Annotated in this window: 45 protein-coding genes, 3 tRNA genes and 1 pseudogene (1 of these 49 running past the window's edge); 24 read left to right on the top strand and 25 right to left on the bottom strand. The window is 57.2% G+C overall.

Going from position 1 to position 57,671, the window contains the following annotated elements; all coding sequences use genetic code 11:
* Nucleotides 1-247 carry the final stretch of a D-sedoheptulose-7-phosphate isomerase gene (locus ACZM8Y_RS09355; RefSeq protein ID WP_479858318.1) on the top strand. It extends 398 nt beyond the left edge of the window, so the window shows 247 of its 645 coding nt (coding positions 399-645); its start codon lies off the left edge, out of view; the stop codon is at nucleotides 245-247.
* A 131-nt stretch (nucleotides 248-378) separates the two neighbouring features.
* Here ACZM8Y_RS09355 and ACZM8Y_RS09350 read toward each other — a convergent pair whose 3' ends face one another.
* The 11 genes and pseudogenes from ACZM8Y_RS09350 to ACZM8Y_RS09300 form a co-directional block, all read right to left on the bottom strand.
* Nucleotides 379-2,250 carry a radical SAM protein gene (locus ACZM8Y_RS09350; protein WP_487479953.1) on the bottom strand — a complete coding sequence of 624 codons (1,872 nt, stop codon included), beginning with the start codon at nucleotides 2,248-2,250 and terminating at the stop codon, nucleotides 379-381.
* A gap of 201 nt (nucleotides 2,251-2,451) precedes the next feature.
* Nucleotides 2,452-2,583, bottom strand: a pseudogene (locus ACZM8Y_RS09345) (SPASM domain-containing protein); the annotation flags it as partial.
* 82 nt (nucleotides 2,584-2,665) lie between these two features.
* On the bottom strand, nucleotides 2,666-3,199 hold the full coding sequence (locus tag ACZM8Y_RS09340) for a D-glycero-alpha-D-manno-heptose-1,7-bisphosphate 7-phosphatase (protein ID WP_302552068.1): 534 nt from the start codon (nucleotides 3,197-3,199) through the stop codon (nucleotides 2,666-2,668).
* Between the two features lie 2 nt (nucleotides 3,200-3,201).
* Nucleotides 3,202-3,894 (bottom strand): nucleotidyltransferase family protein, encoded by a 693-nt coding sequence (locus tag ACZM8Y_RS09335; RefSeq protein WP_302552067.1) that lies wholly within the window; start codon nucleotides 3,892-3,894, stop codon nucleotides 3,202-3,204.
* 77 nt (nucleotides 3,895-3,971) lie between these two features.
* Complete coding sequence (locus ACZM8Y_RS09330; protein WP_482330900.1) at nucleotides 3,972-5,819, bottom strand: ATP-binding cassette domain-containing protein; 1,848 nt, start codon at nucleotides 5,817-5,819, stop codon at nucleotides 3,972-3,974.
* A 30-nt stretch (nucleotides 5,820-5,849) separates the two neighbouring features.
* Nucleotides 5,850-8,507 (bottom strand): glycosyltransferase, encoded by a 2,658-nt coding sequence (locus tag ACZM8Y_RS09325; protein WP_482330905.1) that lies wholly within the window; start codon nucleotides 8,505-8,507, stop codon nucleotides 5,850-5,852.
* 82 nt (nucleotides 8,508-8,589) lie between these two features.
* Entirely contained in the window at nucleotides 8,590-9,387 is a 798-nt protein-coding gene (locus tag ACZM8Y_RS09320) for a TylF/MycF/NovP-related O-methyltransferase (RefSeq protein WP_482330909.1), read from the bottom strand.
* A gap of 21 nt (nucleotides 9,388-9,408) precedes the next feature.
* Nucleotides 9,409-10,332 (bottom strand): class I SAM-dependent methyltransferase, encoded by a 924-nt coding sequence (locus ACZM8Y_RS09315; RefSeq protein ID WP_482330913.1) that lies wholly within the window; start codon nucleotides 10,330-10,332, stop codon nucleotides 9,409-9,411.
* Nucleotides 10,329-13,139: a glycosyltransferase gene (locus ACZM8Y_RS09310; protein WP_482330917.1), complete on the bottom strand. Its 2,811-nt coding sequence runs from the start codon at nucleotides 13,137-13,139 to the stop codon at nucleotides 10,329-10,331. The genes ACZM8Y_RS09315 and ACZM8Y_RS09310 overlap by 4 nt, the downstream gene beginning before the upstream one ends.
* A gap of 6 nt (nucleotides 13,140-13,145) precedes the next feature.
* Complete coding sequence (locus tag ACZM8Y_RS09305) at nucleotides 13,146-14,129, bottom strand: GHMP family kinase ATP-binding protein (protein WP_479858326.1); 984 nt, start codon at nucleotides 14,127-14,129, stop codon at nucleotides 13,146-13,148.
* On the bottom strand, nucleotides 14,126-15,334 hold the full coding sequence (locus tag ACZM8Y_RS09300; protein ID WP_482330922.1) for a glycosyltransferase: 1,209 nt from the start codon (nucleotides 15,332-15,334) through the stop codon (nucleotides 14,126-14,128). Before ACZM8Y_RS09300 ends, ACZM8Y_RS09305 begins: the two co-directional genes overlap by 4 nt.
* A gap of 548 nt (nucleotides 15,335-15,882) precedes the next feature.
* Between ACZM8Y_RS09300 and ACZM8Y_RS09295 the strand changes: the two genes are divergently transcribed.
* The 7 genes from ACZM8Y_RS09295 (at nucleotide 15,883) to ACZM8Y_RS09265 (ending at nucleotide 24,632) form a co-directional block, all read left to right on the top strand.
* Complete coding sequence (locus ACZM8Y_RS09295) at nucleotides 15,883-16,227, top strand: helix-turn-helix domain-containing protein (RefSeq protein ID WP_302552059.1); 345 nt, start codon at nucleotides 15,883-15,885, stop codon at nucleotides 16,225-16,227.
* Between the two features lie 321 nt (nucleotides 16,228-16,548).
* A complete protein-coding gene (locus ACZM8Y_RS09290; protein ID WP_479858328.1) occupies nucleotides 16,549-16,920 on the top strand; it encodes a cupin domain-containing protein in 372 nt (123 codons plus the stop codon).
* Between the two features lie 39 nt (nucleotides 16,921-16,959).
* Nucleotides 16,960-17,763, top strand: a complete 804-nt coding sequence (locus ACZM8Y_RS09285) for an SDR family oxidoreductase (protein ID WP_337430612.1) — start codon at nucleotides 16,960-16,962, stop codon at nucleotides 17,761-17,763.
* Between the two features lie 10 nt (nucleotides 17,764-17,773).
* The gene (locus ACZM8Y_RS09280; RefSeq protein ID WP_479858330.1) at nucleotides 17,774-18,694 is read left to right on the top strand and encodes a glycyl-radical enzyme activating protein; all 921 of its coding nucleotides are present in this window, start codon (nucleotides 17,774-17,776) and stop codon (nucleotides 18,692-18,694) included.
* A 26-nt stretch (nucleotides 18,695-18,720) separates the two neighbouring features.
* A complete protein-coding gene (locus tag ACZM8Y_RS09275; RefSeq protein WP_489501713.1) occupies nucleotides 18,721-21,111 on the top strand; it encodes a glycyl radical protein in 2,391 nt (796 codons plus the stop codon).
* Nucleotides 21,112-21,165: 54 nt separating this feature from the next.
* Nucleotides 21,166-22,221 carry an ABC transporter substrate-binding protein gene (locus tag ACZM8Y_RS09270; RefSeq protein WP_479858332.1) on the top strand — a complete coding sequence of 352 codons (1,056 nt, stop codon included), beginning with the start codon at nucleotides 21,166-21,168 and terminating at the stop codon, nucleotides 22,219-22,221.
* 41 nt (nucleotides 22,222-22,262) lie between these two features.
* Nucleotides 22,263-24,632, top strand: a complete 2,370-nt coding sequence (locus ACZM8Y_RS09265) for a glycyl radical protein (protein ID WP_302552053.1) — start codon at nucleotides 22,263-22,265, stop codon at nucleotides 24,630-24,632.
* Here ACZM8Y_RS09265 and ACZM8Y_RS09260 read toward each other — a convergent pair.
* Nucleotides 24,629-25,015 (bottom strand): hypothetical protein, encoded by a 387-nt coding sequence (locus ACZM8Y_RS09260; protein ID WP_482330941.1) that lies wholly within the window; start codon nucleotides 25,013-25,015, stop codon nucleotides 24,629-24,631. The genes ACZM8Y_RS09265 and ACZM8Y_RS09260 overlap by 4 nt on opposite strands.
* 398 nt (nucleotides 25,016-25,413) lie before the next feature.
* On the opposite strand from ACZM8Y_RS09260, the gene ACZM8Y_RS09255 reads away from it, so the two are divergent.
* From ACZM8Y_RS09255 to ACZM8Y_RS09245, 3 genes are all read left to right on the top strand, one after another.
* On the top strand, nucleotides 25,414-26,448 hold the full coding sequence (locus tag ACZM8Y_RS09255) for a TRAP transporter substrate-binding protein (RefSeq protein ID WP_302552051.1): 1,035 nt from the start codon (nucleotides 25,414-25,416) through the stop codon (nucleotides 26,446-26,448).
* Nucleotides 26,449-26,513: 65 nt separating this feature from the next.
* A complete protein-coding gene (locus ACZM8Y_RS09250) occupies nucleotides 26,514-27,023 on the top strand; it encodes a TRAP transporter small permease (protein WP_302552050.1) in 510 nt (169 codons plus the stop codon).
* 54 nt (nucleotides 27,024-27,077) lie between these two features.
* Nucleotides 27,078-28,361 carry a TRAP transporter large permease gene (locus tag ACZM8Y_RS09245; RefSeq protein WP_302552049.1) on the top strand — a complete coding sequence of 428 codons (1,284 nt, stop codon included), beginning with the start codon at nucleotides 27,078-27,080 and terminating at the stop codon, nucleotides 28,359-28,361.
* Nucleotides 28,362-28,441: 80 nt separating this feature from the next.
* Here ACZM8Y_RS09245 and ACZM8Y_RS09240 read toward each other — a convergent pair whose 3' ends face one another.
* Both ACZM8Y_RS09240 and ACZM8Y_RS09235 read right to left on the bottom strand, forming a co-directional pair.
* The gene (locus tag ACZM8Y_RS09240) at nucleotides 28,442-29,215 is read right to left on the bottom strand and encodes an IclR family transcriptional regulator (protein WP_308770594.1); all 774 of its coding nucleotides are present in this window, start codon (nucleotides 29,213-29,215) and stop codon (nucleotides 28,442-28,444) included.
* A 736-nt stretch (nucleotides 29,216-29,951) separates the two neighbouring features.
* Nucleotides 29,952-30,027 (bottom strand) — tRNA-Thr (locus ACZM8Y_RS09235).
* A gap of 271 nt (nucleotides 30,028-30,298) precedes the next feature.
* Here ACZM8Y_RS09235 and ACZM8Y_RS09230 point away from each other — a divergent pair.
* Together ACZM8Y_RS09230 and asnS are read left to right on the top strand one after the other, a co-directional pair.
* Complete coding sequence (locus ACZM8Y_RS09230) at nucleotides 30,299-30,943, top strand: DedA family protein (protein WP_302552047.1); 645 nt, start codon at nucleotides 30,299-30,301, stop codon at nucleotides 30,941-30,943.
* A 21-nt stretch (nucleotides 30,944-30,964) separates the two neighbouring features.
* Complete coding sequence (asnS, locus tag ACZM8Y_RS09225; RefSeq protein WP_308770592.1) at nucleotides 30,965-32,347, top strand: asparagine--tRNA ligase; 1,383 nt, start codon at nucleotides 30,965-30,967, stop codon at nucleotides 32,345-32,347.
* 851 nt (nucleotides 32,348-33,198) lie between these two features.
* Here the strand turns inward: asnS and ACZM8Y_RS09220 are convergent.
* A complete protein-coding gene (locus ACZM8Y_RS09220) occupies nucleotides 33,199-33,771 on the bottom strand; it encodes a hypothetical protein (protein WP_482331747.1) in 573 nt (190 codons plus the stop codon).
* Nucleotides 33,772-33,910: 139 nt separating this feature from the next.
* On the opposite strand from ACZM8Y_RS09220, the gene ACZM8Y_RS09215 reads away from it, so the two are divergent.
* The gene (locus tag ACZM8Y_RS09215) at nucleotides 33,911-34,279 is read left to right on the top strand and encodes a cupin domain-containing protein (protein ID WP_482331752.1); all 369 of its coding nucleotides are present in this window, start codon (nucleotides 33,911-33,913) and stop codon (nucleotides 34,277-34,279) included.
* A gap of 126 nt (nucleotides 34,280-34,405) precedes the next feature.
* Here the strand turns inward: ACZM8Y_RS09215 and ACZM8Y_RS09210 are convergent.
* Nucleotides 34,406-34,482: transfer RNA gene (locus ACZM8Y_RS09210), tRNA-Pro, on the bottom strand.
* Between the two features lie 353 nt (nucleotides 34,483-34,835).
* On the opposite strand from ACZM8Y_RS09210, the gene potA reads away from it, so the two are divergent.
* The 8 genes from potA to hysA all read left to right on the top strand — a co-directional run bounded on the left by potA (nucleotide 34,836) and on the right by hysA (nucleotide 44,728).
* On the top strand, nucleotides 34,836-35,942 hold the full coding sequence (gene potA, locus ACZM8Y_RS09205) for a spermidine/putrescine ABC transporter ATP-binding protein PotA (protein ID WP_479859588.1): 1,107 nt from the start codon (nucleotides 34,836-34,838) through the stop codon (nucleotides 35,940-35,942).
* Complete coding sequence (locus tag ACZM8Y_RS09200) at nucleotides 35,929-36,798, top strand: ABC transporter permease (RefSeq protein WP_302553078.1); 870 nt, start codon at nucleotides 35,929-35,931, stop codon at nucleotides 36,796-36,798. Before potA ends, ACZM8Y_RS09200 begins: the two co-directional genes overlap by 14 nt.
* Nucleotides 36,798-37,583: a spermidine/putrescine ABC transporter permease PotC gene (gene potC / locus ACZM8Y_RS09195; RefSeq protein WP_302553077.1), complete on the top strand. Its 786-nt coding sequence runs from the start codon at nucleotides 36,798-36,800 to the stop codon at nucleotides 37,581-37,583. The genes ACZM8Y_RS09200 and potC overlap by 1 nt, the downstream gene beginning before the upstream one ends.
* 370 nt (nucleotides 37,584-37,953) lie before the next feature.
* Nucleotides 37,954-38,991 carry a polyamine ABC transporter substrate-binding protein gene (locus tag ACZM8Y_RS09190; RefSeq protein ID WP_482331758.1) on the top strand — a complete coding sequence of 346 codons (1,038 nt, stop codon included), beginning with the start codon at nucleotides 37,954-37,956 and terminating at the stop codon, nucleotides 38,989-38,991.
* A gap of 292 nt (nucleotides 38,992-39,283) precedes the next feature.
* The gene (locus ACZM8Y_RS09185) at nucleotides 39,284-39,916 is read left to right on the top strand and encodes a YdcF family protein (protein WP_483971786.1); all 633 of its coding nucleotides are present in this window, start codon (nucleotides 39,284-39,286) and stop codon (nucleotides 39,914-39,916) included.
* A 627-nt stretch (nucleotides 39,917-40,543) separates the two neighbouring features.
* Nucleotides 40,544-41,926: an MATE family efflux transporter gene (locus ACZM8Y_RS09180; RefSeq protein ID WP_479859523.1), complete on the top strand. Its 1,383-nt coding sequence runs from the start codon at nucleotides 40,544-40,546 to the stop codon at nucleotides 41,924-41,926.
* A gap of 307 nt (nucleotides 41,927-42,233) precedes the next feature.
* Nucleotides 42,234-43,190, top strand: coding sequence for a NiFeSe hydrogenase small subunit (gene hysB / locus ACZM8Y_RS09175; RefSeq protein ID WP_337430902.1), 957 nt, complete (start codon nucleotides 42,234-42,236; stop codon nucleotides 43,188-43,190).
* 98 nt (nucleotides 43,191-43,288) lie between these two features.
* Nucleotides 43,289-44,728, top strand: coding sequence for a NiFeSe hydrogenase large subunit HysA (hysA, locus tag ACZM8Y_RS09170; RefSeq protein ID WP_337430899.1), 1,440 nt, complete (start codon nucleotides 43,289-43,291; stop codon nucleotides 44,726-44,728).
* Nucleotides 44,729-45,723: 995 nt separating this feature from the next.
* Here the strand turns inward: hysA and ACZM8Y_RS09165 are convergent.
* From ACZM8Y_RS09165 to qrcA, 8 genes are all read right to left on the bottom strand, one after another.
* On the bottom strand, nucleotides 45,724-45,903 hold the full coding sequence (locus ACZM8Y_RS09165) for a hypothetical protein (RefSeq protein WP_302553351.1): 180 nt from the start codon (nucleotides 45,901-45,903) through the stop codon (nucleotides 45,724-45,726).
* Between the two features lie 52 nt (nucleotides 45,904-45,955).
* Nucleotides 45,956-46,468, bottom strand: coding sequence for an adenylate kinase (locus tag ACZM8Y_RS09160; protein ID WP_482331776.1), 513 nt, complete (start codon nucleotides 46,466-46,468; stop codon nucleotides 45,956-45,958).
* A gap of 145 nt (nucleotides 46,469-46,613) precedes the next feature.
* Nucleotides 46,614-47,468 carry a nucleoside triphosphate pyrophosphohydrolase gene (mazG, locus tag ACZM8Y_RS09155; RefSeq protein ID WP_302553354.1) on the bottom strand — a complete coding sequence of 285 codons (855 nt, stop codon included), beginning with the start codon at nucleotides 47,466-47,468 and terminating at the stop codon, nucleotides 46,614-46,616.
* Between the two features lie 1,008 nt (nucleotides 47,469-48,476).
* Nucleotides 48,477-48,965, bottom strand: a complete 489-nt coding sequence (locus tag ACZM8Y_RS09150) for a CvpA family protein (RefSeq protein ID WP_482331783.1) — start codon at nucleotides 48,963-48,965, stop codon at nucleotides 48,477-48,479.
* Nucleotides 48,966-49,170: 205 nt separating this feature from the next.
* The gene (gene qrcD / locus ACZM8Y_RS09145) at nucleotides 49,171-50,427 is read right to left on the bottom strand and encodes a menaquinone reductase integral membrane subunit QrcD (protein ID WP_302553356.1); all 1,257 of its coding nucleotides are present in this window, start codon (nucleotides 50,425-50,427) and stop codon (nucleotides 49,171-49,173) included.
* A gap of 4 nt (nucleotides 50,428-50,431) precedes the next feature.
* The gene (gene qrcC, locus ACZM8Y_RS09140; protein ID WP_302553357.1) at nucleotides 50,432-51,199 is read right to left on the bottom strand and encodes a menaquinone reductase iron-sulfur cluster-binding subunit QrcC; all 768 of its coding nucleotides are present in this window, start codon (nucleotides 51,197-51,199) and stop codon (nucleotides 50,432-50,434) included.
* A gap of 12 nt (nucleotides 51,200-51,211) precedes the next feature.
* Nucleotides 51,212-53,329 (bottom strand): menaquinone reductase molybdopterin-binding-like subunit QrcB, encoded by a 2,118-nt coding sequence (gene qrcB / locus ACZM8Y_RS09135; protein WP_482331797.1) that lies wholly within the window; start codon nucleotides 53,327-53,329, stop codon nucleotides 51,212-51,214.
* A 10-nt stretch (nucleotides 53,330-53,339) separates the two neighbouring features.
* Entirely contained in the window at nucleotides 53,340-53,981 is a 642-nt protein-coding gene (gene qrcA, locus ACZM8Y_RS09130; protein ID WP_302553359.1) for a menaquinone reductase multiheme cytochrome c subunit QrcA, read from the bottom strand.
* A 589-nt stretch (nucleotides 53,982-54,570) separates the two neighbouring features.
* Between qrcA and ACZM8Y_RS09125 the strand changes: the two genes are divergently transcribed.
* A tRNA-Ser gene (locus ACZM8Y_RS09125) sits at nucleotides 54,571-54,660 on the top strand.
* Between the two features lie 483 nt (nucleotides 54,661-55,143).
* On the opposite strand, the gene ACZM8Y_RS09120 is transcribed toward ACZM8Y_RS09125, so the two are convergent.
* Nucleotides 55,144-56,016, bottom strand: a complete 873-nt coding sequence (locus ACZM8Y_RS09120; RefSeq protein WP_337432001.1) for a methionyl aminopeptidase — start codon at nucleotides 56,014-56,016, stop codon at nucleotides 55,144-55,146.
* Nucleotides 56,017-56,331: 315 nt separating this feature from the next.
* Here ACZM8Y_RS09120 and ACZM8Y_RS09115 point away from each other — a divergent pair, with 315 nt between their 5' ends.
* On the top strand, nucleotides 56,332-57,597 hold the full coding sequence (locus tag ACZM8Y_RS09115) for an O-acetylhomoserine aminocarboxypropyltransferase/cysteine synthase family protein (RefSeq protein ID WP_337432002.1): 1,266 nt from the start codon (nucleotides 56,332-56,334) through the stop codon (nucleotides 57,595-57,597).
* Nucleotides 57,598-57,671: the final 74 nt, after the last annotated feature.

Here is a 57,671-nt window from a genome sequence, read left to right as displayed (position 1 = left end):
CGGCGATGTCGTCTGGGGCATCAGCACGTCGGGCAATTCGGCCAATGTCAATCAGGCGTTACGGGTCGCGCGGCTGTTGTCCTGCCGGACTCTGGGGCTGACAGGCAAGGATGGCGGCGAAATGGCTTCGCTGCTGGATGTGGAGTTGCGGGCTCCGGCATCTTCAACGCCGCAGGTACAGGAGCTCCATCTGCCTCTGTATCATGCTTTATGTGCCTGCATTGAGGCCAGCATCTTCGGCGAGTAGAGCATGCGGCCTTGCTGGGCGGATTTGCCTGTGCAGGCCCCACAGCAAAGCCGGGTTGATACGGGGCGCGCCTGAATGCTGCCGTTTCAGCGGGGCGTTGCGGGGCCTTTGCGTGTGGGGAGGGAATACGCCTACTGGCGAAAGTATGACGCGCGCAACTCCGCGAGGCGTTTTCTGATGTGCTGGGGAAAAATGCGCCGCAGGATTTTCTTGGCCTCGGCCTTGAGCAGGCTGCGTTCTTTCAGCTCATCCAGTTTTTGGGATAGTTGCCGCAGGCTGTCGTCAAAGGGGATGGCCTGCTCTGGCCTGGCTTCGTTAAGGCGGCGCAGCTCACGCAGAAAGTGGCTTTCATATGTAAGCTGGGCCCATTGGGCGTAAGATTGCTGCCGCGCATCGCCTGTTTTGCGGAAGATGCAGGCCGTAAGCGTATCAAGGTTCGCCTCTGCATGGGGTGTTGCCGGAATATCCGCATATTCTTCAGCCAGCGCGATCAGCTTTTGACGTTGCTGAGCCGTGCCAAGATAACGCTGAAAGGCCCCCCTGAGGGGAGTGGGATTGTAAAAAATGTCCATCTCATCAGGAGGAACGGCTGTATCTGCAAAGGAAAGCTGTAAGCCGGTCGCCGAGGAAAGTTTCTCTCCACATTCTTCGGCATAGGAACGGTCAAGGGCAAGCCGCGTAGTATCGGCAACCATATCGCAATGGCACATGCCGACGGCGTGAAACAGGACATAAAATTCGCAAAACAGCTCCCAATTGTCTGGCGTGAAACACCCGGCATCCGCCGTACTCAGGCCGGCGCTATTTCCGGTAAAGCCCAACCGCCTGATAATACTGTCTTCAGTTGCGAGGCGTAAAACAGCAAGGTGGGCTGTTCTCTCGAATTCCTGAGACAAAAGCGAAGCGAACATGCTGTACGGATCACGCAATAGCATGACATGCAGGCCGCCAAAATGCTTTTTGTGCAGGCCAATCCTCAGGAGCGAACGGGTAAAGCCCAAAAACGGCCTGCGGCCGATGCGCCCGGCATGATCCAGAAGACCCTGTATATAGCTGGCTTCATCTGGCGGCAGATGTTTGTAGTGATAGACGGTATCGTGGAATGTTGCCTTGTAGCCGTCCACATGCCCGTTCCCCCTGCACAGCGCGCTGAACTCCATCTGATACGGAAGGTGGGAGCCGTTTCCTGAGGCTGCGGCAAGAAGCCTGTCCCGGTGCAGGGAACCCAGTTCCAGCTTATACGGCTCAAAATAGCAATACGTCCCTTTTTGCCGGAATTTTTTGAAAATATCTGTCTGGCCGCAGCAATAGTAAGAGTGGACAAAAATGGCAGGCTGGCTGTCGGGCCGCCGTTTCACAGGATGGGCGAGCCCCTTCAGCACAGGAGAAAGCCGGATGTGCGGCAGATTCGCAATGCCGCGCAGGCCGGACAAAAGCTCCTCATGCAGAGGGTGGGCAGGGGAACAGACGTTGACCGCGTCAAAATCCCTGCCGAATTCCGTTCCCCAATAACGATATTCCCAGAAATGCGCATTCGCCCCAAACTGTTTCGCCAGATCGGAAAACTGCCCGATTTCTTTCATATTCAGGCTGTGTATGACAAAAAAGAGATCCAGCTTGCGCAGGTTCCCCTTGTCCAGCAGTTCCCGCAGACCGGCGAGGTTCTCCATAAGCCTTTGGAAGCTCGCCCCCCTGACGATGTGTTCATATGTGCCGCATGTTGCCGCGTGGATGGAAATCTGGACATGGGACAACCTGTTCAGGATGCCGAGTTCCTTAAGAAGCGGCGCCGTACAAAGCTGGCCGTTGGTGTGCAGCGCAAAGCGCATGGAGGGATAGGTTTCTGCAATACGGCGGATAAGCTGGCGGGAGTGCCGTGAAAAGAGGGGATCTCCAGCCCCGGAAAGGGAGACGACCTTGGCATTGCGCAGCAATGGAAGAAAGTGGGTTTCGATTTTCCGGTTCAGCTCATCAAGTTCCTGCTGCGAAGACCGTATGGGCATATCCCGGCATGTGATGCAGGAGCAATTGCATTCCTTATCATGGCTGAGCTTAACGGCAATGGGAAGCGGCGGTTTCTCATCCCACACGATATCGTCTTCAGGAAGAAGGAAATCCATGGTTTCCCTGAAGCACTGCATGGCATTGCAGACGGTATGGTCATCGGAAAGCAGCCTTTTTCGCAGCGCCGTCGCTTTGCTGCCATACCAGATCTCTTCAAGGCTTTGCTCAAAAATATTGCCGAGGCAATAGTAATAGCAATATTCGGGACAGCAAGGATAAACATCCCCATTTGAAAAGACTTCAATAAAGGAAAAAGGAAATTTGCAGGACATGGAACCTCCAAAAACTGCCGTCCAGAAATATTTTTGGGGCAAACCCGCATGCCCCGTTTCAACAAAATGGTTTTATGCTGTTCTATGATAAGTGGTTAATGACCTCTAAAAGCCCGGAGATGGTCTGGGCTTGCGGCGTTTCCCCTCCATCCTGGGCAAGGAGGAAAAGTTTGCCCACCCCTCCGGCCATGCCTGCCTGAATATCCGTAAGCGAGTCGCCTACCAGCACGGAGGCGGCAAGATCGATTTCATATTTTTCCGCTGCCTGCATGATCATGCCCGGATGCGGTTTGCGCAGGAAACTCTCCCGCCTGTAACGGCCGATTCCATGAACGGGATGGAAAGGGCAGTAGAAAACATCATGGACAACGGCGCCATGTTTTTGAAATTGCTCCTGCATCCAGTGCATAAGGGCAAAGAAATCTTCTTCGGTATAATACCCTCTGCCGATGCCGGCCTGATTGGTTATGATGATGACCAGATACCCTTTTTGGTTGGCGGCGCGCACCAGAGGAAAAATGTTTTCCACAAAGACAATATGTTCCTTCTTATGCACATAACCAAAGTCCACATTGATAATGCCATCACGATCAAGGAAAAGGGCCTTGTTCATCATTGTCAGGCATACCGTTTCAAATAGGTTTGGGCCAACAGATAGTCCTCCGGGACGCCGATATCTATAAAAGGTTCGTCGATGGGAAACAGGCGGAAGGCCCTGCGGGAGATTTCCCGCGCCAGAAAGTCCTGTTCCAGCGAAAAGCTCGCCGGAAGGTTCTGCCCGTCAAAAAGCGTAACCGGAAAAAGGTAGCTTCCCGCGTTGATGATGCCCGGCCCCTTCCGTCCCTTTTCCAGAAAGCCGGTGACGCGGCGGCCATCCGTCAACAGGCTGCCGTAGCGTGCGGTATCGTCGGATTGTACGCCGAAAAGAATGGGGGCGCGGTGGTGTCGCCAATCCTGCCCGGCTTGTTCCAGATCAACATCAAGAAAGGTATCGCCGTTGAGCGCCAGCACCACGTCCTCGCGGCACTGCTGCATGGCGAAGCGCAAGGCCCCGCCTGTGCCGAGAGGCTCATCCTCGTAGGCGTAGCTGATATGCAGTGAGGCAAAACTGTCGCCGAAATGGGATTCAATGATTTCCGCGAGGTAGCCTACGGAAAGGATGACGTGCCGTATCCCCTTCTTTTCCAGATGCGCCAGCAGGATTTCCAGGAACGGCTTGCCCGCAACAGGGGCCATGGCTTTCGGCAGATCCGGAACGGCGGATCTCAGCCGAGTGCCGAACCCTCCTGCAAGGATGACAGCTTCCCGCATAAAAACACCTCTTTTATTCGTCATGGCAGTGAGTGGCGGCCGAATCAGGCAGCCGGAAAAGGGGCTATGAGCCCCGACTATGCCTGCGGCAATGTGCGTTCATGTGAAGCCCGCAGGTATTCCCTGTAATGCGGCAGCACCTCGGAGGGAGGGCCGTACATGGCGGTCTCGCCATCCCTGAGCCAAAGGATGGAATCGCACGATTCCACAGTGGAAAGCCTGTGGGCGATAATCGCCAGCGTCATTGATCTGGGAAGCGAGGTGATGGTTTTCATGATGGCCGCCTCTACCCCCATGTCCAGCGAGCTTGTGGCCTCGTCAAGAATCAGCAGGTGCGGCGAGGCATACAGGGCGCGCGCAATGGAAAGGCGCTGCAACTGCCCCCCTGAAAGGCCGCTGCCTCCTTCCCCTATAGGGAGGTTGATGCCTTCAGGACGTTGGTTCACAATATCCAGATGGGCCATCCGGCAGGCCTGCCGCACGCGTTCCTCATCATAAGGCCGCCCCCATTGGCTGAAGGCGACGTTCTGCGCGAGCGTGCCCGGCGCAACGTATGGGTTTTGCGCCACATACCCCACCCCAAGCATATAGGCGGCGCGCTCCGAGGGGGACAGGGGGTTCCCATCCACGAGCATCCGCCCGGCAGTAGGCTCAATGAGCCCGCTGAGGATATTGGCCAGAGAGCTTTTCCCCGCCCCGGACTGTCCGACGATCCCCAGCCTCTCCCCTTTGGCAAGCCGGAATGTGACATGGCGCAGGGCGGCCTTCTCAGACGAGGGGTAGAAAAAGGAAACATCCTCAAAGCTGATGGCCTCACTGAATTCCAGCCGCTGTTCGGCTTCCACGGCCGGAGGGATGGGAGCTTTCTGTATCGCGTCAATAAGCCCGGCACACTGGAGCGCCGGATAGTGCGCTCCGCGCAAGGCAACCATGTTCGTCATGGAGCGGTTGAGCAGTGGCAGTACGCGCCATGAGGCAAGCATGATCATGGTCAGCACGCCGGTAATGCGGGACATGGAGGCATCATAAAACGATATCATGATCCACAGCGCCGCGGGGATTACGAGGAAGGCGATGCTTTCCAATATCCATGTGGGGATGGGAGGGGCGACGGTGATGAGCGCCCGGCTCTGCATGGCCTTCATCCCTGCGGAACGGTACGCTTCAAAAAAATACGGCTGCTGTCGGTAGATATGCACTTCCATCATGCCGCGTTTGGCGTTTTCCAGCGCCAGGTATTCCATACTGGAGCACTCGGCGGACTCCTTGCCGGCGGCATCGACGCTTTGTTTGATTCTTTTGTAAATAAAAAAGCATAGCGACGTGACGACAACCAGCGTTGCCAGCAGGACTTCGGGCGTCGCCGAGATGAGTATCAGAAACAGCGCGATGGAGATGACAATATATGTGTAGACCTGCATCAGGTTTACAAGGAAAAATCCGAGCTGGCTGCGCCATGAGAACACTTGGGGGATCTGTCGGGTCTTCCCTGAAAGAAAATCCAGATATGAGCTGTTCAGAAAGTAGCGGAAGAGCGTTTCCCCGGCATACTGAGCCACAGCTTCGCCCAACATGGCGGTGCGCATCCCTGCCAGGGCGGACATGGCGTTCTTGACGATGGTAAGCCCCGCCACCAGAAGGGCCACCCAGAAGGCGAATATTCTGACATCGGACTGGAGGCTATGGAGGCTTGGAAAGATATCAAAGGCATACCTGACCAGAGGCAGGCTCATCGTCTTGTCGGGAGAGGCGACGCTCAGCGCCAAAAAAGAAAGCGAAAGAATGGATAATGCTTCAAAGATGGCGATCACCAGCATCAGCAAAAAGACAAGGAGGATTTTTCGGCGGATAAAGGCCGGCATTATCCTGTAAATGGTCAGGAAATCCCTGAGCAACATATTCTGGATATTCTGAAAGAGGGACATAATGCTTGTATCCTGTGCCGACTGGCGTGATCAGTGCTGTTTTTCCGTCCGCGTGCCGCTGCCATTCCGCAGCGTTCCATAAACCATGCCGTCTACAACGGTTTGGGCAAAGGCATCCCATGTAAAGGCCGCGGATCTGGCAAGTCCCTTGCGGCGTAATGTCTTTTGGAGAGCTTCATGTTCCAGAAGTTCGCCCATCCTCGCCGCGAGCGCTTCCACATCCGAGGGAGGGACATACAGGGCGGCATCGCCGCCTATCTCCGGCAGCGATGTACTGTTCGCAGCAATAACGGGCGCGCCGCAGGACATGGCTTCAAGGACAGGAAGGCCGAACCCTTCATATTCCGAGAGATACAGGAAAGCACGGCAGCCGCTCAGGAGGGCCGCGACAGCCTCGTCGGGGAGAAAGCCCGTCAGGTGGATCTGCCGGGTTTCTGCGCATTCCCGCATGATTCCGCCGCAGTTCCAGCCCTTCTGCCCTACAAGCAGGAGGTGCGCATCAGGATGTTTTTCCACCAGGCGGCGAAATGCACGGATAACGCAGGTAAGTCCTTTTCGTGGCTCCACGGTAGCCAGGCTGACAAAAAACGGCGTATGGGCGGGGATGCCAAGAGCACGCAGGACGGATTCCGTTTGCCCTCCGTCTGCCGCATGAAAATGATCGCCGCCGCCAAGGAGGGCTACGCGGACCTTGTCCCCATCCGCACCGGGGAAGAAGGAGAGGAAGTCCTGCCGTGTAAACTGGGAATTGGCCCAGATGATGTCCGCTTTCCGCAGATGCTGGCGCATGAGATCAAGGCAAGGCCCGTAAAAAGGGTGTTTGTCCCGCAGCCGCAGGGGGATGATGTCATGCAGCACAACGCATGACCGTATGCCGGGCATGGCGGAAACCTCATGGGGGACGGGCTGAAAGCACGAAAACCAGACAGCTTTTCCCCTGGCTGGCATATGCGGCAGAATCGCTTGGCGCAGTGCCTCGCAGGGTTGATCGTACAGGGCAAACGGGCGGACACCGGCAGCCTGTTTGAGCCAGCCCTGCACCCTGCTCGGCAGGGGGGCCAATATCCGGCGGATGGCAGGTTTCAGCTTCTTCCCGTGCCATGAGCCGGATGGGTTCTTGGACAAGGCAAGGTGAAGGAGGGAAGCGTTACGCGCCCAAGGGTTATGCTCCAGAAAGCGGCGTACATCGTTTTCCATGCCGCTGGGGGAGATCAGCAGTACACGGATATCCTCCCGTCGGACGAAGGCCCGCAGCGCGCGTGTTGCCATGCGGCCTATGCCGGTTTTGTGGATATCCGACTGTTCCCAGAGGGCAAGCGGGGCCGCATCGAAAAAGAATGGAACAGGGGCTTTCCCAGGGGGCATATCGCCGGCGCTGCCGTCTGCCTGCCTCCGCATGCCCTCAAGCGCAGCCCGATAGGTATCCATGCGGCTGTATTCGTAAAATAGCCTGATCGACTCTTCACGGAGAGGAGGAAGCATCTCTTTGCGCTGCGTCAGGGTGACGATACAGTCCAGCATGGACGCCCGGCCCGGAAGGGCATGCCAGGGATGCACCGCGTTCAGCCCCCGGCTCCCGGCGCCGCCGCACAACAAAGGCCGCCCATAGCTCAGGGCTTCCAGCGACTTGATCTTGATGCCTGTCCCGCTGAAGTCGGGATTGATCACCAGATGCAGATCAGCGTAAAAACGCTCAAGGTTTTCGACACGGCCAAGAAGATGTACTGAAGGGTCGCGCGATTTGATAAAATTGCAGACGTCCCCGGCAATATGCAGCTCGGTGCAACCATGCAGGCGGGATTCGCGTTCCCAGCGGATCAGGAAGTCGCCGACGGCGTGCCGGTTGCTTTCGTTGTCACTGGCAAGCACTCCGACAGCCAGCTTATCATGGACGCGAGGCAGAGGGAGCCGAGTGTTGTCCGGGAAAGGAATTTTGAAGATCACAACCTGCCGCTGTGAACACAGCTGCCGTTCATACAGCGCCTTCTCTTCATCCTGAATCGCAAAAATAATATCAGCCCGCTTCATGCAGCGCGCCTGTTCAGCTTCCTCAAGGTTCAGCCACGCCGAACGTGCGGGAAGGCCCTGCCGTTCAAACAAGGCGGCGCGCCCGGCAAAATTATCATGCATGAAGAGATATTTTTTTATTCCTTTCGGCACACAAGCGAGCACACGGGACAGCCAAGGCTGGTGCACGATGACGCCGCAATACCTTCCATCCTCCAGCAGGAGCGCGCAGGCATCAAGCAACTCACTCCCGCACCATGTATCCAAGTTGGGGGCGGTAACCCCGTCCGCCAATCGTTCCTGACGCGCTGTCCGGGGGTAGATTACGGCTGTGCGCTCAAAGTGCCGCTGAAGCACTTCGGCATCCTCACGCGAACAGCCGTCCATAGCGTAGACAAGGGCATCAAGGGCATACCCCATGTCCCGCAACAGCCGGCACTGGGTACGGACGGCCGTCGCCACGCCGCTGGGCAGCAAAGGGTTGCAGCTAAAGACCACAAGGCAGCGCGCCTTTTCCGTACACAGGGGAGAGGCGAGCAGGATATCCTGTTGAAGGGAAGCGTTGCCGCGCAAAAAAGACAGCGGGCTGTGCGTGCCCCTGTTCAGGTTTGCCTTGAGGCGCTGCCAGAACAGGGGGCGGTCATACAGCCAGAGGTCATAGGCTTTACGGAGTGAAGGCATGTTTTTTCTATCCAATAACAATACTATGCCGAGCATGAGGCTTTAAATAAACCAAGGAATCCGGCAACGCTGCATGAAAGGATTATTTTTTGTGGACTCTAAGATAAAGGTGGACAATGCCGTTATACGCCAAAAATTCCAGTTCAAGCCCTGATGTGGGGAGCCACTCGGAAAGGGCCTTTGATTCGCCCTTTTCCAGCCCCCATGACCAGTCGTCAAAGACAAGGATTGCACCATCAACCAGCCTGTCCCGAAGAAAATCAAGGCACTCGACAGCCGGCTGATAAAGGTCGGAGTCGATTCTTGCATAACAAATTTTATCGATGCCTTGAATTTCCGGCCTCTTGAATGACTCGGAAAACCATCCCTTGATCAAGGAAATATTAGGGCGTTCATGGGTTTTGAGCAGGTTGCAGACCTTTTCATAGGTTGTTGAAAACTGGCCGCGCTCCCATCCGGGATAGTCGTTTTCACCTGGTTCCGGTAACCCTTCAAAACTGTCAAAACCAATAATTTTTTTATTCAAGCCTATACGGTTGCAGGACTGCCAGAGCCTTTCAATCCATCCCCCTTCAAAAACGCCAAACTCAACGATATCGCCTTCAATGTTCTTTTGTTTCAGATCGAGAAGGAGATCCTCGGCATAGACTGCCTCAACCTCATCCATGATGTTCTTAATAGGCAGTCCATATTTTGAATTCCAATCCCATGAACTTGCCAAGGGGCGTTTGGGTGAGACGGGGGCGTTATGAATGGAATTGCAAAACCAGTTGTCAAAAGAGTTCCAGTCGTTGACTGCCGCTTTTTCAGTATGTTTTATGTCTTCGCCATGAGAGGCTTCACAGTCATTTCCAAGGATTTTTTTTAGAAATGGAATCATGTTGCTTTCCTTCTTTTACTATTAAAGATAATCAGGTTTTTTTACGGCAATATATATTGCAGCCCTTTGGACATCTTTTACTTCAATGCCTAATTTATTGATAAAATCTTTTTGCTGGTGTGGGGTGTAGTCAATATCCGTTACAAGCCGTATTTCCTGCCACGGCTGTTTGGCTGCTGCCGAACATATTTGGGCAATCGACAGTCGGTTGATTTGATCGGAATCATAAATTTGCGAACAAATGGCATCGGCATGTTTTTGAGGGACGGATCTTTTTACCAGAGCTTCACGCAGCTCATCTTTCATCATGTATAAGTGTGAAAAAGGCCTGACCGGACAGTTTTCATCACCAAAGGAATAGAGTGTATCATCGCAAAGTATATATGTGTGATGGCCAACCGCCGAATGCCACAGGGGGCATCCATGCAGAATGGCCCAGCCCCCTGGTGCGAGCCGTTCAAACGCGCATTCAAAGAACTCAGCCATATTGACTATATGCTCCATGACTGCACAGCCGTAGATGATATCAAAAGCATTGGATGCGGATGTCATGCTTTCAAACGGCAGCCGGACAAGCGAAACGCCGTACTGGGACAGGGCTTCATCGGTTAACGCGGTGTTAGGATAGGGATTGCTGACTACGACGCGTTCTCCAGTCAGCCTGTGCCAGAGGCGGGCGATGCCAAATTCCCCATCGCCGCCAATTTCACAAACCCTGCGGCCCTGCAGCGTGTTGAACCCCCCCAAATCTATCAGGCGCTGCAATACGGGAAGCTGATAATGTTCCAGGTTCAAGCCTTCAGAATTCTCTTTGATTGATTCCCTCAGGTAGCCTTCGTTTTTGATGCGGGCATGCAGCCGTTCAATGACGGGATAGGCGGAATCCTTCAGACCCTTTTTGAGGTTGTCAGGTAACATTTTGAAAAGTTTACGAAAGAGGGTCATTGGCCACAGCTCCTTTTTCTTGCCTGTTGAATCAGGAAATCAAAACCTTCCAGGCTGGTTTCATAAAATGTCCTGTACCGTTGCCGGCTGCACTCGGCGAGCTCTCCAAGCAGTTGGGGCTGCCTGAAGATGTGGAACACCGCGGCGGCAACTTCCTCTACCGTTGCGTGTGAGTGCATTGGGTGCCCTGTTTCTATTCCCTTGCATCCAAAGGCGGTTGTCACAAGCGGCATGCCGTATGACATGGCCTGTACCGTTTTGACATTGATTCCTGTGCCCAGCGTGACCGGCGAGACAACAAGGTCAACATCCGCATAAAAACCGGCGATATCTTCCACAAAACCGAGGAGCTTGACCCAGGGGCAGTGGAATGCCTCGCGTTTGCAGGCGGAGACATCTTTAATCATGGTTGAAACTTGGCCGGCTATTCTGACCTCAAAGGGAGGGGCCGCCTGCTGGGACTGCACGGCGTGAAGGAAATCGGTAACAAGATCCAGATTGATCCTGTTGGCGCTTGCAACCAGGCCGACGGCGTGTACCCTTTCAAAACTGCGCTGCAAAAAATGCGGAGGTTCCACATGGGGAATGACAATAGCTGAATCCTGGCCGCTGACTTCGTTAAAGTATCTGGCCTCTTCCTCTCTGCGCGCGATTACGATGTCGGCACGGCGCAGGTAGCGGCCCTCGTCTTCAGGGCTACAGGAAAAAAATTCTGTTTTAACGCCGCGTGCTTTTTGTGCGGCATAGCGTCCGCCCATCTTGTCGTGCGTATCAATGACCTTCAGGATATGTTTGGGAACGAATTCCAGCATCTTTGACTGGAACACATAGGAACAGAACAGGACGTCTACGGAATGAAGGGAGCACAACCAGGCGATATGCTCGCCCAGCCCCTTTTCGTACCAGCCGTCAAAAGGGACATCGACCCCCAAATGGCTTTCATCATGGAACGGGTAGGGAAGGGTGGCCACGCTGTCCCAGGCCCTGTGCATGGCGGCCATGTCTTCGGGGGTACAGCGATCAAGTTCCAGAAGGCCAAAATGGGCTTCACAGCCTTTTTCCCTGAAAATTTTCCCGAAGAATTGGATGGTGCTGCGGTTTCCATGGCTTGCCGGATGTGAGGGATAGGGGGAATAATACAGGATGCGTACCGGCCTGTCGGTTTCATTCACGGTTGCTGGGATATAGCGATCCTGAGCCGCCAAAGCTGCTGCTTCTTCATCTGAGACACCTTTTCCCTGCTGTTGCTGTAGCGGCTGCCCAACATCGGGCAGATACGCCTCCAGGTCAGCACACAAAACCGCCAGGGAGGAATTGTCAGTAAAGCCGATGAAACCTTCCGACTGCTCCAAAAGACAGATATTTTTTCTTTCAGTGCTGAACAGGCCAACTCCCTTTTTAAAGAGCAGGAGATGCAGCGAAAGAAGGGGGACAGAGCGGGTGATCCTGAAAAAGGGGGCCTTGAATGATTCGCCCTGTCCTATAGGGACGATATGGCCATCTTTCAGCTGTGCCCCAGCTCCATGCAAAGAGCCGTCCGCCGCCAGGAGGCGGCAGCCGCACAGGTGAACCTCAGGCGACTGCTTGAGTATCGCCAGTGCGCTGTCCAGTCCTTTCAGCAGCAACGTACCGTCCTTGACCAGCAGGACGGCGTCACAGCTGCAACTCTTTTCAATAAGAGCCAGATGTTCCAGAAAAAGAACCGGTGGAATGTCAAGGTGCTTCCACGCTACGGCGAGTTGCGATACCCACTCAGGGAGTTTTTTTCCCCAGAATACGATTTCGCATGCCAGCCCAGCCTTTTCACAGGCTGTAAGCAGGGCCCCAACCATATTTCGCGTGGTTGAAGCGTCTTCATGAAGCTGAATTGCCAGGGAGACAACGGGAACGCCTCGAATCTGTGTTGAAATGGATTGCTTTGCATAGTAATCGGCAATGCACTTGGGAGGCAGGATTTCACAGCGCGCAAGGAAATGGACTATCTTGTCTATTTCAATATTCAGGTTTTTATCCGATTCAGGAACAGCCAGCAAAGAAACATGAGCTGGAATAAAAGATATTGTGTAACAAATGATATGGTCAATTTTTTCAAGTAGTGAAGAATCTACAGCACGAAGTTCAGAAGTATCGTCGCAGATACAGAAAATTATACCATGAGGGGATACGTAACGCATCGTATCCAAAAGGCTATGCTTTAGATCTGCTACGGGAACCAGAAAGCCTGAATAGCAATCGCCAACTTCATAACAGTAGTCCGCTACAGATGCGCTGTGGCTCCGTGCAAATGCGCGATAAACGCCTAGCTTTCGTAATGAAGCAATATTTTTGGCAAACAAATCGTCTTGCTCTGTAAAGGCCTCTACATTATAGGAAGCGGTTTTCAGGCAATGCAAAAAAGTAAGCAGCCCTTTGCCCGCGCGTGCGTTTTTGTCAAAACAGAGCAAAAAATTTTGGCTGTTGTCTTTTCGTTGTATCGCGAGCTTATGTATTTCAGCCAGAGAGGCGAACAGCATACCCCTTAAGCCGAATTTCCGAAGCTTGGCAACCACGTTGACAAGGCCGTAATAAAGCCCCCCGTGTCTCTGAAGATAGGAAGCCCCGAAAAAGAACGACAGTATGGTGACGGCCTCCCAGTGCGGGAGGTCGGCGCACGCTTTTCCTATCCTGTGCCGATCTGCAAGAAGTTCATAAAAATAAGGCCAGCCACGGGCGAGAGTTTTCCTGACGTTGCGAAAAGAACCTTCGCAAACATAGGCGCACGGCAGTAGAAAAAGGCAGGCCAGCGGGGAAGGAGCAGGGGTATTCATAGCAACCTATTCAGTGAAATAAATGATTTGTGAGCCGCCGGTTTCAAATTCGAAAGGGACATACAGATAGTGCTTGAGGGCGTCTTTTACGGCCTGCTGTTTGTCCGGTTCCACGAAAAGCAGAAAAAAGCCTCCGCCCCCAGCCCCAAGCAGCTTCCCGCCAATGGCCCCAGCCTGCCGTGCCCGATCATAAATTTCATCAATGCGATCTGACGTTATCCGGCTGGAGAGGCTCCTTTTGAACATCCACGCCTCATGCAGCATTTCCCCAAAATGGCGGATGTCTGTTTCAGAGCTTAAGATATCGAGGGCATCATGAACCATGGAATATATTTTGCGTAGTTCGGCAGTCCGGTTGTCAATATTCTTGATTTGCACTTGGGCCACTTCGGATGCCGAGCGCGAAAAACCCGTAAAAAACAGCATCAGGTGGTTATTCAGCAGCTTTTTTCTTGCTTTTGAAATGATTACTGGCCGAACGCTTATTTCGTCGTCCCGTTCAAATTGTATGACGTTGAGCCCGCCAAAGGCAGCGGCCACCTGATCTTGAGAGCCGACATGCTCCGCAAGGACATTCTGTTCAAAGCGAATGGCTTCTTTTGCAAGCCACATAGGAGTTACACGCCTTCCCATGAGCGCCTCCATGGAATGGAGCAGCCCAACTAAAAATGCCGAACTGGAGCCCAGTCCTGAACGGGCAGGCAGATCTGCGTCCGTATGCAGCTCTATGCCCTTTTCTGGGTTATAGGCTGACAGAACCGCATTGATGGAAGGATGAATGATTTCGTACGGCGATCGAACATCTTCCAGTTTGGAATAGACCACACGATGTTTATGTGGAAAAAACGGAGGAAGCCAACGGCAGGTGACATATGTATATTTATTGATTGTGGTAGATAAGACGGCGCCGCCATGTGTATGATACCATGAGGGATAATCCGTTCCCCCTCCAAAAAAAGAGACTCTAAACGGCGTTTTTGAAATGATCATTTGCTGGCTCCCTCGTCTATGCGATACTGCTGTAAGGTAACCTGTTGGTCATGGCCTTCTACAATATTACAATGCTTTTCCCCTGACGGAAAACATTCTTTATAAATATTGCGTAATATGGTTGCTGCAGTATTGATATCAGGGTTAGCCCATTGGCAGTTTCTTATTCCCAAATGGTCAGCAACATGCTGTGGTATATCTTCCATTGTATATGGAATGGGAAAAACTTTACTGCCGCGCATAAAATCCATATTGCCGGACCACCCTGTAGCAACGACATAAAGCCCTTTGCTCATCGCTTCATACAGGGTGGAGCCAAAACCCTCTGAACGGTGGAGTGACAAATAAACGTCATGAGTACTGTACAAGGCTTCAAGCTGTGTCTCATCAAGCCATTCGGACAGAATATGGAGATGGGGAATTTCTTTTTCCAACGCTTGCAGTTGCTGCATGGCAGCAGGCGAGGCCTGTGGGGAAAGGATTTTTATCGTCAGTTCCGCCTCATCTGGCGAAAACGCCAAAGAGAAGGCTTTGATGGCGGCTTCTGGATTTTTCCTTTCCATGCTTGATGCAAGATCAAAGATAAAAAGGCACCGTAATTTTCCTGAAGCGCCATACTGTCTGACTTCAGGACTTTTTTGCGACAGATGGCCTATGGGAGGAACCACACGCACAGGTTTGTCTGTATATTGAGAAATAATCTTCTGTGTAAAAGTGCTCGGAACTTCGATTTCATCCACTATCTCCAGACAGTACTTCCAGACTGGCGGCAAAGCAGGCAATTCCCATGCCCAGTAAGCAATAATATATTTATTTTTAACGAATTTACGTCCAAGGTGCAGCAAGGCAAGAAGGAAATGAGGCGGGTTCAGATGGATAATAACGGTTGCCGGAGCAGAGTCGTCCCTCATCTCCCTTAAAGCCAGAACTGCCGGGCAGTGCTTCCTGATCGGCTGGCACGTTGCCGCCGTGGTATCTCCACAAATAGGGTTTTTCTCTTTTATTTCCAATTGTTCACAATAACGCTCAGCAGAGCGGCTAATTCCGCCGCCACTGGAAAAATTTCCCATGATGATCAGGCGCCCCGGTCGTTCTTTGATTTTTGATCTGGATTGCCGGGAGGTTAGCATAAGGTATTTGACTAAAATCTTTGATGTGAAATTGCGAATGAAGTTGGGGCTTTTTCTCCATACATAACGCAGCATGATATCCTCTATTATAAAACATGTCTTATCATTGCATTGATACTTATTAGTTTGTCTGCATCATGCCTTGAGATTATGTTGATATTATAAGCCGGAAGGGCCAAGAAAGTATATTCGAAGTTGAACGATTTTCATAAATAGATAACTGCATATTATTTTGAAATTATAAAATATTTATAAAAAGCCTGCTCGGCAGAGCTGAACAGGCCTTTTGTTATGGCGTCAAGCTGGGAACATTTGTTCCGAAGTAGGCATCGAACAGGCTTTAGCGCTTCTCAAGGGGTAGCGCCAGGTTTAAGCTGTATCGAAAGATGCGGGCATGCGTGGAGGCTCTGGCGACGCTCCGTAGGGGCATCGGTACGGGCGATCCCGCATTGCTGGCGCTGGCTGCGAGTCGTTGGCGGCTTCCCTTTGTGCAAGGCATCAGGTAAGCCAAATTATACAAAATATATTTTTTACGTCAATGAATATATATTTTAATACATAACGAGTTCCGTTTTTTCCTGAATGTATGCTTTTCATACGGAATTTTAAGTATGGAGAGCATAATGGCCCCTAAAACGGCAAAGCCTGTCATGGTGCAGTTCAGCTCTATCATTTCGGAAAAACGGAAGCTCTTGAAGATGAGCCAAGAGGAGTTGGCGGAGCGGGTGGGCATTTCACAGGAATCCCTATCCCGCATGGAGAAAGGTGTCATCGCCCCTCGGTTTGAACGGTTGCAGCTTTTTGCCGAGGCGCTGGAGTGTTCCATAGCCGACTTGTTCCGCGGGGAAGACGAAGCGGGGGAATGGGCGCATACAATAGAAAGGCTACTCTCGCCGCTGCCTCGGCAAGCCCAAGAAGAAATCGTGGGGATCGTCGCGACGGTCGCACGGCTGACCGCGCCCCGCTGAATGGCGGGCCGATGGAGTTTACGGAATGGCTCCACGTAGGCCCTTCATCTGTGCACGCACCCGTGGGAAGCCTGTTTCCTTCCTGCAGGAAGGGACAACGGCTTTTGCGGGTGCCGCCGTGTGTGGACACAAAGAGCCGGAGTTGTAATGATGTTACCCTAATATTTTGTTTTTATGGAAGAATTAATTTAGTAAAAACGGGGAACTTCCCCCATCCTGAATCGCCCGTCAAGGGCGGTTTTTTTGCCCGAAGCTTGACAAAGCGGCTGCTGTATACAAAAATAGAAAAAAGTTCTAAATAAAAGAACAAAAGAGGTCGCCATGAAAACGATTGTCCGCTTCGGCCCGGAGGGGGCCGTGGAGCACGTCGAGGGCATCGCCCCCAATCCGCTTTCCGGGAATCCGGTAACGCACACGTGGCGTTGCTTCGTCCATCCGTCCGGCAAGCTGATCGCGGGCATCTGGAGCTGCGAAGGCGGAACCTTCGAGATCATGTCCCATCCGAGCACTGAGATGTGCACCATCCTCGAAGGCGAGGCCGTCATCGAACATGAGGACGGCTCGCAGGTAACCGTGGCCCCCGGCGACAGTTTCGTGATTCCCTATGGGGCGCACACGATCTGGCACGTCGAGGGGTACGTCAGGAAATCGTTCACCTGTCATTTTATGGAAAACGACGGACCCGCCGCCTGAGGCCGTCCGCCTTCACCGCAAACCAAAGTGGAGAAGCGTATGCAACCGACTCCCGTCGCCGTCGTTACCGGAGGCAGCCGAGGCATCGGCAAGGCCGTTGCGCATGAACTAGCGTCGCTGGGCTATCGGGTTCAGCTTGTCGCCCGCAATCGTGGGAACCTTGAGGCCGCGAAGGAAGAACTCGTCCGCGCGCACGCCCTCGAAGGCGAAACTGTTCCCGGCATCTACGCCGCCGACGTGTCTGATGTCGCCGCCATCCGCACGGTGGTCAGGGATATCCTTGGGGACTGCGGGCGGATCGATTTCCTGTTCAACGGGGCTGGGATCAGCATTCCGGGGACTTTCGATCTGGACGCCGCCACGTTCACGCGGCTGTTCGAGGTCAACCTGCGGGCGCCATTCGTGTTCATGCAGGAAATCGTGCCGATTATGGAACGGCAGGGCGGTGGCCATATCGTCAACGTGGCCTCGCGCAACGGCAAGGTCGCCGTGGCCAACCTTGGCGGCTATTCGGCCTCCAAGTTCGGGCTGGTCGGGCTCGGCGAATCCGCGTTCCGCGACCTCTCCGCCAAGGGCATCGCGATCACGACTCTGTGCCCCGGCTGGGTGAATACCGATATGGCCGCGGGCGAAGGGGCGTCGCTGGCTCCTGAAGAGATGATCCAGCCTGAGGACATTGCCGTCACCGTCCGCTGGCTGCTGTCCCTGCGCCGCCCCGTCCGGGTCATGGACGTGCTGCTGGAATGCGCAAAAGACGTGGAGCGGCGCGGCAGCGTCGAGATCGCCAAATTGTACGCGCTGCGCGAGCGTCACCGGGAAGAATACGACAGCCTGACGTTGTAGGAGTATCGGCATGAAGGCGCTTATCGAGAATATTCAGCACTATTGCCTGCATGACGGCCCCGGCATGCGGACGACGGTCTTTTTCAAGGGCTGTCCGCTGCGCTGCCTGTGGTGCTCCAACCCGACGACGCAGCGTATGCCGAAGGAACTGCTGCAAAAGGCCGACGACTGTCTCGGCTGCGGCCTTTGTGCCCGGGTGTGTCCGAAGGGGGCCGTGGCCTTTGAACCGGGGAAGGCGCCGGTCATCGACCGGGAGCTGTGCGACGACTGCGGCCTTTGTGCCCGCGAATGTCCCGGAAAGGCGCTGGTCATGGCCGGGAACGAATATACCGTTGAAGAGGTCTTCGAGATCCTCAAGGGCGACATGTTGTTCTACCGCAACTCCGGGGGCGGTGTGACCTTTTCCGGCGGGGAGGTTCTGTCGCAGTCCGCATTCGCCGTGGAACTGGCGGAACGCTGTCGGAGGCTCGGCATCAACACGGCGATGGAAACGTCGGGGTTTGCGCCGTACGAACGCCTGCTGGCCCTTGCCGACGTGATGGATCACATCTTTTTTGACGTGAAGCACCTCGACGACGAGGCGCACAGGCGGCTTACAGGTCAACCCAATGCGCTGATTCTGGACAACATCCGGCGTCTGGGCCGCGAAAAGGGCGGAAACGTACGCATCCATCTGCGCCTTCCGCTCATTCCCGGCCTGAATGACGCCCCAGAACATCTCGATCGGTACGGCGCGTTCGCAGCCGGGCTTGAGGGCATCGCCGATCTGGAGTTGCTGCCCTACCACCGCCTCGGCAAGAACAAATATGACATGCTCGGGCGCGGTTATGCTCTGGGCGATGTCCCCCCCCCCGCCCGGGACGCCGTCGCCGCCGCCGTCAACCGCGTCCGGGAGCACGCGGGTCATGTGAAGGTGTTGTGCGTTGCCTGATCGGCAGCTCTTGAAATGAAAGGAGAATGATGATGTCTCTCACCAAGGAAGCCCGTCTCGAACGGATCATGCGCCTCAAGAAGCAGTTCTTTTCCCACAAGCCGAGCGTCTGCATCGAGGGCGCTCTGACCGCGACCCGCGTGTTTCAGGAAACCGAAAGTGAGCCGATGGTCATCCGCCGGGCCAAGGTCTTCAAGCGGCATTGCGAAACCAAGACCATCACTATCCAGCCGGACGAGCTCATCGTCGGCAACGCCGGGGCCGTGGCGCGCAGCATCCATGTGAATCCTGAGCTCTCGAACAATTGGTTCTACAACGAATTGGATACGATGAGCACACGCCCGCAGGATCCCTACCAGATCACGGAAGAACAGAAGCGGCTCTATCGTGAGGAAATCTATCCCTACTGGAAGGGCAAGACGCTCCGGGATTTCTGGGACGCGCGCGCCCCGAAGGATGTCCATGAGCTGTTCTCCGTCGGCGGCATCTGCGACAACGACGTGAAGATCGAGTGTACCCCCGGCGACATGGTTCCGGCCCTTCATCAGCTCGTCCTGCCCCTCGGCTTCGACGGGATCAAGCGCAAGGCCGCCGAAAACCTCGCCGGGCTGGACTTCAACGACATCGAGAACTTTTCAAAGCGTGATTTTTGGCAGGCCGTGATCATCTGCTGCGAAGGGTTCAGCCTTTTGTGCGAACGCCACGCCCAAAAGGCCCGCGAACTCATGGAAGGGGCCGACGACGCCCGCCGCCGTGACCTCGAACGCATCGCCGCCGTGTGTGGCCGGATCGCCCACAATCCCCCGGATACGCTGCACGAAGCCTTGCAGCTCACCTATTTCATCTTCGTCGGCCTCTTTATCGAAGGCAACGCGGGCGGCTATTCGCCGGGCCTGCTCGATCAGTATCTGATCCCCTATTACCGCAGGGATCGGGAACGCGGCCTGAGCGATGAGGATGCCCTTGAAGTCATCGAAAGCCTGTGGGTGAAGTTCGGCGAGCAGATTTGGTACTGGAACGAGCCCGCCGCGAAGCACTACTCAGGTTTCTGCGCCTTCCAGAACATTGCGCTGGGCGGCCTTGATACCTATGGCCGCGACGCCGTCAACGAACTGAGCTACCTCATGCTGCAGGCGAGCATCGACGTACAGATGGTTCAGCCCTCGCTGTCCGTGCGTCTGAGCAAGAAGAATCCTGAGGAGTTTTTCCTCAAGATTGCCGAGCTGGTGCAGACCGGATCCGGTTTCCCGGCCATCTTCAGCGACGAGGTCGGCTACAAGATGCTGCTTAAGAAGGGCATCCCCGCCCACCTTGCCCGCGACTGGGCGCCTATCGGGTGCGTGGAGGCGCAGCTTGCCGGACGCCATTACCAGTGGAGTTCGGCCGGGCACTACAACCTCGGCAGCGTGGTGGAGTTCGCCTTGACCAACGGCGTACACCTCAAGAGCGGCAAGAAGCTCGGCGCGGACACCGGGGACGCCTCGACGTTCACGACTTATGAGCAGTTCGAGGAGGCCGTATACAAGCAATTGCGTTTCCTGCTGCACCAGTTCTCCGTGTCTCAGAACCTGTTGGAACAGCTGCACTACGAATACCTGCCAAATCCCGTGGCCTCCATGCTGCTCACCGGCTGCATCGAAAAGGGCCGCGACCTTACCCACGGCGGGGCCGAGTTCAACACCGGCCCCGGCATGAACGGCAACGGCCTTGCGGACTTCGTGGATTCCGTGACGGCGGTGCGGAAGATCGTATTCGAGGACAAGCGCATTTCAATGGCCGATCTTGTCGCTGCGGTCAGGGCCGACTTTGAGGGCTGCGAGCACATCCGCCGTATGCTCATCGAGGACGCGCCCAAGTGGGGCAACAACAACGACGAGGCCGACATCAACATGACGAAGCTGTTTGACGCCATCATCAAGGAAATCGGCACCTACCGCGGCAAGCTCGGCAATCCCAAGCTGCCCGCGCTGTACCCCGTCTCGTCGAACGTGCCGCAGGGCCTGTCCGTCGCCGCCCTGCCTTCGGGACGCAAGGCAGGCAAGCCTCTTGCGGACGGCTGCTCGCCCTCGCAGGGCATGGACAGGCTCGGCCCAACCGCGATCCTCCAGTCGCTCGGCAAGCTGCCCCACGATTGCATCGACGGCGGGACGCTCCTGAACATCAAGCTGACCCCCGCCGTGGTCGCCGGGGAAGAAGGCAAGCGGCGCCTGTCCGCCTTCCTGAAGACCTTCCTCGACCTCGACGTGTTCCATATTCAGTTCAATGTGGTCAGCCATGAGGTTTTGCGCTGCGCGCAGCGGGCCCCTGAGGACTACAAGAGCCTGCTCGTCCGCGTCGCGGGCTACAGCGCCTATTTCGTCGAGCTGAGCCGCGAGATTCAGGAAGACATCCTGAGCCGCACGGCCCATGAACTTTAGCCAATCCGGCCGCGCCTCCGTGCGGGGGTGCGGCCTTGCAAAGCGAGGTATCCCGTGTTGTTCGTCCGTCTGCTCGCCCTTGTCGTGGCCGTGGCGCTGACTATACCCGGCCTTGCCCCCGCGTCGCCCGTCACCCTGCGGACGGCGTGGCTTTCCGAATACGAAGCCTTCGCCGCATGGTATGCACATGAACGGAAGTGGGATGTGGAGAACGGCGTTTCGCTGGAATGCAATGTGTTTCCCACTGGGAAAAATCTGGTGGACAACATGCGGCGCTCCGGGTGCGTGATCGGCGCGTGCGGCGGGGCCGCCGCCGTGTTCGGCATCCTCAGCGGGCAGGTTTCCGTCATTGGGGTGGCTGCGGACGAGACTGCGGCGAACGCCGTTTATGTGCGCTCGGACAGCCCCTTGCTGAAGCTGAAGGGTGAGAACCCCGGCTATCCCGAACTCTACGGCAGCGCCGCGGCCATGCAGGGAAAGACCGTGCTCGCGCCCATGGGAACCAGCGCGCACCAGTTGCTGTATTTTTGGCTGGAACGGCTCGGCACGAGCGATGCGGAGTCCATCGTCATAGACACGAAGCCGGAGGAGGCGCTCAAGGCGTTCACCGGCGGTATGGGCGACGCGGTCGTACTGTGGGCCCCGGACACCTACAAGGCCGACGCCCTTGGGTTGCGGCGGCTGGTCTCCGGGCGGGAATGCGGCATCACCCAGCCTATCCTGCTCATCGCCGACCGTAAGTTCGCGGAGGCGAACCCCGCGCAGGTCGAAGCCTTTATGAAGGCGTATCTTAGGGCCGTAGACGCAATCCTCGCCATGCCGGAGGACGAACTCGTCCCGCTGTACCGGAGGTTCATGGAGACGTTCTCCGGGCAGCCGGTTTCCGAAGCGGTCGCTCTTGGTGATCTGGACACGCACCGGTTTCTGGCGGCGGACGAACAGCGGAAGCTGTTCCGAAGCCGTGCCGAGGGCGGACTGCTCCACTTCTGGATTGAGGACGTGATCCGCTTCCACGAGGCGACGGGCGCGTTGAGCCGCCGTCAGGTCCGTGAACTGGAGCGGACGCCGTTTGTGACGTCCCGGTTCCTCGAAGGGGCCGCCGTGCAGTGAGCCCATGCCGCCCGGAATGTTCCGGGCGAAGGAGATGTCCCATGTTTCCGCGGATCGAGTTTCTCAGGCAGCAGTTTTTCCTGAACCGCCCCTCTGTGTGTCTGGAGGCGGCGCTGGCGAAGACCCGGGTTTTCCGGGAGACGGAAGGCGAGGCGCTGATCCTGCGGCGCGCCAAGAGTTTCCGGGAGACATGCCGCACCAAGACGATCACCATCCAGCCGCAGGAGCTGATTGTCGGCAATGCGGGCGCGAAGGCCCGGCAGGCCTGCATCACGCCCGAGCTGTCGAACAACTGGTTCGTGCTTGAGCTGGAGACCATGCGGGATCGCCCGCAGGATCCCTACGACATCACTGAGGAGCAGAAGGCGCAGTACCGCGAGATCATCCATCCCTACTGGGTGGGCAAGTCGCTCCGAGACATCTGGGAAAAGCAGGTGCCCGAAGATACGATGGCGATCATCCGTATCGGCGGGGTGGTGGACTGCGGTGTCAAGGTGGAGTCCACGCCTTCGGAACTGACCCCGAATTTTCGGGATCACCTGTTCGTGAAGGGGTACTCCGGGATCAGGCGCGAAGCCGAGGCCGCGCTTGCCGCGTTGGATCTCACCGACGTGCGCAACCTTGAGCGCCGCGACTTCTGGCGGGCCGCCGCCATCACCTGCGAAGGCATGGAGACGCTGGCGGCGCGGTACGCCGAAAAGGCCGGGGAGCTGGCCGCCGCCGAAGCCGATCCCGTCCGGGCGTCTGAATTGCGGGACATCGCCGAAACCTGCCGCCGCCTCGCCGTGGGCGCGCCCGCCACTTTCCGGGACGCGATCCAGCAGGTCTATTTCACCCTATGCGGCCTGTTCATCGAGGGGAACGGCGGCGGCTATTCCATAGGCCGCCTTGATCAGTATCTCTATCCTTTCTTTTTGAGGGACAAGGCGGAGGGCCTTCTTACCGACGACGCGGCGCAGGAGTTGCTTGAATGCTTTTGGATCAAGCTTGGCGAGCAGCTTTGGTATCAGACGGACGAGAGCGCGCGGGACTATGCGGGGTACTGCCCCTTCCACAACCTGTGCGTCGGCGGTGTGGATGTGAACGGCAACGATGCCGTGAATCCGCTTTCTTATATGATGTTGGACGCGACCATCCATGTACGGATGGCGCAGCCTTCGCTGTCCGTGCGCCTCAGCCGCAAGAATCCTGAAGAGTTTTTCCATAAGGTTGCGGAGTGCGTGCAGACCGGTACGGGCTTTCCCGCCATCCACAGCGACGATGTGGGCACCATGATGGTCATGCGCAAGGGGGTACCCTCGCGGGCGGCCCGTGACTGGGCCCTGCACGGCTGCGTCGAACCGGACATTCCGGGCATGACCTCCCAGTGGACTTCGGGCGGGCACTACAATCTGGCCTCCGCCATTGAGTTCGCCCTGACCCGCGGCGTTCACCTCAAGACGGGCGAACAGGTCGGCCTGCGGACCCCGGATCCGGTCACTTTCCAGACTTTCGACGATTTCCGGGAGGCGGTGTACGGCCAGCTTGGGCACATCATCCGGCATTTCTCGCTGGTGATGAGCCTGTTCGAGCGGCTGCATCTGGAACATCTTCCCTTGCCGCTGGCCTCCCTCGTCACGCTGGACTGCGTGGAGAAGGGCAGGCACCTCATGCAGGGCGGGGCGCGGTACAACTGGGGGCCGGGCATGAACGCCAACGGGTTTGGGGACTTCATCGATTCGATGGCCGCCGTCCAAAAGCTGGTGTTCCGCGAGGGCAGGCTGCCCATGTCCCGGCTGGTCGAGGCGATCCGGGCCAATTTCGAGGGATACGAGGCAGTCCGCCGTATGCTTGTCGAGGACGCGCCCAAGTGGGGCAACGACGATGACGACGCCGACGTTTTCGCCGGGGAATTGACGGACTTTCTGTCCCAGACCTTCGGCGGGACGCGCGGCCTGCTCGGTAACCCCCGGATGATGACGATCATCCCGATTACCTCGAACATCCCGCAGGGGGCGAGCGTGAGCGCTCTGCCTTCGGGGCGGTTGGCGGGCTTTCCGCTCGCGGACGGCATTTCCGCCTGTCAGGGCCGCGACAGGAACGGCCCCACGGCCCTCATCAAGTCCATGTCCAAGTTCCCGCATGTGGATTATGACGGCGGGCTCCTGCTCAACGTGCGGTTCACGCCGAGCACCGTGGAGGGCGAGCAGGGCCGATTCCGGCTTGTCTCCTTCCTGCGGAGCTTTTTGGATTTGGATCTCTTCCACATCCAGTTCAACATCGTAGGGCAGGAGGTGCTGCGCTGCGCCCAGAAGCATCCTGACGAATACCGGTCGCTCCTCGTGCGCGTGGCGGGATACAGCGCGTATTTCGTCGAATTGAGCAAGGAAATGCAGGAGGACATCATCAGCCGCATTCCGCACGAGCTTTAGCGCACGGCGCGAACCCGCGTCCCTGAGGAGCCCTCACGCTGTCGGCGCGGGGGCTCCTCGCGTGCCCGGAGGCATTCACGGAGGCAAAGCCGAAAGACGGAACGGGGCGGCGGTATGTCGTCGGGTGATGTCCTCCGAAGGGCCGGCAAAGGGCGGGAGGGCGTTCGCGCGCGTTTGGTTCGTGTCTTTTCCCCAAGGCCGAGACGTGCTCGTCGGCGCATCCTTTTGCGGTTCAGCACCCATGAAGCAGGCACGGTCGCCGGAGGGTTCCCGATGGTGCGGAGTCCGAAAGCCTGCCTGCCTGCCCCTCTCCCTGTCCGGTTCCTCCCCTTTACGTCGCCGCAGCTTTCCTGCCCCATGCCTTTTGCGTGCCGTCGACGCATCCCGGATGCTTCGGTCTGGCATTCTCCCGTACCCTACGGCCCAAAGAAGGAGGGTATGGCAGAGGTGCGTGGAAAAAAGGATGCCATGCCGCCCTATTGAGAGCTTTTTCACATTTTCTTGTCACTTCTCTTGACACGGTATTTTGTGAAGCGTATGTTCATAAAAAAAGAACATAGTTGCTTAAAATAAAATATAGGCTCTCGAATACCCCGGACGCGGCTTCAGCCGTTCCACTTCGGCGAGGCGCAACGCTCTGTCTTCCACAACCGGCGTCATGGGATTTCATGTGTGATGGAAACGATCCGCCGCAGGACGTTTTTCATACTTACGGATCAGCAGGCTGGCCGGTTCAATCGGCCTGAACGCATCACTCAACGCCCCAATGAGGAGAAACCGGATGAAGCTTTTCAAGAGTACCTGTCGAGCACTCGGTGTTTGTGCGCTTTCGTTCAGTATGTTCCTCGGCTCCGCCGCGGCCGCTCCCAAGGAGGTCAAGCTCCTCTTCCCCGAACCCTACAGCTCCGCTTCCACCTACGCCGAAGGGCAGGCCGTAGGCATCTATTACGGCGCGCTTGATTTCAATATGCAGAACCATCCCGCCCTGCGCGGGAAGTACAAGATGCGCTGGGTAGGCGACGTGGTGAAGTCGCCCGCCGACGCCCTGAATGCGGTGGCGACCGGCGCCGGTCAGTTCACCTATACCCTGCCGCAGTTCATTGAGCAGTTTGACCCCGACTGGCGGCTGGTCACGGCTCCCGGCGTATTCGAGAATTTCGAGCATTTCCTGCGGACGATGGAAACCCCGGCATGGAAGGCGAAGCAGGAAGAGCTTGAAAAGACCAAGGGCTTCAAGATTCTGAAGTGGACGAACTCCATCGGCAACTTCTGGCTTTGGACGAAGACCGGCCCCGCCGACTCACTCGCCGCCCTTAAGGGGCAGAAGATTCGCTACGCGGGCCAGAAGTCCTATTCCAACGCGTTCGACGCCCTCGGCCTCGTGGGTGTGGCCCTGCCGTATACCGAAGTCGTGTCCGCGCTCCAGACGAACATGATCGAGGGCCTGACCAACGATATTTTCGGTTACACCTACTATGACCTGCCCCGCCTGACCAAGTACATGTTCCCCATCCCCTTCGGCTTGTGCCCGCAGGCCCTCGTGGTCAACGCCAAGTGGTGGAACGGGCTGCCCAAGGCCGAACGCGAAGCCATCGAATTCACCATCGCCTGCACGGATGTGCACCAGTATTTTGAAAAGCGTCAGCTCGAAATCCTCAAGTGGTGGGATGAAAACCCGGATACCGTCCTGGTCAAGCTGACCCCCGAAGCCCGCGCCGAATGGGAAGCCGTCCTGAAGTCGTCCACCGAAGCGTTTGTCAAGGATCTCAATCCCGCCCTCCTCGAAGCCGTCAGCAGCACGGCCTCCAAGAAGTAGCCTCCTGTCCGGGGCGGCTCCTTCCGCCCCGGACGGATCCACCTCAACGGCAAAGGGGAAACGTCATGGAAACGCCTTCGATCCTTCTGCGGCTGAAGCGGCGCTGGGTTGAACTTTGGGGCATCGTCTTCTTTATCGGCGTCGGCATCAATTTTGCGGAAGTCATCTGCCGTTCGGTGTTCCACTTCTCCATCGACCTGATGTACGACATCCCGATTTGGCTCACCATTTGGTCCGTCATGATGCTGGCGGGGCCCATTCTGCCTGACGGCGATCACGTTTCGGTGGACATGGTGCGTGAGCATCTGCACGGCCTTCCGCGCAAGGTGTGCGAAATCGTCAACTGTCTCGCCACCATCGCCTTCGGCGCCGTCATCACATGGGGCGGCGTGGTGTTCACCTTGCAGTGCTATGAGTTCAACATGAACATCATCCGCTGCATTTCCGTACCGCGTTGGCTTGTCGAAAGCTGCATACCCATCGGCATGTTCCTGTTCACGATCTTCGCCGTATACCAGCTTGTGACCGTCGTCAGGACGAACTACGCCAAGGCGGACAGTCAGGCAGACGAATAGCCGTCGCACTCACGCGGATTCGCCATGATTCCGGCTTAACTTCAGGAGTACGGGATGGAACTCTTCGATTATCTGGCCCTGGCGTCCATTGTCTTTCTGTTCCTGCTGGGTTCGCCGCTCGCCGTGACGTTCAGCATCGGCTCGATAGCGATCATGATCCACACCATGGGATTTCCGCTGGGCAACGTCTCGCAGGTCTTTTTCACCACCATCAGCAGCTATCCGATGCTGGCGATGCCGTTCTTCATTCTGGCGGGCAACCTGATCCTTGCCAGTGGAGGCATGGGTTACCTGCGCGACTTCATGAACCGGCTGGTCGGGCATCTCCCCGGCGGTATGGCTGTGGCTATCTGCATCTTCGCGGCCTTCCTCGGATCGATTTCCGGTTCTGCGACGGCCTGTTTGGCGATCATCGGGACGATCTTCGTGCCTATGATGGCCGATTCGGGCTACTCGCGGGCATTCGCCGCAGGGCTCGCCGTGACTTCAGCCGGGCTTGGGGCTGTCATCCCGCCCAGCGTGTTTATGATTGTGTTTGGGGCGAGCAACCGCGTTTCCGTCGCCGACCTCTTTGCGGCTGGCGTGGGCCCCGGCCTGCTGGCTGCGTTCCTGATGTGCCTGACGTCCATCTGGATTTCCAAGAAGCGCGGCTATCAGAGCGGCGTCAGGGCCACGTTCGCTCAGCGGGTGGAGTCCTTCAAGAAGGCGTTCCCTATCATCCTCATGCCCCTGATCGTGCTCGGCGGCATCTACTCCGGCATTTTCAGCCCGACACAGGCCGCATCCGTGGCGTGCGCCTATTCGCTGTTCCTCGGCGTCGTCATCTATCGCGGCGTCAACTGGAAGGTGTTCATGGATGCGCTGGTGGAAACCGTGCGCCTGAGCAGCATGATTTATTTTCTGGTCATCGGCGGCGATCTGTTCGGACGCGTGCTCGGCTACGTCGGGCTGCCGCAGATGATCTGCGAATGGGTCATCGGCATGGAACTGGGGCCTGTAACCTTCCTGTTCGCCGTGCAGGGCCTGCTGTTGGTCATGGGCTTTTTCTTCTCCAGCTTCCCGATGGTGGTCATCGTGTTGCCGCTGTTCCTCCCCAGCGTCAACGCGCTCGGCATCGACCCCGCCCTGTACGGCGCGCTTGCCGTGTTCTGTTCCATCATCGGGGAAGTGACGCCTCCGATGGGGCCGCAGCTCTGGATTGCGGCCCCGATCTGCAAGGTCAAGATCGGGCTCATCATGCGCGAGGCATGGCTGTTCCTTGGCGTGCAGGTGCTGACGCTCGCTCTGGTGACGCTGTTCCCGCAGATTTCCCTGTTCCTCGTCGAAGCGATGCGCTGATCGCCTGATGCCTCCAGACAAAGGCTCCCGGCCTCACAGTTCGTGGGGCCGGGAGCCTTTGTCTTCGGGCATGCGCGAAGCTAGTCGAAATGGTAGAACTTTATATACTCCACGATGTCGTGGGCGGTTTCCTGAAGTGGCACCAGCATGTCTTCGATGAGGGAGTCAATGGGGCCGTACTGCGTGCGTGTGGCGCTGATGGCATATTTGATCCGTCCGTCTCCAGAGAGGAGCGGAACGGCGAGGCCCTTGAGCGGCAGGTACAGTTCGCCGTCCATGATCGCGTAGCCCCGTTCCCTGACTTCCTGCAGCTCGGCGCGCAGCCGCTCTTCCGTGGTGCAGGTTTTTTCGGTGAAGCCCTCCATCGGCGTCCGCTGGATGTAGGTGGCGAGGGCTGCTTCCGGCAGGTGGGCAAGGATGGCCTTGCCGAGGGCGGAACAGTAGGCCGGAACCGTCCGTCCGACGCTGTACTGGGCGTATTCAAAGTTCGCACTCTGGACTTCGTAGACGATCTCCTTGCCGTTCCACTTGCCCAGATTGCAGATGCCGTCCTTGCAGTTGCGCTTGGCCAGCTCGTCGAGGAACCGGGAGACGATGTGGCGGAATTCCATGCGGGGGACGATGCCGTTCCCCATTTTGGAGACCTTGTCGGTCAGAATATAGTTGTTGTGCTGGTCCTGCTCGACGTACCCGTGCAGCCGCAGCGTATTCAGGAAGCGGTAGCTTGCGCTTTTTTGGATACCCATCAGTTTGGCGATGCTGGTTACGGAGACGACCTTGTGCTCAACAAGGTACTCCAAAAGCTGCAAGCCCTTCTCGAACGTCTGAACCAGAGCCGTGCTGTTTCGTGCCATCGTTTTGTCCGTTGATTTAAGGTCGCGTGGATGGGGCTGTTCTGCGTGGGCGCTCCCCATTCGGCAAGGCGGCGAGCCCTCCGCGGCGGAAACGGGAATCCGGCCTGATGAACATCTCTTCTCTTCTCTTCTCTTCTCTTCTCTTCTTCCTAAGGCGGCCCGGCCTTCATCTGAAAGTCCCGCCTCCCTCGCGGGGCCGCTGCTTTTCCTGCTCGGCACACCGCTGCTTGTACGGCCTTTGCCCGTCCTGCCTGCAAGAAGGAAGTTACCTTTTTTTGCCGCGTTTTTATACGCTTTTTTTACCTTCTGAAATCGTTTCACAAAACGGCGTCTGTGCAGGGTGCTGTGGAGGGAAGGAGCGGGGGAGCCTTTTTTCCGGCTTGTATAGTTTGCTGCGTTCCGGGCGAAGGCGCAGCGCTTTGCCCACAGCCGTGGGCGGCGGTTTTCGAGAGAAGAGGGGAGGGGCCCGGCAAAGGAGGTGCGGCGGATGCCTTTCCGTAGGCCTGCACTGAACGGAAAAGAAAAGGCTCTGTCATGGTATGTGGCTGTTTCATCTCCACAGCACGGTAAAAAATACAGCCTCTTCCTCCAGCTTTCCCCTTGGCGGAATGCATAGCTAAGGTATTTTGCCGATTATTCCTTTGGAACTTCAAGGGAAAAAGCATCAACCATTTTCTATGACATAGCCAAAGAAAAAAGGGTTTATCCCCACTTGAGGGTAAACCCTTGTAATCTCTGGAGCCAGCACGCGGATTTGAACCGTGGACCTACTGATTACGAATCAGTTGCTCTACCAGCTGAGCTATGCTGGCGCATTGACCTGTGGTCGATACAGGGGGAATCAATAGCTTGTCCCCGTTTTAAAGTCAAGCCCTTTTTCTTTTGGGGGAACAAAAGGTTGGGGGAGAATTGGCGGTACCCACGGCGGCAGGGGCGCAGGCGGGCCGTAAAGGGGGATTGTGACAAACGGGTTACGGGTGTTTGAAGGGGCGATCAGGGCTTGATTCTCCACAGGTCTGTCCGTATCCTGTGCGCTGTTTTCCAAGCCGTTTCAAACCTGTATTTGCGTGGTCAGGACTTTTCATGACGGATCTTTCTTTTTTTGAACAGGCGATTTCGTTTGTTCTGCATATCGATCAGCACCTTTTTGCGCTTGTCGCGGAATATGGGGTATTGCTGTATCTTTTTCTGTTTATCGTCGTGTTCTGTGAAACCGGCCTTGTGGTGACGCCGTTCCTGCCGGGGGACTCGCTGCTGTTCGCGGCGGGAACCGTGGCCGGGGCCGGACATCTCAGTTATCCTGTGTGTATGCTTATCCTGCTGGCTGCGGCGGTCCTTGGGGATGCCGTGAACTATGAAATCGGCCGGCATGTGGGGCCAAGCATATTCAGCCGGGAGACACGGTTTCTGAACAAGGAGCACTTGCTCAAGGCCCATGCATTTTACGAACGGCACGGCGGCAAGGCCATCATCTTGGCCCGGTTCATCCCCATCGTGCGTACTTTTGCGCCGTTTGTGGCGGGGATCGCGCTCATGTCCCCGGTCAAGTTCCTGTCCTTCAACATCACCGGGGCCGTCCTCTGGGTGGTGGGGCTGGTTTCCGCCGGGTACTTCCTTGGCAACATACCGATTGTAAAGAATAATTTTAGTGTCGTCATTTACGGCATCATCATCGTTTCGGTTCTGCCGGTGGTTATCGAGTTCATACGGGCAAAAATCAAGAAATAACATATAATGTAAGGAGGCTCTATGCTGCGTACTCCTGTAGCTGAAGCTCTCGGTGCGGCGTCCGCCGTGCCTGAAATCCGTATCGGCGGCTGGGTCAGAACCCGCCGTGATGCCAAAGGCTTTTCGTTCCTCGAACTCAACGATGGTTCCTGCCTCGGCAATATCCAGTGTATTGTCGATGAAGGCACCGCCGCATGGGAGAAGCTGGAAGGCGTCAACACGGGCGCGTGCGTCGCCGTTACGGGCGAACTCGTCGAGTCGCCCGGCAAGGGGCAGAAATGGGAAGTGCGGGCCAAGGACATGACCGTGTTCGGCCTTGCCGATCCTGAAACCTTCCCGCTCCAGAAAAAGCGCCATTCCGACGAATTCCTGCGCACTATCGCGCATTTGCGTTCCCGTACCAACAAATACGGGGCGGCCTTCCGCATCCGTGCCGAAGCCGCGCACGCCGTGCACGACTTTTTCTATCAGAACGGGTTTTATTATGTGCATACGCCCATCCTGACGGGATCCGACTGCGAAGGTGCGGGCGAAATGTTCCGGGTGACGACCCTGCCCCCGAACGCCCCCGCAAAGCCCGGCGAAAACCCCTATGCGCAGGACTTTTTCGGCAAGGAATGCAGCTTGACCGTTTCCGGCCAGCTTGAGGCCGAAGCGCTGGCCCTTGGCCTCGGCAAAGTCTACACGTTCGGCCCGACCTTCCGTGCCGAAAATTCCAATACCCCGCGCCATGCCGCAGAATTTTGGATGATTGAGCCGGAAGTGGCCTTTACGGATATCAACGACAACATGGATCTGGCAGAGGGCTTGACCTGTTTTGTGATCAACCGGGTTCTCGAACGCCGTGCCGACGATATCGATTTGTTCGATCGCTTTGTGGACAAGGGGCTGGTGGATCGCCTCAAAGGTATGGTGGCGCAGCCCTTTGCGCGCTGTTCCTACCGTGAGGCCATCGACATCCTGAAAGCGAGCGGGAAGCATTTTGAGTACCCCGCCAAGTTTGGCCTCGATTTGCAGACCGAGCACGAGCGTTTCCTTGCCGAGGAGTATTTCAAGCGCCCGGTGGCGGTGTATGATTATCCCAAGGGGATCAAGGCGTTCTACATGCGCCAGAACGACGACCATGAGACTGTGGCCGCGATGGATGTGCTGGTGCCCCGCATCGGTGAGCTCATCGGAGGCAGCCAGCGCGAGGAGCGCCTTGACGTGCTCGAAAACCGTATCCGCGAGATGAATCAGGATCCCGCCGGCTATTGGTGGTATCTGGATCTGCGCCGTTTCGGATCGGTTCCGCATTCCGGTTTCGGGATGGGCTTCGAGCGCCTCGTCATGATGCTTACCGGCATTTCCAACATCCGCGACGTGCTTCCGTTCCCCCGCACGCCCGGCTCGTTGGAGTTCTAGGCGGAGATGATGGAATGATATTGGGGAGGGGGGAGGGAACCTTTCCTCAGAAAGGTTCCCTCCCCCCTCCCCAAACCCCACCCCTCTCCCTCCAAAGACTTTTGACTGGTGGGGAGGCGGCGCGGAGGGAGTTCGTTCCGGCGGAGGGTAGTGACGGGGATTGTCTGTTTTGGGGAAGGGCTGTTTCAGGGAAGGTATTTTTTTGCGTTTTTTGGGGGCTGTGTCATAGAAAACGTTCGATGTTTTCTTTCTTGAAATTCCAAAGAAATAGCCGGTAAAATGCCCCAATCATGGAGTCCATCGGCGGCAAAATGGGGGAAAGGCTTTCTTTTCTTCAAATATCGCGCAGATAAAACAACAAGATGCTATAACAGAGCCTTGTTTTTAAGGGAAAAGATAGGGGGTACAGGCCGTGAGAGGAATGGACTCCTTTTGCGTCCCCTCCCCATTTGTCGAAGTTTTTACCGGAGTGGGCCGGGGAAGGGGGCTTTTTGCAGAAGCCCCTGTCAGATATGGTTGTTTCATCTCTACAGTATACTGGAAATACAGTCTTTTTCTCCGGTTTCTCCCTTGGCGGGATCCACGGCTAAGGCATTTTATCGGTTAATCCTTTGGAACTTCAAGGAAAAAAGCATCGACCGTTTTCTATAACATAGCCAAAAAGATATGCCGCGGCATGAAAATGGGGTCGTCGATATGTCTTGGAAAAGGAAAACGCTTCAGTGTCCGGTGGGGATCGGACAGTGAAGCGTTTTTTAGGTATCCGGGGCGGCGCATAGGGGGGAAAGGCTGTGCAGTGGAAAGGCCGCGCTGGAATCTCCAAAGTACGGCAGGGGGCGCCGTGAGGCCCTTTAGTTGTCGAACTTGACGGACTGGAGGGCTTTTTTGATGTCGGCCTCGTATTTCCCGGCGTCCTTCTTCAGGAACATGGCGTTTGCAATCACGCCCTTGTCCCCATTGGGGTAGGCCCATGTCATGTTGATGAGTTCCGGGCGGTCATCCTGGGCGGGGATGGTCATCTGGGCGGCGAGGGCGGCGACGCCGCCATTCTCGGCCTTGCCGCATGTGGCTTCGGCTTTGCCTGTACCAAGCTGGCTTTCCAGTTTGCCGATGAGTTCCTCACAGCGCTTTTCCGTTTGTGCGGCATCTTGCTTGAGGAAGGCTTCTTGTGTGAGGGGATCGGGGTTTCTGATGATGCTGAGTTTAAGGAAATCATCCGTAGGGCCTTGTGCCAGAAGCAGGATTTCAGGGCCATTCTCTTGGGAGAGTTGTTTCAGGATGCCCTTGGGAAGGACTTCCCAGCCGGAAGGGAGGCTGATGGTGACGTTTCCCGCTTTATGGGAAAGGAAATTGTCGGCTTGGGCTTGGATGCCGATGCCAAGGGAGAGGGCTCCCGCTACGAGCAGCGTATAACCGAATCGCATGTTTTTTTCCTCCATCCGTAGAGATTGGGCAGCATTCTTTTTTCAAGGCGTATACCCGCCGGCGGAGGATTGAAAATGATAAATAGCGACATGGACAGAAAGTATTGCTGAGCCTATAGTTGAGGATGGAGGTATAACTATGAACGGAAAACGTAATATCCTTTTTGTAGATAAAGACGCGTACCCCTCTCTTGAAGAGCCGGAACTTTTCGATACGCTTGCGACGGGTGCGGGGAGCATCCGCGTGGAGCGCATCGTATCCAACGGGCAGGTCACTCCCGAAGGGGAATGGTACGATCAGGATCTGGACGAGTGGGTTGTGGTGCTTGAGGGCGAAGCCCGCCTGCACTACATGGACGGCGAGGAAGTGGGTCTGAAGAAAGGGGATTCGCTGTTTCTGCCGAAGCGCAGGAAGCATCGGGTGGTTTACACCAGCTCCCCGTGCATCTGGCTGGCTATCCACGCGAATCTGCTGGCCCCGCAGTCGATCATTGCCGACGCGATCTGAGGCGTCGGCCTGCGGCGGGTTTCGGTGCCGAAGAGGGAATTCTTCATAGGGAAGGATTCCTTTTTTTGCGCCGCGCATTGGGCATAAAAAAAGGGTTTGCTGTGAAGCAAACCCTTAAGCTCTGAATGGTCGGGATGGCGCGATTTGAACGCGCGGTCTCTGCGTCCCGAACGCAGCGCTCTACCAGACTGAGCCACATCCCGTGAAGAAGCCCTTCTTAGCCCGAACCAAAACGAAAGACAAGCATTTTTTTGGCCCTTGTGGAAAAAAGGAAAGGGGTTGTTTTGATAAAATATGTATAGACAATAGGTTATACGAAAAATCAAGGATGGGGCTTTTCTTGACCCTTTGACCCGCCTCATGTAGAGGATGCGTGAAAGAGAAGGTCCTGAGACAGCCTTCGGGAGTCCTGACGGGCCGCCCGGACAAGCCGCTGAAGGCTTTTTCGCAAGAATCTGTGCTGAAGGACGGGCGGAACCGTGAATGGCTGATGTGCGGCGATTCCGTTCTGGGACGCGCGTCCTTCCATACAAGGATACGGAGGCAGTCGGGAAGAATGGCCGGACAGGACAATATCATTGAGTTGAGGGGCGTGGACAAATCTTTTGAGGACACTCGCGCGCTTGAGGGCATTGATCTGAGCATCAGCAACGGCGAGTTTCTGACCCTCCTTGGGCCTTCCGGCTGCGGCAAGACGACCATCCTGCGGATCCTTTCGGGCTTCGAGACCCCGGATCGGGGAGACGTGTCCATCGCCGGGCAGCGGATGAACGGCGTCCCGCCGGAGCGCCGCCAGGTCAATACCGTGTTTCAGAATTACGCGCTGTTCCCGCATATGACCGTGCGCGACAACGTGGCCTTCGGGCTTCGGATGCAGTCCTGCCCGAAAAGCGAGATTGAGGGCAGGGTGCTGGAAGCCCTGCGCATGGTGCACCTCGAACAGTACGCGGATCGCCGCCCGCACCAGCTTTCCGGCGGCCAGCAGCAGCGTGTGGCCATTGCCCGCGCCGTGGTCAACAAGCCGCTGGTGCTGCTCCTCGACGAGCCGTTCAGCGCCCTCGACTACAAGCTGCGGCGCGCCATGCAGCTTGAGATCAAACGCCTCCAGCGACGCCTCGGCATCACCTTCGTGTTCGTGACCCACGATCAGGAAGAGGCTTTTGCCATGTCCGACCGCGTTGTGGTCATGAATCAGGGCCGCATCGAACAGATCGGCACGCCTCAGGAAATCTACGAGGAACCGGCCAACCTGTACGTCGCCCGCTTCGTCGGGGAGATCAACATCCTGCCCGCGCGGATCATGTCCGTGCCCGGCGAGGGCATCTATATCGCGGACATCAGCGGCCGCCGCTTCACCCTGCGCACGTCGCGTTCGTTCGCGGCGGGGGATCGGGTGAACGTGCTTTTGCGGCCTGAGGACATCCGCATCTATGCGCATGACGACGAGCGCCCCGAAGGGCCGTACCTCACCGGACGCATTGAGGAAACCGTCTATAAGGGGGCTACCGTGGACATTTCCATCGCCCTCGACTGCGGCGAGATCCTTTCCGTCGCCGAGTTCTTCAATGAGGACGACGCGGAAATCAGCTACAACCGCGGGGAGCGCGTTGCCGTGACTTGGGTTGACGGCTGGGAAGTGGTGTTGCCGTATGAAGCAGACTAGGGCCTTTTTCAACCGCTTTTCCATCGGCGTCACGGCGCTGTGGCTGATGCTGTTCGCGCTGCTGCCGAATATCGGCCTTCTGGTGGTGACGGTGCTGACGCGCGGCGAGCAGGATTTCGTATTGCCGCAGTTCACCCTGGACAACTATTTGCGCCTGCTCGATCCCACGTTCCTGAAAATCCTGTGGGAATCCTTATGGCTGGCCTTCATGAGCACGCTGGCGTGCCTGCTGGTGGGCTATCCGTTCGCCTACCGGATCGCCCGTGCCGGAGCCAGGCTGAAGCCGTGGCTGCTCCTGCTGGTCATCATTCCGTTCTGGACGAATTCGCTTATCCGTACCTATGCGCTCATCCTGATCCTCAAGGCCAACGGGCTCATCAGCACGCTGCTGGTGTGGCTTGGGGTTACGGAACGGCCCGTGTCCTTCATGTACGGCGATTTCGCGGTGTTTATGGGCATCCTGTATACGTTCCTGCCGTTCATGGTCTTGCCGCTGTACGCATCCATCGAAAAGCTGGACAGCCGCCTGCTTGACGCGGCGCGGGATCTGGGGGCCAACGGCTTCCAGTCATTCTGGCACGTCACGCTCCCGCTGACCCTGCCCGGCATCATCGCGGGTTCGATGCTCGTCTTCCTGCCTTCGCTTGGGGCGTTCTACATCCCTGAAATCCTCGGCGGGGCCAAGAGCATGCTCATCGGCAACTTCATCAAGAACCAGTTCATGGTGGCCCGCGACTGGCCGCTCGGCGCGGCGGCGAGCACCATTTTGACGTTGCTGCTGGCCCTGCTCATCGTGGTATATCGGATGGCCAACCGCAAGGCCGCCTCGCGCGACCGCATGGATGAGGTGGCGTGATGATGCGGAAACTCGGCAAACTGTGGCTGTGGATCGTCTACGCGTTCCTGTTCCTGCCCATCTTTGTGGTGATCGTTTATTCCTTCAACGCCGCGAAATACACCTCGAACTGGAAGGGCTTCACGCTCAAGTGGTACGGCCAGCTTTTCGGCAACGCCGCGTTGATCGACGCAGTGGTGAATACGCTTTCCGTTGCGGCGTTGGCGGCTTCGCTGGCGACGCTGCTCGGCGTCCTCGCCGCGCTGTGCCTCAAACGCACCGAATTTCCGGGCCGCCAGCTTCTGCACGCCTCCCTGTATGTCCTGACCGTCTCGCCGGAGATGGTCATGGGGATTTCTCTGCTCATTTTTTTCATCAGCGTGAAGCTGCCGCTTGGGTTTGTCTCCATGCTCATCGCCCATACGACGCTCGGCCTGCCGTTCGTGGCGTTGACCGTGCTGGCGCGTCTGGCCGAGTTCGACGAGCATCTGGTGGAGGCGGCCCGCGATCTTGGGGCGACTGAGGCGCAGGCGTTCCGCTATGTGATCCTGCCGGTGATCATGCCCGCCGTGGTCGCGGGGTGGCTCTTGGCGTTCACGCTGTCGATGGACGACGTGCTGATCAGCTTTTTCGTGGCCGGGCCGACGTTTGAGGTGCTGCCCCTGCGCATCTACTCGATGGTGCGGCTCGGCGTGAAGCCGGACGTCAACGCGCTTTCCGCCATCATGTTCTGCGTCACCATCGCCCTCGTCGTGCTGGCCTTCTGCCTCTCGCGGCCTAGGAAAAGTTTGAGGAAGCGGGGTTGATGGGGAAGTAAAAGGGGAAGATTGGGGAAGGGAGGGAAAACTTTTCTGAAGAAAAGCTTTTCCCTCCCTTCCCCAAACCCCATCCCTCCCTTTCCAAAGACTTTTGTGTTTATTGAATCCCTGTTTGAAAAATACGGTGGACATGCGGGCCGTGCGGCGGGAGTTCCGTTGCGCAGCCTGTTTTCTTTTCTCGGGAAGATGCTTATCCTTTCAGGCATGGCCTCCTCGCCGCCCCGTCCCAAAAAGACGAAAGTCTTGGGAGGGAGAGAGGTGGGGGCGTGGGGGGGGGGGAGAGGGAACCTTTCTGAAGAAAGGTTCCCTCTCCCCCCCCCCACATTCCTAAGTACCTTCAACTTTATAAGGAACTCGCGTGAAAAAACTCCTCGTTGCGCTTGTCGCGCTGCTGATCGCCGCTTCTCCGGCTTTTGCGGAAGAGGCGAAGGAACTGAACGTGTTCAGTTGGTCGGAATACATTCCGCAGGAAGTCGTCAATGGCTTCACGAAAGAGACAGGCATCAAGGTGGTGCTTTCCACCTATGAATCCAACGAGGCCATGTACGCGAAGCTCAAACTGCTTGGGGCCAAGGGGTACGATCTGGTCATCCCTTCCGGGTACTTCGTGGAAGTGATGGCGCAGGATAACCTCCTCGCCAAGCTGGACAAGAGCAAGATCGAGGGCCTCGGCAACCTTGATCCGGCCTCGCTGAACCAGCCCTTCGACAAGGGCAATGCCCTGACCATCCCCTATATGTGGGGCACGGTGGGGCTGCTCGTGAACAAGAAGGCCGTGGACGTCTCCACCATCAAGAGCTGGAAGGATCTCGCCCGGCCTGAGTTCAAGGGCAGGGTGCTGCTTTCCGATGACCTGCGCGATACGTTCGGCGTGGGCTTGAAGGCGTGCGGCTACTCCATCAACAGCACCAACCCTGATGAGATTAAGGCCGCTTATGAATGGCTGAAGGCCCTCAAGCCGTCCGTGCGCGTGTTCGACGTGACCGCCACCAAGCAGGCCTTCATCAGCGAGGAAGTGGTGGCCGGGCTGTCGTGGAACGGTGACGCCTTCATCGCCATGCAGGAAAACCCCGACCTTGAGTTCATCGTGCCCGAAGAAGGGATGTTGATCTGGCTCGACAACTTCGCCATCCCCGCCGGGGCCGAGCACAAGGAAAACGCCTACAAGTTCATCAGTTACCTGATGCGCCCTGAGGTTGCCAAGCTGTGCGTGGAAGAGTTCAACTACTCCACGCCGAACAAGGCCGCCGAAAAGATCCTTGAGCCCGAATACGCCGAAAGCAAGGTCATAGTGCTGGACCCGGAAGAGCTCGCCAAGGGTGAAGTGACCGTCAATGTGGGCAAGGCCCGCGAACTGTACGAAAAGTATTGGGAACAGCTCAAGGCCGGAGACTGATTGCGGCAGGGTTGATGAAGATTGCATTGGGGGGCTTTTTCTGGAAGGCTCTGTTATGGTTTGTGGTTGTTTCATCTCCACAGTGCGGTGAAAATACAGCCTTTTTCTCCGGTTTCCTCTTGGCGGAATACAGGGCTAAGGCATTTTTTCGGTTATTCCTGTGGAACTTCAAGGAAAAAAGCATCAACCATTTTCTAGAACACAGCTTTCTGGAAAGGGGCCTCTCCCTTCAATTTCCCCTCTCCTCCAAAGGCGTGTGCCGTTGTTGCCCCCATGCAGGGGAGGGGGCTGGATGGGGGCTGTTGTTTTGTGGGGGAGCATGTTCGGGAAAAGGAAGGCATATCCGGCGCTCGGCGGGGAGCGGGGGATGGGGCAGGGATGGTATGGGGCGATCGGAAAGCTGGCGGTTGCCGCTTTGCTGATCGGGGCGGTGCTGATTTGGCGGGCGGAAGCGTGGCTGTATGTTGACGTGCCGTTGGAACATGCGGATGTGATCGTGGTGCTTGGAGGGGAATCCGGGCAGCGCGTGATCGGCGCGGCGGAGCTGTATCATCGGGGCGTTGCCCCGAAAGTTTTTGTGACGGGCTCCGGCGACGGTGGGCTTATCGCCCGGCGGCTCGGCATGGCGGGCGTGCCGGATGCGGCCTATGAGGGCCAATCCCGCAGCACGTATGAAAACGCCGTTTTGACCAAAGGGGCGCTGGAAGCCACGCATCCCCGTTCCATCATGCTGGTGACGAGCTGGTTCCACAGCAGGCGGGCGCTTACGGTGTTCCGGGACGTTTGGCCCGAAGTGGCGTTCGGGGTGCATCCCGTCCATGCAGGGGCAACCTTTACGGCCCGGTTCCGCATCTATGAGATGGGGTATATTTTTTCGGAATACGTCAAGACGCTTTGGTATATGGTGCGCTACGGCATAGTCTGATGCCGTACCGGAAAGGATCGCTGTTGAAAAAGGGGCCTCCGTACACCGGGGGCTTTTTACAGCCTTTTTATCCGGTTTTCCCATCGGCGGGGGCCTCCGCGCACACCGGGGGCTTTTGTTATGGGCTGGCGCCTGTCATCGGTCGGGGAGCTTTTTTCTTGCCAATTAGTCTGTGTAAGGATAATCCTTGTACGTACTAATTGGGTGTGCCATGCTGTTTTCATGGCATAGTCCGGTTTCCACCCCGCAACAAATGCGTATTCTGAAAAGAGCGTGATCTTTTGTCAGGTTGTGTCGTTCATTTGATATAATCTATTGAAATTATTTAAACTGTTTATCGGGTCTCAAAAGATTATTTTAATATTTTCAAATAGTTATATGTAAATGACGGCGCGGCCTAGGTGCGCACGGTCGGAGTGAGCGGATAGGCGTTTTTGAAAGGGGCTGCTGCCGTTGTATGGGCAGGGATGCCCGGCAAGCGCCGTATCCGTCTTCCATACGGATCAGTGGGACGGGCTTTTGTCGTCCTGTGCCCTGTTGCCGGGGCTTCTTGGAGGGGAGGGCGTCCTTCCCTGAGAGGGCTTCCGTAATTCATACGCCGCAATCTTTTTTGTTTGAAGGAAAGTTATGCACGGATTGGATCTCATGCTCCACGGCCCTCTGGTGCGGACTTTTTTGCGTTACTGCATCCCGTGGACGTTGGCCATGCTGCTCCAGTCTTCGGCGGCGATAGTGGACGGCTTTTTCGTGGGCCGCTATGTCGGGGCGATGCCTTTGGCGGCCCTCAACCTTGTCATGCCGATGTTTTCCCTGTTTTTCGGGGTGGGCGTCATGCTTGCGTCGGGCGGGGCGGTTCGGGCCGGGAAATATCTTGGCGAGAAGAGGCCGGAAGCGGCTTCCGCTATTTTCACGAAGACGATGCTTTTCCTGCTGTTCATCGGCGCCGCCGCATCGGTGGGCATGCTGCTGTTCAGCGGCAGGCTGGTGGATTTTCTTGGGGCGGACGAAGAGCTGAGGGGGCCCGCCGAAGCCTACCTGCGCGGCCTCTTGTTTTTCGGGCCGATGATCCCTTGCGGGCTTGCGCTCTCGTATTTCGTCCGCGTGAACGGGAAACCCGCCCTGGCTTCCGCCGGGCTTATGCTGAGCGCCCTCATCAACATCATTCTGGACGCCGTGTTCATTTCCATGCTTGGCATGGGCGTTGAGGGTGCGGCCTACGCCACCGGCATCGCCTACACCGTCACGACGGGGCTTTTGTGCCTGCACTTTTTCACTCCTGAGGCGAGATGCCGTTTTACCCGCACGATTGGCGCGTGGAAGGAAGTCGGGCTGGCCTGCTGGAACGGCGTTTCCGAACTGATCAACGAGGCGTCGATTGGTTTGGTGATCCTGTTCATCAACTGGATCCTGCTTGCCCGGATCGGTTCCTATGGCGTGGCGGCGTTTACCATCATCAATTACGCCGCATGGTTTGGGGCCTCCGTGTCCTACGCCATCAGCGATTCCCTGTCCCCGTTGGTAAGTGCCAATTTCGGGGCCCGGAACTTCGCCCGCGCCCGCCGGTTCCTTGGGCTGGCCTTGAGTATGGTCTTCGGCATCGGGCTCATGCTGTACGGCGTGTTCGCCCTGTACCCGGAAGTGCTGTTGAAGATCTTCCTGCCCGATGAGGAAAAGGTTGTGGCGGTGACGCTGGAGTTCATCGACTGGTTCAAGCTGGCTTTCTTGTTCAGCGGCCTGAACATGGCTTTGGCGAGCTTCTTTACGGCGCTGCATATGGCTGCGGCGTCCGCTGCGGTGGCCCTCATGCGCAGCCTGCTTTTCCCGGTGGGCTTCCTGTGGCTGTTGCCGGGGCTGTTCGGCAATGCGGGCATTTACGTAGCCATACCGTTGGCGGAAATGTGTACGCTGGTCGTGGCGAGCTTGATTTTTGCGGCCAGCCGGAAGCAGTTCACGGAGCGCAGGGCGCCCCGCAGCCTTGGGCGGGCGGCACGGGATGGGAAAAATCCGTAGGCGCTGAGCCGTGTGGCGGGATGCGGCGGACACCGGTCTGCATCGGCAGTGCGGCAGCCTGCGTTTCTTGGGCCATACGGTCTGATGGGCTTGTCCTAAAACGCACATTGTTGGTGATGTTGCATGGTTGCAGCATCAAGGGTGTTACTAAAAAATGATAAGTGGCACGTTTCACCCTGTTTTGATTGACACAATTCCGGCCTCTGTATAATACGATTATAATATTTTGCTGTAGGCCGCATTCTGTCCGTCCTCAGAGCGCGCGTTGTGCAGCATTCCTCGCTATCCATCGTATCAACATGCCTTTATCAAGGAGGCAGGAATGGCTCTTTCCAGACGAGATTTCGTCAAACTGTGTTCGGGCACGGTGGCCGGGTTCGGGGTTTCCCAAATGTTTCACCCCGCCATCCACGAGGCTTTTGCCCAGACGCTTACCGGCGAACGTCCTCCCGTTTTCTGGGTTCAGGGGCAGGGGTGCACGGGCTGTTCGGTCACGTTGCTGAACAGCACGCATCCGAGCATCGCCGACGTGCTGCTCAAAATCATCAGCCTTGAATTCCATCCCACCGTCATGGCCGCTGAAGGCGAGGGCGCGTATGAGCATATGATGCGCGTCGCCGAGAAGTTCAAGGGCAAGTTCATTTTCGCCGTTGAGGGCGCCGTGCCCGTGGCGCATGACGGCAAGTGCTGCGTGGTGGCGGAAGCCGGCCACCATGAAGTGACCATGACCGAAGTGACCAAGGTGCTGGCCGCCAACGCCGCCGCCGTGCTCGCCGTGGGCACCTGCGCGGCCTACGGCGGCATCCCCGCCGGGAAGGGCAACGAGACCGGCGCTATGGGCGTTGCCGCGTTCCTCAAGAAGGAAGGCATCCCCGCCCCTGTCATCAACATCCCCGGCTGCCCGCCGCATCCCGACTGGATCGTGGGCACCATCGGCCTCGGCCTTCAGGCGCTTGCCACCAACACGCTCGGCCTGCTGGTCAAGCAGGGGCTCGACGCCAACGGCCGCCCGAAGGCGTTCTATAAGAACGTGCACATGAACTGCCCCCATCTGAGCGCCTTTGAAGCCGGGCACATGGTCAAGACCATGAGCGACAAGGACGGCTGCCGCTTCAGCATGGGCTGCAAGGGGCCCCGGAGCGCCTGCGACTCCTTCGAGCGCAAATGGAACAACGGGGTCAACTGGTGCGTCAACAACGCCACGTGCATCGGCTGTACCTCCCCGACCTTCCCCGACGGGCAGTCCCCCTTCTACGTCAACTAGGCCGTTTTCCGGCCGGGAGGCGGCAATCCTCCGGGGTTGCGCTTATCTGACACTCTGAACGGGCTTTCCCGTTCCAGTCGCTTTTGAGGAGCCACTTTATGGCAGAAGTTACCCAGAAGAAAACCACGATTGCCATTGATCCGGTGACCCGCATCGAAGGCCATCTCAAGGCCGAGGTCGTGGTTGAAAACGGCAAGGTCGTCGATGCGAAGCTGACCGGCGGCATGTACCGTGGTTTTGAATCCATCCTGCGGGGGCGCCATCCGCGCGACGCCGCCCAGATCGTGCAGCGCATCTGCGGCGTGTGTCCCACCGCCCACGCCACCGCCGCCAGCATCGCGCTGGAAAAGGCCAGCGGCACCGCGGTTCCGAGCAACGGCCGCGCCACCCGCAACCTGATCCTCGGCGCGAACTACCTCCAGTCGCACATCCTGCATTTTTATCATCTGGCGGGGCAGGATTTCATTCAGGGGCCGGACACCGCCCCGTTCATGCCGCGCTACGCCAAGCCGGATCTGCGCCTTCCCCCGGCCATCAACGCCGTGGGCGTCGACCAGTATGTCGAAGCGTTGGAAGTGCGCGCCGTGTGCCATGAGATGGTCGCGCTTTTCGGCGGCCGTATGCCCCATGTGCACGGCATCCTCGCCGGCGGCGCTTCTGAAATCCCCACGAAGGAAAAGCTCGTCGAATACGCGGCCCGCTTCAAGAAGGTTCGCAAGTTCGTCGAGGAAAAGTACCTTCCCGTGGTGTATCTCGTCGGCAGCCAGTACAAGGATCTTGGGACGTTCGGGCAGGGATACCGCAACGCGCTGTGCGTGGGCGTGTTCCCGCTGGACGACGAGGGCAAGGAATTCGTGTTCAAGGCCGGGGCCTATCAGGACGGCAAGGACATGCCCTTCGACGTGAAGAAGGTCACCGAAGACGTCAAGTATTCGTGGTTCGCGGACTCCACCTCCGGCAAGCCCTTTACCAAGGGTGAAAACGTCCTCGAAGTGGACAAGAAGGGCGCGTACAGCTTCGTGAAGGCCCCCCTGTACAACGGGAAGCCTATGGAAGTCGGCCCGTTGGCGCGTATGTGGGTGAACAACAAGCCCATTTCGCCCATCGGCCAGAAGCTGTTCAAGGAGTATTTCGGCCTCGACGTGAAGAACTTCCGCGACATGGGCGAAGACCTTGCCTTCTCGCTGCTTGGCCGCCACGTGGCCCGCGCTGAAGAAGCCTATCTCATGCTGGACGTCATCGAGCGCTTCCTCAAGGAAGTGCATCCCGACGAGGAGACGTTCTCCATGCCGGTGATGAAGGATTCCGAAGGGTTCGGCTTTACCGAAGCGCCTCGCGGTTCGCTGATGCACTTCACCAAGGTTCGCAACGGCAAGATCGCCAACTACCAGATCGTGTCCGCGACCCTTTGGAACTGCGCTCCCCGCAGCGATACCGGCATGCGCGGCGCTCTTGAGGAGGCCCTCATCGGCGTGCCCGTGCCGGATATTGAAAATCCCGTCAACATAGCGCGGCTCATCCGCGCCTTTGACCCGTGACTGGGTTGTGCCGTGCACGTGCTGCACGCCGAAACCGGCAAGGTTGCCGTCATCAACATGGATTAAGCGTGGTATAAGAATTGGGGAGGGGGAGGAGAACCCTTCTGGAGAAGGGCTTCTCCTCCCCCTCCCCAAACCCCACCCCTTCCTCTCCCAAGACTTTCGACTGGTGGGGAGGCGGCGCTGAGGGAGTCCCCGTTTTCAAAGATATTGGGGAAATAGGCCGTATGGTGCTTCTGTTTTCCCCAGAAGAGGGCCGTACCGCTTCGTAATGGGCCCCGCATATTGTCATGAAAAAGGGGCGGGGCAGCCGCGAATGGCGTCCCGCCCCTATTATTTGGGGCTGTGTCATAGAAAACGGTTGATGTTTTTTCCTTGAAGTTCCAAAGGAATAATCCGCAAAATGCCTTAACCGTGGATTCCGCCGATGGGAAAATTGGAGAAAAAGGCTGTATTTTTACCGCGCTGTGGGAGATGAAACAGCCGCATACGATGACAGGGGCTTGTTTTTCAGGCTGTGTCCTAGAATATGGTTGTTTCATCTCCACAGTATGGTGAAAAAAGGGGCTGTTTCTTTCATTTTTCCGTTGATGGGCTCTATGGTTGGAGGATTTTATTGGTTATTCCGTTGGAATTTTGAGAAATAAAGCATCAACCATTTCCTATGGCAGAGTCTCATTTTTTAGGCTGTGTCACCGAAAATGGTTGATGCCTTTTTCCTTGAAGTTCTAAGGGAATAACCGGCAAAATGCCCCAGCCATGAAGTCCGCCAAGGGGAAAACTGGAGAAAAGGCTGTATTTTTACCGTGCTGTGGGAGATGAAACAGCCGCATACTATGACAGGGCCTTCTTTTTCAGGCTGTGTCATAGAATAAAGTTGTTTCATCTACACAGTATGGTGAAAAGAGAGGCTGTTTCTTTCATTTTTCCGTTGATTGGCTCTATGGTTGGAGGATTTTATTGGTTATTCCGTTGGAATTTTGAGAAATAAAGCATCAATCATTTCCTATGGCAGAGTCTTGTTTTTTAGGCTGTGTCCTAGAAAATGGTTGATGCCTTTTTTCTTGAAGTTCTAAGGGAATGAACAACAAAATACCTCGGCCATGAAGTCCGCCAAGGGGAAAAACTGGAGAAAAGGCTGTATTTTCACCATGCTGTGGAGATGAAACAACCACGTATATGGCAAAGCCCTTTTTTATTATTTAACTGGATGATAAAAATAGGTTTTTAAAGTTCTATGTCTACGTGGTAGCTGCCGTCAATAAGGATGCAGTTGCAGCCATGCCGCTTGCACATCTTGAAGTTGTATGCGTTATCTTGAAGCACGAACTCTTTTGTGCACCATGAATCGTCAAGGCGCGCTTCAATGGCGTCAGCATGTTTTTTGATTTCATCAAAGTGGCTTTCGATATACGCTTCCGTCATCACAAGGCAATAGTAGCGTATTTGTTCCAAGTAGCTATCAGGAAAATCTTTTTTCCAATCAAAGGGAATGTAGCAGCCTTCGACGATGAGGTTTTGGCGGTTTTCAATGGCTGTCTTGATCATCTCTTTGACGATCGGCCAGAGATAGGCTTGCAAAGCCTCATCCTGTTCGGGCGTTAGGCCGGTATTTCCGCTCCTGATGAGCCCCATCTTCAACAGGTCGATGGATAAATACGGATAGTTGTATTTTCCCAGCAGCCTTTGCGCTAAAACGGTTTTCCCTGTATGCGAAGCGCCTGCAATCAAAAGGATCATTGTATCGTACCGGGGAAAAGTGAAGGAAATAGAGGGCCGTTGTGTCCCCCAAAAGCCCCTTTTGAGGGGGCCGGGGAAAGGGCGGCATTTTGCTTGCTGATCGGAAAGGGCGGGGCGTTCGGGAAACGGCCCCGCCCTTTCCAGTTTATTCCTGTTCCGGCTTCGTATCGGGCTTCTCGGCGGCTTTGGCCTCGTTCCAGAGGTCGTCCTTGTCGTCGAGGGAAAGGCTGACGAAATCAAGGCCGCGCTCGCGGGCGAGGGCCTCCATGCGTTCAAAGCGGGCAAGGAAGCGTTCCGTGGCGGCGTTCAGGGCGGGGGCCGCCTTGATCCCCTTGCGGCGGCCAAGTTCGACGAGGGTGAACATATGGTCGCCGAACTCGTGTTCGATGGCCTCGGCGTCGTCGGAAGCCATCGCATCAAGCAGTTCCAGCCATTCGGCCTCAACCTGCTTTTCGACGTCTTCGTTTTCGGGCCATGTGAAGCCCACGCGGTCGGCCTTGGCGTGGATGCGGTAGGCCTTCGTCAGGGGCGGCAGGCCGCGCGGCAGGCTGTCATAGGTTCCCTTGGGGCCTTCGGCGTCCGCAGCGGCCTTTTCCTCGCGTTTGATGCGATCCCAGTCCTTGAGCTGTTCGGACTGGCTTTCATAGGTCGTATCGCTGAAAACATGGGGATGGCGGCGCACCATCTTGGCGGCTTCGACTTCAAGCGCGTCGGCGAGGGAAGGGCCTCCCGCGCGGGCCATGAGCTTGCCGATCAGCAGGATCAGGAAGGCCACGTCGCCCAGTTCTTCGACCATATCGGCGGTCTTGCCGGAGCGGATGGCGTCCACGAGTTCGTGGCATTCTTCAATGACGTATTCGGTCAGCGATTCCGGCGTCTGCGTGCTGTCCCACGGACAGCCGTCCGGTGCGATGAGGCGGTCGATGACGGAATTGAGGCGTTCGAGCGCGGCTTGCGTGGCGGCGTCGGCAGCGGCGGGCGCGGTGGTGGTATCGGACATGAGGTTTCCCTTTTCGGTTCGCAGTTGGAAAATGTGGGCCGTCAACAGACATATCCCGGAAGAACGGGGAGTTCAAGCTGGAAGGGGAAAGCATGCGGGGGAGGGGGGAAGGAACCTTTCTTGAGAAAGGTTCCTTCCCCCCTCCCCCGCACCCCCTCCTCTCATCCTCCAAAGATTTTTGATTGGTGGGGAGGCTGCGCGGAGGGAGTCCGCTCCGGCGGAGAGAAGAACCCCATTTGGAAGGCATGGCTGGCTTTTTCATTGGCTGTGCCATAGGAAACGGCTGATGCTTTTTTCCTTGGAGTTCCAAAGGAATAGCCAGCAAAATGCCTTGGAGCGTTTTCACGCTGAAAAGGCTCTTCCGACTGCGGGAAGCAGGCTGTCGCTGCAAAGGCATAGGCACAATGTATTTGCGCTGTTTGATGCCGGATCGAGAGAGCCTTAAACTTTAGGCTGTGCCATAGGAAACGGTTGATGCTTTTTTCCTTGGAGTTCCAAAGGAATAGCCAGCAAAATGCCTTGGAGCGTTTTCACGCTGAAAAGGCTTTTCTGACTGCGGGAAACAGGCGGTCGCTGTAAAGGCATAGGCACAATGTATTTACGCTGTTTAATGCCGGATCGAGAGAGCCTTAAACTTTAGGCTATGTTATAGAAAATGGTTGATGTTTTTTTCCTTGAAACTCCAAAGGGATAACCGGAAAAATGCCTTAGCCGTGGATCCCGCCAAGGGGAAAACTGGAAAAAAAGCTCTATTTTTCATCGCACTGTGGAGATGAAACAACCACATATTATAACAGAGCCGAACTTTAATGTTGCAAAAAGCGTTAAAGTTGATTTGCTCCAACTATGGATTCCGCCAATGGGAAGACTGGGAAAAACCTGTATTTTCGCCATACTGTGGAGATGAAGCAACCATATGTATGACAGGGCCTTTTCATTCGGCCTTGCCGTTGGTGCCGTGCCTCCGTTTTGCGGAAGGGGGCTTTCCCATTCTTTTTTCTCCCCTTGTTATTTTCGATATTGTTCGGGGAGGAATTGCTTGAAGACGACGATGGTTTCCTTGATCGGCTGGATCATGCGCGATTTTCTGATGAAATCGGCGTCGTTGAGGAAATAGGTGAGCAGGGTGACCATGACGGCGCAGATGAGGAAGCCTTTGAGCCCGCCCACGGCCGCCCCGGCGACATGGTTGATCCAGTCGGCATAGGCCATCTTGAGGAACGAGTGGAGGGCGCGGGATGCCATGCTGATGACGAACATCACCATGCAGAGGATCAGCACATAGGCGACGATGTAGACCCATTGGGAGGTCGTATACTGGGAAAAAATGCGGCCCAGCTCGCCATAATAGCGTCCGGCGAGCCATATGCCGCCGATGATGCCCACAAGCCCCGCCACTTCGTCAAGAAAGCCGCGCAGCGCGCCGCGCAGGGTAAACAGGGCGATGACCGAAAGCAGCACGACATCCAGTATATTCAGGTCGTAAGGAAGCGTCATAGGAAAAAGGGGCTGAAGGTTTTCCCCGTTCCGGGGGCAGGTACGGCAAACGCTGCAATCCGGCGGATCACAGCGTCGTCATGCGGAATACTTTTTGAGCCTCCCCGATCCGAAACGCGAAAGTCTTTGGAAGGGGTGGGGAGGGTTTGGGAGGGGCGGGGAGAACCTTTCTCCAGAAAGGTTTCCCCGCCCCTCCCAATCTTTTTTACTTGTTCAGCTCACGTTCCTGCGGGAACATGGGGAGATAGCGGTAAGAGATGGCAAGGCAGAGCCACGCATAGGAAATGACCATGAAGGACGCGCCCCATTCGGCCCAGTTGGGAGTGTAGAATTCCCACGTGTCGAAGGGCATGACCGGGATGGCGAGGGCTTGAACGGTCATGACGTAGCGGTTGATGGTCACGCCGACGCAGGCGAGGATGCCGCCAAGGTAGAACAGGGCCGGGTTGGAGCGGCACTTCTTCGAGAAAAGCAGGTATGCGGGCACGACGCCGCAAACCACGAGCTCGGCGAAGAGGAGCCACTTGCCGTAGATCCAGCCGTGGAACATCTGATCGAAAGTCATGCCGGAACGGGGGAGGATGTCCCAAACCCACGCGGCGGTGTCGGCCAGCTTGAACACCATGTAGATGGTGAACATCGTCCCGGCGATTTTGCCCATGAGCTGCTTCACGTCCCAGGAAACGAGCCTGCGGCCGGTGAGCTTTTCCATGAACGTGCAGACGAGCACGGTGAACATGGGGCCGGAACCCACGGCGGAGAGGATATACAGGAAGAACGTCCACGGCCAGATGAAGAACCCGTCGCGCAGGATGTAGGGGCGGCCGAAAAGCACGCCGTACATGCCGCCGAGGGAGCCTTGGTGGAACGTGGACAGGAAGGCGCCGATGCCCGCGAACAGGGGCATGATCAGGTGGAAATTGTGGGCGATGGCGTGGGCGAGCTTGTTCTTCGCCAACTGCCGGTTTTCCAGCGCCAAAGGCACGTACTCGATGATGAGCACGGTGCAGTAGCAGGTGATGCAGAAGATGACTTCGGTCAGCATGGAGTGGACGTTCGGATGCCAGTAGCCGAACCATGCGCGGAGCGGCTGGCCGATGTCGAGAACGAGCACCAGCATGGCGCCGGAGTAGCACAGGAAGCCCACCACGACCGTCAGGTTGATGATGTTCTTCAAGGCGTCGATGTTCAGCAGGTAGCGCAGCGCGCCGGTGAAGAACGCGCCCGCGCCGAGGGCGATGACGGCGAGGTCGAAGGTGATCCAGAGGCCGAACCCGAAGTAGTCGTCAAGGCCGGTTTCGCCGAGGCCATAGGCAAGGACGCGGAAGGCGGCATAGGCGCCCCACAGGCCGACCGCGGCCACGGGAACAAGATGCAGCAGGAATTTCAGCAGCGAACAACGCGGGCACCCTTCAGGGAAGAGGGCGGCGTCGACGGGCTGGTTGTAGTTTTTCACTTCCATTGACCTACCCCTTGGTCTTTTCGTTTTCCAGGTAGTTGTCGCCCTGACGGCGCACCCATTCGCGCTTGCTCAGGTAGTACACCTGCGGGTCGGTTCCCAGGCGCTCCAGAAGGCGGAAGGCGTGGGGGCTCCGGATCAGCTCATACACCTTGTGTTCGGGATTCTTGGAATCGCCGAAGGAGATTGCCCCGTTGGGGCATACCTCGGTGCAGGAGGTCACATATTCCCCATCGGCCAGATCGTAGGGGTTGCGCCCCTCGGCAATGGCCTTGTCCTTGGCCTTCATCCAGCGGTGATGGCAGAAGGTGCACTTCTCCACCACGCCGCGGGGACGTACGGAAACGTCCGGGGTAAGGGTTTTTTCCATGCCTTCCGGCCAGATCGGATCATACCAGTTGAAGTAACGGGCATGGTAAGGGCATGAGGCCATGCAGTACCGGCAGCCGATGCAGCGGGGATAGACCTGGCTGACGATGCCGCCCTCTTCGTTCTTGTCGGTGGCGACGACGGGGCAGACGGACACGCAGGAGGGCTTCCCGCACTGCATGCAGGGGCGGGGCAGGTAGGCCGTGTCGTGTTCCGGGAACGGTTTATTGTTGGAGAGGCGGTACACCTTCATCCAGTTGATGGAGCGGACCTTGTTCGTGCCGTCGGGGTTGGGGGCGACATTGTTTTCGGCTTGGCAGGCCACCATGCAGGCGCCGCAGCCCGTGCACTTGTCAAGATCGACGACCATTGTCCATTTGATGTCGAATTCTTTCACTTCGGACATGATTACGAATCCTTATGCTTGGGCGACGTTCACGCGGGTATCGTTCCAGACGGAGAGGCCGGAACCGGGCTCGAAAGAGGGCGTGACGAGGGCCATAACGTCCATGCCCTTGCCGTCGTTGAACTCCCCGAAAGCCGTATGCCCGAAGCCCATGGTCAACGCTACGGTATCGTCGGTAACGCCTTCAAAGACGCGGATCTTCGCCATAACCTTCCCGGCCTTGCCGGTCAGGACGACGCGGTTGCCCTCGTACAGGCCGAGCTTTTTGAGCGTGGCCCCGTTGACGGCGGCGACGAGCACGTTTTTGTCCAGTTCATCGTTGGTGATGAGCTTGGTGTTGAAGGGCGGGATGGCGGTTTCGGGCGTGCCGAGGCCAAGCTTGCTCACGAAGGCCACGGCCAGCCCCTTGCCGGAGGAGGCTTGGGCTTCGGCCTTCTCGATGGCGGCGGAGAGTTCGGAGCCTGAGCCGTACTCCAAGAGCTCTTTCAATACCTTTTGGGGAACCACGATGTCGCTGACGTAGACGTTGCCGTCGCTCAGGGAGCCCCAGTCGGCGCCCATGTTGAAGGCTTTGGTCTTGAGCATGGTCACGACGTCGGAAACGCCGAGGTTGATGCCGAGCTTGTAGGCCATGTCGATGATCACGTCGCCGGCGGGCCGCGCCTGATAGAGCGGCTCGGCCACGGGGCGAACCAGCGCGTAGACGAATTTGCCGTAGCCGAAGGGGTCGGCCACGTCGTCGTAGCGTTCGAGGCCCAGGGCGTTGGGCAGCACGAGATCGCAGCGGCGGGCGGTTTCATCGAAGAAGCAGGTGAAGGCCACCGAGAAGCCGCTTTTCTTGAAGACGGCTTCAATGTCCTTGCCGGGCAGGGCATAGACGGGGTTTGCCTCATAGATCATGAGGACGCCCACTTCGGGCCTGTTCCCCTGCGCCATTTCAGCGGCGTAGCTGACAAGGTCGCCCTGCATGAGCACGTCATAGGATGCGGAACCTTTCACCGCGGCGGGGGCCAGCGGGATAACGCGCATCCCGCCTTCCTTGTTTACGCGGTCGAGAAGCATGTTGATCGCCATGCCGATGCGGACGGGGGCGGTGCCGCCGCCCTGATCCATCTCGGAACCGACGACCACGAGGGGCTTCTTGGCCTTCTTGAGCCCTTCGACGACGGCGGCGAAGCGTTCGGGCATGAGGCCCGTGATTGCGCAGACCTTTTCCGGCGTCCATTTGGCGACCAGCTCCACGAATTCATCCAGCCCTTTGGCGGGGGCGGCCACGCCGTCCTTGATGAGCTGGCGGGCGACGCCAAGGAGCAGGAACAGTTCCGTGCCGGGCTTGATGGGCAGCCAGAGATCGGCGCCCGCGGCCGTGTTGTTCTGCACGGGCCCGGCATAGGCCAGGCGCATGGCGGGTTCGGCGCCCGCGGGACGGGCCTGCCCCCACGCGTGGCGGTTGACGACCACCGGGCCCCACGTTTCCAGCACGTTGGCGCCGACGGCGAAGACGTAGTCGCTGTTGGGGATGTCGAAGCCGACGCGCCCGCGCCCACCCATGAGCCTCCACGCCTGCGCGGTGGTCTGCGCATCGCTGGGCATGGCGAAGAAGTGGCCTGAGCCGGTCTGGGCGGCAAAGCCCGCGAGCAGCTCGTTCATGGTGCCGTTTTCGTCGCCGGAAATGCAGACCACGCTGTCATGGTCACACCCGGCCTGTTTCTTGGCTGCGGCGAGTTTTTCGAGCAGCAGCTTTTCAGCCTCTTCCCACGTGATTTCCCCGTAGGCCCCGTCCGGGCTGCGGAGCAGGGGCCGCTTGAGGCGGGCCGGGCTGTAGCGCATCTGGACTTCGGTAGCGGCCAGCGCGGTGACGCCGCCGCCAAGCGGGCTCTCAGGATCGCTGAGGACGCGCACGGGACGCCCGCCCACGAGGCGGATTTTGGTGGCCCCGGCGGAAGGGCAGAGCTTGCTGACCGTGCGGATATACGTGTTTTCGTTGTTGCCGTATTGCAGGGAAGGGATCCACGGCCAGTTTTGCGACCAGATGGAGATATCGTCCAAACCCTTCCAGATCACAGGAGTCGCCAGCGTACCCACGGCGGCCCCGCCGATGAATTTCAGAAAGCCTCGTCTGTCAAGCATTGGTGTCTCCTTACTTGTGGCAGACAAAGCACGCGTTGCTGGCATTGGTGCTGCCAAAGTGATTGGGATTGGCATGGCATGCTTCACACTGCCACATCTTCATGGTGTCCTGGCTGTAGCCGGAGATCCTGTTCTCGCGGAACACGGGCGGCTTTTTGCTGGAAGCCATGTCGAGATGGCACGAGGAACAAAGCTCACGCTCGGAGAACTCATGACAGTTGTTGCAGGTCGCCAGCGAGTGCACGGCATGGCTGAAGAATACGTTGTCAGGCTGCTTCTGGTAGACTTTCCAGTCCACTTCCTTGCCCTTCTTGACGTATTCGTTGAAGAAGACCCGTTCGGCCTTGCTTTTGCCGAGCATCTGCGAGTGGCAGACCGCACAGTCCTTCGTGGAGGGCAGGGCGTCGAACGTCCCGTCCGCACGGAGATGGTGACAGACCGAACAGTCCAGGGAAGCATCTTTGAGATGCGTCTCATGGCTGAACTGCACAGGCTGATCCTGTCTGCTGAACAAAAGTTCCGGGAAAATCCACCAGCCAAACACGAGCGCAACGACAAGACCGACGATGAACGGTGCGGGACCGAATTCAAGTCGTTTTGCCAGACTGCGGGCCTTCTCGTGGGAAGGCGCGTTGTTCTGCCTATCCTCCATACCCTTCGCCTCTTGAAATGGTTGTGTTGCTGAAAACCATTCGCCTCTTGGCCGCGGCACGTCATGAGACAGGAAAACCGTCCTTGGCGCCCTTTTCCCGCAAGGGGGAACGGGCGCGCTTTTTCACCGTCATCATGGTGTAGGCGACCGGGCAAACACGTGTCAAGACACAAGACATGGCAAGCGCTTGGCAACATATGGCCCCGGTCGGCCGCCGTCGGCCGAACATGCCGTCCTGACAAAAACGCCTGATCAAAAAAGCTATGGTTCCTGAAAAGCGCCCTTGCGGAACGCATTCCTTTTTCAGGAGATTCTGGGTGGGTCCGAAATGTGCTTTTTTTCTCGAACTATGCGAATTCTGTCAAAATCGTCATACAGTACAATATATCACCCGTGTTGGAAAGGCTAAAAAAATGCAAAAAAACGGTATAAGATTTTTATGAAACCGAAAGCCCCACGGGAACCGCAAGGGAAGGAAGGGAAAAACAAGGTGTGCGGCTGCGGGGAAGCCCTCTGTTTTCGCTTGACCCACGGGCCGCTCCGCTTTATGACGTTCAGTACTTGCCGTTCGCTTGCCGGACGGCTCCGCGGAAGGGTGGCAGAGCGGCTTAATGCGGCGGTCTTGAAAACCGTTGACGTCGTGAGGCGTCCGGGGGTTCAAATCCCTCCCCTTCCGCCAAGCTCAAAGCCGAACTTTCCAGAGCGGCCCGTAACCTATTGAAGAGATAGCGTTATGGGCCGTTCTTTTTTCAGGGGTGTCCCTCGAAACACGGTAAGCCACCCGCACGTGGAGGCAGACATGGCGAAAACCAACCTGCCGGGCTGGTGAAAGAGAAGGCTCTGTCAGGTATGTGGCAGTTTCATCTCCATAGCGCGGTGAAAAGACAGCCTTTTTCTCCAGATTTCCCCTTGGCGGGAGCCATAGCTGAGGCATTTTGACGGTTATTTCTTTGGAACTTCAAGGAAAAAGCATCAGCCATTTTCTATAGATCAAAAGAGAAAAGCTGGCGTATCGGTGGGTTGCGGAATGTTCAGGCGCTGCGGGGGAGGCGGTACGACAAGGGCTGTCCTTTTGGATGAAGGCCGCCGGTATCGGATACGCTGCAAGCCCGGTTGGAAAAGGCCGCCTTCGCCCGGAGCGGGAAGGCGGCCCTATGGACGCTCAGTAGGCCAGCACCTCGTGCCCGTCTTCCGTGACCAGCACCATGATTTCCCACTGTGCGGAGGGCGCGCCGTCCGCCGTGCGGATCGTCCAGCCGTTGGCCTTGTCCAACACGACGGCATCCTTGCCCATGTTGATCATCGGCTCGATGGTAAAGATCATGCCGGGAACCAGCAGCATGTCCGTCCCGCGCTTGGTGACGTAGCTGACGAACGGCTCCTCATGGAACCGGATGCCCACGCCGTGCCCGCCCACTTCGCGGACTACGCTGTAGCCGTGCCTTTTCGCGTTGTCGTGCACGGCCTGCCCCATGTCGCCGAGGAAGCCCCACGGCTTCACTTCCTGCAATCCCAGCTCCACGCATTCGCGGGCCACGTCCACGAGCCGGCGCTTTTCCCTGCTGACTGTGCCGATGCAGAACATCCGCGAGGAGTCGGAAAAGTAGCTGTTGTAGATGGTTGAAACGTCCACATTGACGATGTCGCCATCTTTGAGCACCACATCGTCGGAGGGGATGCCGTGGCAGACTTCCTCGTTGATGGAGGTGCAGGTGCTCTTGGGGAATCCGCGGTAGCCGAGCGGGGCGGGGACGCCGCCGAGTTCCTTGGTCTTTTCAAAAACCAGCCTGTCGATTTCGGCGGTGGTCATGCCCGCCTTGATGTGCGCCGCCACATGGTCAAGCACGGCGATATTGATCTTGCCGCTTTCACGGATGCCCGCGATCTGTTCGGGCGTTTTGAGGATGCTTCGGGGCGGGACAAGGTGGCCCTGATGGGCGTATTCGGTGATCCGGGCGTCGTATGGCGTGCGTGCGGCCTTGCGTTTGCGGCTTCCGCACCAGCTCAGTGTTTTGCGGTTTCGTTTCTGATCCACGGTGTTCTTTCTCCGAGTCTCTTTGGGGCGTGCGGGAAAGGGGGGGCGCAGCAGAAGGAAATCCCGCACGGGAAGCGTGCAGAGCATACTCCGCCCGGCCCGCGTTGTCGAATCCCGGCGGCGGGGGCTGTTTTAAATTGACATATCAAGCTATAGTGATATATCTTTTATCCGCGCGGAAACACGCTTTATTTATAGCCCATTTGCGGAGATGTGCCCGCCGCCCGGAAAGGGCGGATGCCCACGGGAAACGCTTCCGGGAACGCCGTACCCGTCCGCAGGTTGCGGAAGGAAACATCCTGAACGGAGAGAACAATGGAAATCGAAACGCAATGCCTGTATGCCGGGTATTCCCCGAAAAACGGCGAACCGCAGACCCTGCCCATCTGCCAGAGCACAACGTTTAAGTATGAGTCGACCGAACAGGTCAGCAAGCTGTTTGACCTTGAGGAAGCCGGATTCTTCTATACCCGCCTCGGCAATCCTACCGTGGACGCCGTCGAGCAGAAGATCGCCATGCTGGAAGGCGGGGTAGGGGCGCTGTGCACCGCTTCCGGGCAGGCCGCAACCACGTTTTCCATCCTGACGCTTGCCGCTGCCGGGGATCATATCGTCAGCTCCTCCGCCATCTACGGCGGCTCGCTGAACCTGTTCGCCGTGACGCTCAAGAGGCTCGGCATTGAAGTGACCTTCGTGTCCCCGGAAGCCTCCGAAGAGGAGATTCAGGCCGCGTTCCGCCCCAACACCAAGGCGCTGTTCGGCGAGACCATCGCCAATCCGAGCATTGAAGTGCTGGACATCGAAAAGTTCGCCCGCATCGCCCATAAGAACGGCGTGCCGCTGATCGTGGACAACACGTTCGCCACGCCGGTTCTGTGCCGCCCCATTGCATTTGGGGCGGACATCGTGGTGCATTCGACCACCAAATACATGGACGGGCACGCCCTGCAAATGGGCGGCGTGATCGTGGACGGCGGAACCTTCGACTGGACGAACGGCAAGTTCCCGGAATTCACCGAGCCCGACGAGTCCTACCACGGAACCATTTATACGCAGTCCTTCGGCAAGGCCGCCTATATCGTCAAGGCGCGCACGCAGATGATGCGGGATATGGGGGCCTGTCAGACGCCGTTCGGGGCCTTCCTGATCAATCAGGGGCTTGAAACCCTGCCCCTGCGCATTGAGCGCCACAGCCGGAACGCCGATGCCGTCGCCCACTGGCTTGAGAAGCACGACAAGGTCGAATCCGTGAGCTACCCCACGCTGGACGGCAGCCCCTACAAGGAGCGGGCCGCAAAATACCTGCCCAACGGGTGCAGCGGCGTGATCTCCTTCTCGCTCAAGGGCGGGCGCGAAGCCGGAGCCCGGTTTATCGACAGCCTCAAGATGGCCTCGCTGCTCGTGCATGTGGCGGACATCCGCACCTGTGTGCTGCACCCCGCCAGCTCCACGCATCGCCAGCTCACCGACGAGCAGCTTGTCAGCGCCGGGATCACCCCCGGCATGGTGCGGCTCTCCGTCGGCATCGAGAACATCAAGGACATCATCGCCGATCTGGAGCAGGCTCTGGCGAAGGCGTAAGGAGGGAGTTGGTTTGGGGAGGGGGAAGGGCCCCTTTTGGAAAAGGGGCCCTTCCCCCTCCCCAAACCCCACCC

It is taken from the genome of Bilophila sp. (assembly GCF_057864385.1).
The sequence above is the reverse complement of the archived record's forward strand: the minus strand, read 5'-3'. Positions and strand labels throughout refer to the sequence as shown.

Coding starts and splice junctions, on each gene's coding strand:
- ACZM8Y_RS09350 (WP_487479953.1), bottom strand. CDS start 2,250: ATGCCCATACGGTCTTCGCAGCAGGAACTTGATGAGCTGAACCGGAAA.
- ACZM8Y_RS09255 (WP_302552051.1), top strand. CDS start 25,414: ATGAAGCTTTTCAAGAGTACCTGTCGAGCACTCGGTGTTTGTGCGCTT.
- qrcD (WP_302553356.1), bottom strand. CDS start 50,427: ATGGAAGTGAAAAACTACAACCAGCCCGTCGACGCCGCCCTCTTCCCT.
- ACZM8Y_RS09260 (WP_482330941.1), bottom strand. CDS start 25,015: ATGCGTCGACGGCACGCAAAAGGCATGGGGCAGGAAAGCTGCGGCGAC.
- hysA (WP_337430899.1), top strand. CDS start 43,289: ATGGCAGAAGTTACCCAGAAGAAAACCACGATTGCCATTGATCCGGTG.
- ACZM8Y_RS09315 (WP_482330913.1), bottom strand. CDS start 10,332: ATGACCCTCTTTCGTAAACTTTTCAAAATGTTACCTGACAACCTCAAA.
- ACZM8Y_RS09245 (WP_302552049.1), top strand. CDS start 27,078: ATGGAACTCTTCGATTATCTGGCCCTGGCGTCCATTGTCTTTCTGTTC.
- ACZM8Y_RS09340 (WP_302552068.1), bottom strand. CDS start 3,199: ATGATGAACAAGGCCCTTTTCCTTGATCGTGATGGCATTATCAATGTG.
- ACZM8Y_RS09330 (WP_482330900.1), bottom strand. CDS start 5,819: ATGTCCCTCTTTCAGAATATCCAGAATATGTTGCTCAGGGATTTCCTG.
- qrcA (WP_302553359.1), bottom strand. CDS start 53,981: ATGGAGGATAGGCAGAACAACGCGCCTTCCCACGAGAAGGCCCGCAGT.
- potA (WP_479859588.1), top strand. CDS start 34,836: ATGGCCGGACAGGACAATATCATTGAGTTGAGGGGCGTGGACAAATCT.
- ACZM8Y_RS09150 (WP_482331783.1), bottom strand. CDS start 48,965: ATGACGCTTCCTTACGACCTGAATATACTGGATGTCGTGCTGCTTTCG.
- ACZM8Y_RS09310 (WP_482330917.1), bottom strand. CDS start 13,139: ATGAATACCCCTGCTCCTTCCCCGCTGGCCTGCCTTTTTCTACTGCCG.
- mazG (WP_302553354.1), bottom strand. CDS start 47,468: ATGTCCGATACCACCACCGCGCCCGCCGCTGCCGACGCCGCCACGCAA.
- ACZM8Y_RS09325 (WP_482330905.1), bottom strand. CDS start 8,507: ATGCCTTCACTCCGTAAAGCCTATGACCTCTGGCTGTATGACCGCCCC.
- potC (WP_302553077.1), top strand. CDS start 36,798: ATGATGCGGAAACTCGGCAAACTGTGGCTGTGGATCGTCTACGCGTTC.
- ACZM8Y_RS09290 (WP_479858328.1), top strand. CDS start 16,549: ATGAAAACGATTGTCCGCTTCGGCCCGGAGGGGGCCGTGGAGCACGTC.
- ACZM8Y_RS09160 (WP_482331776.1), bottom strand. CDS start 46,468: ATGATCCTTTTGATTGCAGGCGCTTCGCATACAGGGAAAACCGTTTTA.
- qrcB (WP_482331797.1), bottom strand. CDS start 53,329: ATGCTTGACAGACGAGGCTTTCTGAAATTCATCGGCGGGGCCGCCGTG.
- ACZM8Y_RS09200 (WP_302553078.1), top strand. CDS start 35,929: ATGAAGCAGACTAGGGCCTTTTTCAACCGCTTTTCCATCGGCGTCACG.
- ACZM8Y_RS09280 (WP_479858330.1), top strand. CDS start 17,774: ATGAAGGCGCTTATCGAGAATATTCAGCACTATTGCCTGCATGACGGC.
- ACZM8Y_RS09240 (WP_308770594.1), bottom strand. CDS start 29,215: ATGGCACGAAACAGCACGGCTCTGGTTCAGACGTTCGAGAAGGGCTTG.
- qrcC (WP_302553357.1), bottom strand. CDS start 51,199: ATGTCCGAAGTGAAAGAATTCGACATCAAATGGACAATGGTCGTCGAT.
- ACZM8Y_RS09300 (WP_482330922.1), bottom strand. CDS start 15,334: ATGCTGCGTTATGTATGGAGAAAAAGCCCCAACTTCATTCGCAATTTC.
- ACZM8Y_RS09230 (WP_302552047.1), top strand. CDS start 30,299: ATGACGGATCTTTCTTTTTTTGAACAGGCGATTTCGTTTGTTCTGCAT.
- ACZM8Y_RS09275 (WP_489501713.1), top strand. CDS start 18,721: ATGATGATGTCTCTCACCAAGGAAGCCCGTCTCGAACGGATCATGCGC.
- ACZM8Y_RS09220 (WP_482331747.1), bottom strand. CDS start 33,771: ATGCGATTCGGTTATACGCTGCTCGTAGCGGGAGCCCTCTCCCTTGGC.
- ACZM8Y_RS09115 (WP_337432002.1), top strand. CDS start 56,332: ATGGAAATCGAAACGCAATGCCTGTATGCCGGGTATTCCCCGAAAAAC.
- ACZM8Y_RS09305 (WP_479858326.1), bottom strand. CDS start 14,129: ATGATCATTTCAAAAACGCCGTTTAGAGTCTCTTTTTTTGGAGGGGGA.
- ACZM8Y_RS09265 (WP_302552053.1), top strand. CDS start 22,263: ATGTTTCCGCGGATCGAGTTTCTCAGGCAGCAGTTTTTCCTGAACCGC.
- ACZM8Y_RS09335 (WP_302552067.1), bottom strand. CDS start 3,894: ATGCGGGAAGCTGTCATCCTTGCAGGAGGGTTCGGCACTCGGCTGAGA.
- ACZM8Y_RS09185 (WP_483971786.1), top strand. CDS start 39,284: ATGGGGGCTGTTGTTTTGTGGGGGAGCATGTTCGGGAAAAGGAAGGCA.
- ACZM8Y_RS09320 (WP_482330909.1), bottom strand. CDS start 9,387: ATGATTCCATTTCTAAAAAAAATCCTTGGAAATGACTGTGAAGCCTCT.
- ACZM8Y_RS09285 (WP_337430612.1), top strand. CDS start 16,960: ATGCAACCGACTCCCGTCGCCGTCGTTACCGGAGGCAGCCGAGGCATC.
- ACZM8Y_RS09250 (WP_302552050.1), top strand. CDS start 26,514: ATGGAAACGCCTTCGATCCTTCTGCGGCTGAAGCGGCGCTGGGTTGAA.
- ACZM8Y_RS09215 (WP_482331752.1), top strand. CDS start 33,911: ATGAACGGAAAACGTAATATCCTTTTTGTAGATAAAGACGCGTACCCC.
- ACZM8Y_RS09295 (WP_302552059.1), top strand. CDS start 15,883: ATGGCCCCTAAAACGGCAAAGCCTGTCATGGTGCAGTTCAGCTCTATC.
- asnS (WP_308770592.1), top strand. CDS start 30,965: ATGCTGCGTACTCCTGTAGCTGAAGCTCTCGGTGCGGCGTCCGCCGTG.
- ACZM8Y_RS09180 (WP_479859523.1), top strand. CDS start 40,544: ATGCACGGATTGGATCTCATGCTCCACGGCCCTCTGGTGCGGACTTTT.